We start from the raw sequence: 48,002 nt of genomic DNA, 5'->3' as shown, positions 1-48,002 counted from the left end.
TCACCCTGACCGGACATCCCTCTGACACGCTGAACCGGGAATGGCAGGTGGTGAGCAGCGTCCTGACGGGCGACCAGCCGCAGGCGCTGCACGGCAGTCAGGGTAAAGGCACCACGCTGTCTAACCACTTCAGCGTCATTCCGGCGGACAGAACCTGGCGCGTCCCTCCCCTGCCCAAACCCTGCGTGGACGGCCCGCAGAGCGCCATCGTCACCGGCCCGGCGGGGGAAGAAATCTTCTGCGACGAGCATGGCCGGGTGCGGGTACGCTTTCACTGGGACCGTTACTGTCCAGGGAACGAGGACAGCTCCTGCTGGGTGCGGGTGTCGCAGGCGTGGGCCGGAACCGGCTTCGGTAACCTCGCGATACCGCGCGTGGGCCAGGAGGTGATAGTCGACTTCCTCAACGGCGACCCGGACCAGCCGATAGTCATGGGCCGCACCTACCACCAGGATAACCGTTCACCGGGGAATCTGCCGGGGACAAAAACACAAATGACCATCCGGTCGAAGACCTACAAGGGCAGCGGGTTTAATGAGCTGATGTTTGAGGATGCAACCGGGAAGGAACAGGTTTATATCCACGCGCAGAAGAACATGGATACGGAAGTGCTGAACAACCGCACCACCGATGTGAAAGTGGACCATACGGAAACCATCGGTAACAACCAGAGTGTCAGTGTCGGCAATGATCAGACGATGGCAATCACACACGATCGCAGCAAGAACGTGGGCAACGACCAGAAAACCAGGATCACGGGAAATGACTCTGAGGCTGTCGAACAATCCCAAAATATCACCGTTGGTAAGGACTACACCCTGACAGTGACTGACAGTCTAACCATACAAGTCGGTGAATGTGTACTGAGAATGAACAAAGACGGTACCATCCTGCTCAATGGCGTAAAAGTCCAGATTAAGGCGGAAGACTATATCAAAGGAGTCGCCAGTGACATTCACTTCAACTAAGCATGATGAGGTGAAATCATGCTGACCCGGACGATACGGCCTTTGCTTGCGGAACAATATGCAGATCTGTTGGCGCAGGATCACCGTTCCCGGCGGGTTCTGCTCTCTTCTTACTGCCACACCCTCAGCGATCTTGTCCGGCTTGATCAGAGAATTCTTACCTGCCTGGAAGGTATGGTGCAGTTAAAAGAAGAGACGGAGGATTACTTCCGGGGGCAACTTCAGGAGCCGCTGACGGCGGGAGAGCTATTTTCCGTTGCGCTGTTTGCTGTCAGTACCGATAACGAATCTTTGCTGTCCGGTTGCCTGGGGTTGGCGCAGGCCATGCCACGCCTGTTCCCGGTGCTACTGTCGGTCATGGACTGGATGCCGATGCAATCCCGATTGTGGCCGCTGATGCTGTCTCTTCCGGCGAGCAGGGCATATGCGGCAACGCTCAGGCACCGTCCGTTTCCCCCTGTTGTATTCAGTCAGCAGGACGTCAGGATACTTATTGAACAGGGGCGGTGTGTCGACTATCTGCTGCATTATCTATATCGCAGCGGCTCCTCGTTGTTTATCCCTGCGATGGAAAGCGTGTTTTCTTCAGGCCATGAGGAACTTATCCTCCAGGGCTGCCGCGCAATATTATGCCTGCGTTCTGTGGCAGGAAACTATACCGATACCGCCCTCAAACAACTTTACCTGCTGGCCCAAAGCAAAAAAGAAGGAATTCGCTCTTCTGCTGTCAGATATCTGTTAACGCACCCAGCATGTAACCCCCATGCTCTGCTGAGTGGTCTGTCCGAAGAAGCCACGGATACCCGCTTACTGATACAGGCGATGGGTTGGTCCGGGCTGGCAGATTATATTCCGTCCCTGCTGACATATTTTGACACCCCGGACTGTGCACGGCTTAGCGTGCTGTCCGTTATTGCCATTACCGGTTCGCTCCCAGAACAGGATGGCTGGCGACGCAAAAATGATGAGGATGCCCCTGTCACAGTGACAACTGAATCAGCAGTAATCCCTGAACGCGATCCTGAACAGGGCGTGGTCTGGCCGGAGAGCAAAGCATTTGAGATCTGGTGGCAAGCACGGCAGGAATATTTTGCGGCGGGTTTACCTTATCTGTGCGGACAACCTGCCACACCGGATGGTCTGAGTTCTGTTCTCAGGAGGGGCTATCTGAATCTGCGCCCACTGGCACTGATGCGGATGGGGCAGTTTTCTGAACTGGCTGCTTTTCCAGCAACAGATCCCGGTACAACGAATCAATGAGATAACCAAAATGCAACAGACACTAATAAAAGCCATATCGCAGGATGAGCAGGAAAACGTAGCTGATGAAATCACCACTGTGCCGGACGAACTGATCTTCACGGCTAACCAGAAAATCACTCTGAGCTGCGGTAAGTCCCGCATAACGCTTTATCCAAACGGTAAGGTGGTGATCAAGGGCGAATATATTCTCAGCGATGCCGAGGGAGTAAACCGCCTGTCTGGCGGGCGTATTGAGGTGAACTGAACCACCTTCCGAATTTATTCGGGGCACAATCCTCGCCGGAGAGTTATTCCGGGCATGAATACAGGCAGGCTATTTCTGCCAACAGGGACAGCAAAATGTGGCAGGTAGATAATCAAACCCCGTATGAGGTTAAAGGAAGCTGGATCAGAAACCGTCAGGGTGAAGAGGTTCGCATCACCGTACTCAAGGCAACATGGGATATCTTTCCTGACGGTACCACGGCATTGTCTACCCGTCAGTCGCCAGTGAATACCGGACCGGTTTTGCAGGATGATGGCAAAACGCTGCTTTATGATACCGACTGTGGTCCGGCAAAAAGCGCAACCGATATTGTGCTGAATGGTCACGCATACTCCCCTGACGGAAAAGCCGTTCGTAATTTACCCATCGGGCTGAAAGTCGGGAGTGTTATCCGGCTTGCTCGCGTATATGGTGAGCGCCAGTGGGACGGCAAACAATATAATCCGCCATCGCTTTTCACCCGTACGCAGCTTAGTTACGACAAAATGAACCGGGGCGAATTTTTCTCATTCTACGCCAGCCACTATAACCCGGACGGTATTCCGGTTGACGCAGTTCCTGAAACAGAAATACCCGCATTACCCCAGATTGAATTTTATGGTGATGAGACAACACCAGGGTTTGGCGTACAGCCACGATACTGGCCTGGCCGGATGCAGTTTGCCGGAACATATGATGACAACTGGCGGAAGTACCGTGCGCCATTACCGCCGGACAATATGGATGAACGTTACTGGCAGAGCGCACCCGCCCCGCTGTATGCCGGAGGATGGCTGAATGGTGGTGAAACGGTTTGTCTGGGAAATCTGACGCCACCGGGTTACGGTCAACATGGGTTACTCGTGTTTACACTTCCACGCATCATCCCCGCATTCAGAACACTGTTTTATGACGGCAGTGTCCGTCGACACCGGGCAAAACTGCATACCGTGATTATCGAACCTGATTTTCCCCGTGTCAGCCTGGTCTGGCACAGTGCCTTACCCTGCCACCGTCTGGTTAACCAGCTTGAATCCACCACCATTTACGAAAAACGGCGTTTATTCGTCAGAGAAAAAGCTCTTCCTGGAAATTTTCCGGAGTGGGAGACGTTACTGTGACCGCCATTATTGCTGCATCCTGTATTTTTCCTTCTGGCCCCACGCTGGCACTGGCTGGTATTGCCCATCGTCTTCAGTTTTCTCTGGTTCGCAAACATCCGCAATGGACCGACAGATGCAGGTATCCCGTCAGAGCCTGCTATTTTCCAGAAATAGCGTCAGCACCTTTAGCTGAACGCTTCCGGCAGTTGCTCCGGCAGGTGCTGACAGAACTGACAACAACCCTGCCGGAGCTGAAACAAATACCACCAGCTCACGTGGCAATATTGTTTCCACCGCTGAACAGGCCAGGAATGGCATCCGAACTGGCAGCGATGGCAGAAGAAGCGATATCCGAATACACAGGATGGTCTCACTCCCCGGTTTATATCCGGCATGGCGGGCGCGCAGAGGCGGTTGCCATGCTGGCTAAACTCACTGCTTTCCCGTTGCAGGAAGGCGCAGTCAGCGTTCTGCTGGCAGCGGATTCATGGCTGTCGCCAGACACACTGGCATGGCTGGAGGATGAAGGGTTGCTACACAACAGCCATCGCTCGCACAAAGGATATATAAGGATAAATCCTTACGGGCGGATACCGTCCGAAGGCGCGGCGGCGCTGGTTCTGGCGTCAGCTACCACAGAACACAGGCCGTGGTGCCATATTCGCGGCACCGGCATGGCAGTTGGAGAAGTGACGTATTCAGATGAAGGCGTTTGTCTGGGCAGAGGCCTGCGCCAGGCTGCAATACAGGCGCTGGAAACGGCAAAGGTGACTTCATTGCTCCATGTGGTGAGTGACGTTAACGGCGAGCCGTACCGCGCAGATGAGCTGGGATTTACCCTGCCTGCGCTGGATGCTTATACAGACCATGAACTGGCAGAGGAAAAACCCGTGCTGGCTTCCGGCGACCTGGGGTGCGCGAGTTTAGTGGCGCATATGGCGCTGACCGCATGGCGAATGCATTCGTCTGCACTCCCCGGCGATACGCTGCTGCTTTCCTCTTCAGACGACGGACAACGTGGCGCTGCTGTCTTATCAAAACATGAGGGACCAGATAAATGATCACCATTAACATTAACGGACTAACCCTGTGCCACAAAGGCAGCGGCGGCGTCAGCCACAATACCCTCCCAGATGTGTGTAAAACGCCGGGAGAAGGCATACCGGTTCCCTATGAAAACGAAGCCTACTCTGCCGACCTGGTGAAAGGCACGGTCAGCGTGTTTGCCGATGGCGGCAATATGATAGCCAACCTGGGGTCGCAGTTTGCGCGCAGCGTGTTCGATGAACAGGGCAGCATGGGCGGGGTGAAATCAGGAACGAATAAGGCCGAGGCCGAGTGGATAAGCCACTCATTTGATGTATTTTTTGAGGGGAAACCGGCCTGCCGCCTGACGGATAAAATGTATATGAATCACCGCAATACGGTGAATATGGCGGGATTGCAGCAGGACTTTCTGCCGCCAAGGCCGGAACTGGACGATGAGTCATATATCCCGCCGGCAGAAGATGACGATAAATCATACCTCTCCCCGGCAGAAAATAGTGATAAATCAGAGACTCCCCCGTCAGAAAATAACGATAAATCAGACGCCCCGCCGCCAGAAGATAAAGACAAGGTCATGCCCTGCATCGTGATACTGGTACATGGTGTGAACGACGTCGGGGAAGCCTATCAGAATCAGGACACCGGAATTTGCAGAGGACTGAATACGCGACTGGGGCGGAAGGATTTTCAGCCACATACATGGCAGCCGGAACAATTTATGATTTCGGATGTGGAGGGGGAAGTCGCCAATTCTCCAGTTATTCCTTTTTACTGGGGATATAAGCCAGTGGAGCATTCGGCATGGGTGGAAGATCAGAAACGCTACCGGGATGACCTGACGAAGAAACATGATGAAGCGGATCTGCCTTACGATACTTATCAGGAGTTTAATGAGGAAAATATTGCTGCCCATGCAGGAGAACATATCGACAGTCGGAACAACTGGCTGGATAAGCAACATGCAAATGCAAGAGGCGGCGGCACCTTTGCCAATGCCACCACCAGCATTCCGGATATCTTTGGTCCCGGAGCAAACGGCCTGTCTGTGTGGATGGTTGGAGAAGCATCCCGATCCTGGCTGAACGGCGGCGACTGGACGCACCCTGTATACAGCAACCCTCATCGTATCTATATTGCGTATGCTGCCCGTCGCCTTGCTGACTTGATTTTAAAGATCCGGAGAGATTCGGGTGCAAAAAATGACACCATCAATGTTGTGGCCCACAGCCAGGGGACGATTATCACCATGCTGGCGAACATGTGGGTAAAAGCGGAAAAACAAAACCCCGCAGACTGCGTTATCCTGTGCCATTCACCCTATTCACTGGAAAACCGCTGGCAGGAAAATGGTCAGCCAGGCAATCAGCAGACGGATGACGCACGGCAACAAACCCTGGCGCACTTCTGTAATATGATGAAGAAAAATGGATTGCATGATGGCAGTACGTCTCATAATGCTGATTATATTAGCCAGTTGCATGCTAACAATTGCCTGACGGATGAAGGACAAACCGCCTGGGCTACGGAAACGTACAACCGTAATAACTTTGGGCTGGTCTACAACTATTTCTGCCCGGAAGATCAGGTAGTATCGATGATGCCGATACAGGGAATGGGCTGGCGTGGTATTCCGGATCCGTTATCCAGGAGCATGGGCGATAATATCCGTCAGCGCGTGTTTTGCAAGGATGAAGCGGTTGGAAATAAAACAGGGTATCGTTATGTTGCGAAGGATATCCGGAAATTAGACAGGAACAGGGTTCCTGTGCCAGAACCAGAAATCAAGGACCCGGATAAACCCATTCAGGATGTGATTTATTTATATAATGATGTCATCATTAATGCACCATTACTCCCTGCTTCATTTAACTTTACACTTAATGGCCAGGATAATAACTACAGATCAGCGATAGACGGCAATGATGTAAATATATCCCGCGCAGCCATGATGGCAGAAGCATTTGTAACGGAAAATATAGATATCCCGAATACGGCTGAATTCCATACGCTACCACTTTATCAGTTCCTGAATAATGAGCAACTGTCTGAAGTAAGCGCTCTGCATAATATCGTGGCGATTAGCGGTCAGAAGGTAGACGTTTATGATGTGGATTATTACGCCCGACATGAAAAACTGAAAATACAGCGCCGTATGAAGGAAGATGAAATTGAGTCGGCACTTCTGAAAGGAACCACCTACAGTCAGCATTCATCCATTGTCAGCAATGACGACGTACCGGAAAAGGCCATGACCTACGATCTGGCTATCGGGCAGTGTAAGGCGTATGAGAAGACAGAATTCTGGCGAGATTTATTATTACAGGCAGACTGGCGTCGGCCGGATAATCCAGATACATATACGAGGAGATATTATTCAGAAGGTAAATTGCCTGATGAGTTCAAGAAAATGATGAATAAACCCGAAACAGGTGAAAAACCGATGCCCACCGGGGAAAATGGCGTGGTCAATGATTATGGCCCACGCAGAGAAATAGACTGGCGTAATGGGAAGTGGGTGTCCGTAACTCAGTGGGATCAGCCAGATCCCGTACCGCCGGAGTTACTATGAAAATGAGAGCGTTTTTACTGGCGTGTGGCTGTTTATGTGCCGGCTGCGATCAGCATGATCCCCGTCCGCGTGAATTACCGAAACAGGTAATTTACCGTTTTGACGATCATCGCTATCTGGAGCTGGAAGGCTTTCGTTGTGAAGGCGCACTCTGGTATGTCGATACAAAAAGGGCTATTCGTTCCGAAGTGGTGGCACGGGATACACCCATCTTCAGGATCTCGTTTTTTAAATATATTCATCCCTCGGAGCGATATATTTCTATTCCGTGGGGCGATTTCTCGGGTTTTATCGTTTCCAAAGATTATGGGCAAACCTGGGGGGATGGTCGATTCAGTCCTGGAGGGGGGGCCGATCCGCATGCTTATGGCAGTAAAGGTAAACGGATCCCTGCAAGGGAGGATGATTATGGAATGACAGCTATACCAGGTGAAGATACCAGTCCGATACGAAAGGACGTAGTGTCCATGACGGTGGTAAATGACCAGGCGTTTATTCTTACCCGCTGGGGCGATCTGTATATCAGTTCAAAACCCTTTGACGATCCTCGGCTTAATCCTGGAGGTAAAGGTATCCCCTATACCTATAAGGATTATAACGGTGTGTTACAGCATGACCGTCTGAAGCCCGGAAGTTCAGGTATGGACTGGGGCTGGGAATATACTTCCTGGAATTCAGTAGATGGCCCTGATCGCTGGATAACCGATGCGTATAAACCTAACTGGCAAAATATCCCCAATAAAGTTCCGGAAGTGAAGAATTATACCGGCTGGGATCATATGTCTTGCGATATGAGCGCAGGATTGCCTGAGAAAGAAAAACAGAAACGGTGATGGACCGGATAATGAATATCTGACGAAGACTGGCGGAACTGAAACAAACACCACCGGCCAGCGTGGGAATATTGTTTCCACCGCTGAACAGGCCTGGAATGGCACCTGAACTGGCAGCGATGGCAGAAGAAGCAATATCTGGCAGCACAAGGCATTTAGAAAGACAGAATTCTGGCGAGATTTATTATTACAGGCAGACTGGCGTCGGCCGGATAATCCAGATACATATACGAGGCAATATTATTCAGAAGGTAAATTGCCTGATGAGTTCAAGAAAATGATGAATAAACCAGAAACAGGTGAAAAACCGATGCCCACCGGGGAAAATGGCGTGGTCAATGATTATGGCCCACGCACGGAAATAGACTGGCGTAATGGGAAGTGGGTGCCAGTAACTCAGTGGGATCAGCCAGATCCCGTACCGCCGGAGCTACTATGAAAATGAGAGCGTTTTTACTGGCGTGTGGCTGTTTGTGTGCCGGCTGCGATCAGCATGATCCCCGTCCGCGTGAATTACCTAAACAGGTGATCTACCGTTTTGACGATCATCGCTATCTGGAGCTGGAAGGCTTTCGCTGTGAAGGCGCACTCTGGTATGTCGATACAAAAAGGGCTATTCGTTCCGAAGTGGTGGCACGGGATACGCCCATCTTCAGGATCTCGTTTTTTAAATATATTCATCCCTCGGAGCGATATATTTCTATTCCGTGGGGCGATTTCTCGGGATTTATCGTTTCCAAAGATTATGGACAAACCTGGGGTGATGGTCGATTCAGTCCTGGAGGAGGGGCCGATCCGTACGGTAAATATATTCCTGCCAGAATGATGGATGGCAGGATAAAGATAGTTGCAGGTGAAGATACTCGTCCGATAAAAGAAGATGTGGTGTCCATGACGGTGGTAAATGACCAGGCGTTTATTCTTACCCACTGGGGCGATCTGTATATCAGTTCAAAACCCTTTGACGATCCTCGGCTTAATCCTGGAGGTAAAGGTATCCCCTACACCTATAAGGATTATAACGGTGTGTTACAGCATGACCGTCTGAAGCCCGGAAGTTCAGGCATGGACTGGGGCTGGGAATATACCTCCTGGAATTCAGTAGATGGTCCTGAACACTGGATAACCGATGCGCATAAACCGAACTGGCAAAATATCCCCAATAAAGTTCCGGAAGTGAAGAATTATACCGGCTGGGATCATATGCGCTGCGATCCGGATTTGGGCCTACCGGAGGAGAAAAATAATAACTGACAGAGGAAAAACCGGTGCTGGCTTCCACCAAGGCCAGAAATGGACGATGACTCATATATCCCCCCGTCAGAAGATAACGATAAATCAGATGCCCCTCCGTCAGAGGATAAAGACAAGGTTATGCCCTGTATCGTGATACTGGTGCACGGTGTGAATGACGTCGGGGAAGCATAACAGAATCAGGACACCGGAATTTGCAGAACACTTAATACGCGCCTGTTATCCCTTTTTACTGGGGATATAAGCCGGTGGATCATTCGGTATGGGTGGATGATCAGAAAAAATACACCAAAGTTGTTAATGACCTCCACGATGCCGGAAAGAAAAATGACGCGTCTCTCCTCTACGATATCTATCAGGAGTTTGATACGGAAAATATCGCATCCCACGCGGGAGAACATATCGACAGTCAGAATAACTGGCTGGATAAAAAACATGCAAATGCAAGAGGTGACGGTACCTTTGCCAATGCCGTCACCAGCATTCCGGATATCTTTGATCCCGGAGCAAACGGCATGGTCGTATGGATGGCAGGAGAAGCATGCCGTTCCTGGCTGAACGGTGGCGACTGCCGGGCGAGCGCGAAATCATGCTGGCATCATCACGGTAAACAGTACCTGCGTTAGAGATATTCAGCTCACCAAAACTGCCCAGTGTTGTGGTCAACCCTCACCGTACCACCGGTATTAATGTTAAAAATCGCCTCAGCGTGATACCGTCGGGCACTGATCAACGCGGACAGAGTCGTCATAATCATGAAAGAAAGCAAACTTATTTTCCCGACCAAAGAGAGGGAAATAAATAGCGACAATAACGCAGAAGATCGGGATGATTTGTTCGTTGATAAGGTAATACGACTTTTTCTGCCTGAAAGTTCAGAGCAGGCCTGAAATGCTTTCAATGCACAATTCCAGACAGCCTCCCTGAAGGAGGGAGATGATTAATAATAAAATAAGGAACCGAAAGAACCGCCACCTGTTTTCAGCACGATAATTTACCCGCTATATTTCACTTCCAGTATTCCCTGGGTATCGCTGTAACCCTTATCTCCCTTCTGCACACCCTCGTTACATTCACTTTACCTCCTCCCGATGCGGATTTCGCCCCGGTTGCCCTGAAGTGCTCTGGTAAAACCGATAATGTCTCGTTCAGTTTCCTGGATATAGGTGCTAATCCTGACCCACGAGTCCTTTCTTTGAAAGCCTCAACAAAAGCAATACTGCAAGCGCAATAGGAATAAAAGTGAGCCAATTGAGGTTTATCCAACCGAGGGAGTGATACAACTGTCCGGATATCAGCGAGGCGATAGCAGAGGCACCAAAAACCAATAGGTCATTCAATGATTGTACTTTACTGCGCTCACTTGCATGGTAACACTCTGTCACCAACGCGGTCGCGCCAATAAAACTGAAGTTCCAGCCCAGCCCCAGTAACGCAAATCCACTCCAAAAAATGAATACGCTGTTGCCGATAAAATAACAAACGCTTGAGAGAGCAATAATTAGAAAACCCAGTATGGTGACAGGCAACTTACCATAGCGGGTCATGATCTTACCGGTAAAAAAGCTGGGGAGATACATCGCTAAAATATGCCACTGTACGCCCAACGTTGCATGATTGATTGAATGACCGGCGTCGACTATAGCCATCGACGTTACCGTCATCATAAACATCATCAAACCATAAGATGTTAATCCGGCAGTCACGGCGACAATAAAGCGGAAACTTTTTATAATCTGCAGAATTGTTCTTGGTTGCCTGGGAACGTTATTTTCCTGTCTTTCGCTTTGCTCCGTGATTTTATCCTCTTCAGGTACAACAAGCCCTGTCGTCAACCGGCCCACAGATAAAATCAAAATTATAGCGATGAGTGCCAGCACGGACTGGCTGAGAAAACTGCCGACCAAAGGAACGTCCAAAATGTCCTGTCCCAAAATAACCAGCTGCGGCCCTAATACAGCAGCAACCAGTCCCCCCTGCATCACCCGAGAAATCGCTTTTGGATGTGCCCATCCAGGAAGATAATCAATAGCTGCAAAACGGTAATTTTGTACGCAGGCGCCGTAGCCTCCCGCCAGGACTGCACCAATACAGAAATTCAGAAAAGAAGCGCTGTAAACGCCATAGGCTGCAAAAAGCCCTCCAATAGCAGCAATCAGCGCCCCCATCAGGTAAGTAGATTGCCGGCCAAAACGAGCAATTAAGTAGCCAACAGGCAAGGTTGCTAGCGCCATCCCTATGCTATAAAGTGAAACGGGCAATGTCGCTAAAGAAGGCGTGCTTGAAAGCTTTGCGCCAACCATGCCTCCTAAAGAAATGATAATTGGGGAAGAGGATGCGCCCACTATCTGCATCAGGAATATCAGATTCACATAGTGCCATGCGCGTTGATCTATTTTCTCAGTATTATCCATGACCGTTTACTTAAAGTTAACAACTTTAGACTATTCCAGATGAAAGTTAACCACAGACAACCGTTTTCAAGAAGTACCAGTTTGAGCAAATTTTAATGGAACCAGTTGGGGAAAGTTCGAATGCTATACATTAAGTTTGATAGAATTCATGGTCATTCTTATTCAAAAAATATTTACAAGGATATACGCGAAAAGATACTTTCTGGTAACTTACGTACTGAAGAAAAACTTCCATCAACACGTGAGTGTTCTAAAAATTTGTCTGTTTCACGAAATACAATATTGACGGCTTATGAAATGTTAATTTCAGAAGGTCTTGTCGTGAGTAAGCCCGGGGCTGGTTTTTTTGTCAGTTCAGACATTATTGCTAAGAAACACCCCTTACAGGTTAGTGATAGTTGTGCCGCCTCGTTGTCAGATATATCAATACCCACGAATGCGATTAACTTTGACAGTGGGCTTCCTGCTTTAGATTTATTTCCCAAAAGAAAATGGAGTAAAGCGGCAACAAAAGCGCTAAAAGAGGCGCCGATATCTGCATTAGGTTACGATGATCCTCAAGGTAGGTCAGAGTTTAGAGAAGTACTCAGAAAATATCTTCAACGCACACGCGGCATCGTCTGTGGTGCGGACCAGATTATTGTTACCAACGGAACGAAACAAGGTTTAACATTGGTGGCAAAATGTCTGCTTGATGCACAAAGTGAAATCTGGATTGAAAATCCGACTAACGACAATGTCAGGCAGATATTTTCTTATCACACGAATAATATCACGCCTTTTGAAGTCGATAAGGATGGTATACAACCTTGCTTATTTTTCAAGAACAATAGCCCTACATTGATATTTATGACACCATCTCACCAATTTCCAATGGGGGGGAGGTTACCCATCAAAAGACGTCTGGAAGTGATTAAATTCGCCAGAGAGAATGACTGTTTGATACTAGAAGATGACTATGATAGTGAATTCACTTATGAGGGTTCACCTGCCAATTCATTATTTGAACTTGATCCACAGCATGTGATTTACTCTGGCACGTTTAGTAAAGTGTTGTTCCCTTCTATACGCCTCGGTTATCTTGTAGTCCCGCGTCATCTTGTAAGCAGAATTCGGGAAATTAAACGACTAGCGGATCATCATTCAAATTCAATAACCCAACTAACGCTGATGCATTTCATCGAAAGTAAAGAACTTGAACGTCATATCCGACGAATGAAAAAAGAGTATGGGAAACGACGAGAACAGTTACTTTTTCTCTTACATAAATATTTTGGAGAAAATATTAAAATACACGGCGATCGGGCCGGGATGCATGTTGTGGCAGAATTTAATGGTGTTATTTTTACGCAAAAAACCCTTCAACGATTGCAAGAAAAAGGTGTCTATGTTGTTCCTGTGGAAAAACACTCCATGTTAAAGGGGAAACATCAAAGTAAAATAATTTTGGGTTATGCACATCTTTCCTGTGAGATCATGGAAACCGGATTGAATATAATCAAAGCGGAATTAAACCTCAGCGAGAGTTTATAAATTGCGGATTAAACACTTACTGTTTCAGAGATAATCGTTAGGATTATTCACCTCAAACCCTTCAGGATACATTGATGCAAATCCACTCTCCGGATCAGACAAAATCGATATAGATAAATGAGCCTTATTGCAATTAATTACTCTTTCATTAATTTCTCTTTTATCTATTTATTTTCCATCTAGTTGTCTTTCATTTAGCATGACAACATTGGCAATCGCTATTTTAGTGACTGTGATCATTTACTATGTCTTATAATAATATGATATTCATCTGTACTGTATGGACAGAAAAATTAATATCACTGGAAGCGCAACTTTAATCAGGAGAAAGATAAATGGACGAAAAAATATTATTTATCGCGATCGGGAAACATCGAAGCGAATATCCAGACCCTATCACATTCAAAAGAGGAACCCCGCTTATTGTTGGGGAAAGATATGAGGGTAATGAAGGATGGGATAACTGGTGCTTTTGTATAGCGTCGGGTCATGCGGGCGGGTGGGTTCCTGAACAACTGATTGAACGACGTGCCGAGTCGGATCATGGGGTGGCAAAAGAGGACTATTCTGCGAAAGAGCTTGACGTGAATGAGGGCGATGAGTTTCAGGCAATAAAAGCGCTGAATGGCTGGCTATGGTGTCGACGGCTTGCAGATAATGATATTGGATGGGTGCCGATGAATATTCTGCGGAAAATAGCATGAATTGCATCAGGTAAAAGACGTCGTGAGCGAAACTGCCATCGCTTAGGTCATGTCCGGACACCACGGTAAAAAGAAACCGCAACGCTACGCATTGCGGTCTTTAGTTCCTTACGCGAAATAGCCGAAGGGATCACCCCTTCAGTACAATCAGCGGTTCGATATCGCTCTCTTTTTTGATAACCAGCGATTCGTCGCCGCGCAGACAGGTGCCGCCGTAGTTTCCACCGACGGTAAAGGTGCACACCTGAATATACTTACCGGCAACGTTTGGCAGACACCATAGCTGCTGATAAATGTTTTTCTGTTCAGCAAATTTCCCGCTGGTTTTATCCAGCAATTCTTCCTGATGGCTGACCAGGTCGATATTGCTACCACAGCGACCGGCAATCGGTTTCACCGCATACCCGGTTTGCGCCAGTTCATCATTGACGATGAAATCGGTATCCAACAGGTAACGATGATGCGGGAAAAGTTGCCAGAGGATCGGCAGAATCGCTTTGTTACCCGGGATCACCGTCCACAGAGGCTCAAAGACCAGCACTTCCGGGCGCAGCAGCACATCAATCAGCCGTACGTCCTGATCGGTATGCCCGGTACGAATCGGCACAGCGGCATACTCGGTTTCGCTGACTTCACGCACCTGCTCAATGGCCGTTTCCCATGCCCAGGTTTTCCAGACGCAGTTCACCAGGCGTCCTTCGCCGTCAATCAACTGACCAGCATCATCCCAGCGTAGTTCATCCAGCCCACGCAGGATCTTACTTTCAAACCCGGCCTGATGCAGCGCCTGCTGCATAAACTGCGCGTGGTAGTTCTCCTCAATATCCTTATCCTGCATGATGTGCACAAAAGGACGCGCGTGGCTGTGTTTCCAGGCTCCTGCCAGCTCGTTAATCAGCCCTTCTGCCGGATTGTGCCCCTGCCCTTTATAGCCCTGCTCCGCCCAGCGCTCGAGGATTAGCCCCGCTTCGGTATGACACGAAGCGGAATCGGCGTTGTATTCGTACACCTTCAGCCCACGCTCATCCATACAGAAATCCATACGACCGGTGATCATATGGTGGCGACGACGCTGCCAGGAGAGACGCAAACGCGGCCAGAGGATTTTGGGAATGTCGAACAGCGCCAGCAGGTTATCATCCTTCAGCACCTTGTCTGTGGCGTGCAGATACATCAGATGCAGCTCGTTGGTCGCTTTGATCAACTCCTGCTCGGCACTCTCTGTCATCGTGAAATACTGGTATGGATCCTGATTGATCACGTGACCGTTTGCCGTTACATAGGCTTTTTGCAGCGGATCCTGTTCGTCCAGCCACTTGCCGTCAAACTGACCCTTTTCTTCCAGTCTTGCCGTGCCAATCTTCAGCGAATCATTGGCGATCCCCGGCTGCGGCAGGCTGTGCCTGGTATCGTCGGTCTGGATCATCCAGCCCAGAATGGTGGTGTCGTCAAAAGTGTCTTTCAGGGTATAGCAGCCATTTTCCACCACCATCTCCAGCTCACGCGTCCACTGCTGTCCGGGAGGAAGCGGAGTGTGAATGACATTCTGCTCGGCAATACGGATTTTGTTATCCAGCAGCTGAGTAATGATCGCGACGTGGCCGGTGTCTTTAAATTCACCGCCTTTCTGCCAGATGAGCAACGCCCCGGCGACCGGCGCGCGGGGCGATCCGTTAGGAAACGCCTGCAACGGCAAAATGTTGTCGTTCACCACTTCGCGCAGGAAACGCAGCGAGAAGATCTCCCACGCCATACCGACATCAGTGAACACCGCACCATAATTCAGGAAGAGGAAACGGCGCGCGAATTCAACGCACTGCCATTTGTGGCCCATATATTCATTGTCGATATAGCTGCGAAATGCAGCATCATCGTCATAGTCCCGTGGGTCGAGGGAGCTGTAATCTGAAGAGTAGATCGCTACACCACCGGGGGCATAGCCCAATAATGTCCCGAACGGGGCATCCTGACTGGTCGTTCCTTTGCTCATGCACCTTACCTCAAAACTATACAGCTGAGCAGCTTCTGCTTGCCTGCTCTACACCGCCGACCATCATACACCTCAACGCAGCGGGAGCGCGCGCAACAACAAAAAATAGCCAGGCGTAAATGTGCCAATCTGTTAAATGCGCGGGTGGTGACCTGCTACACTGCTTCAACACAACCACTCAGAAGGCAGGTCAACATGTCAGATAACACTTATCAGCCCGCGAAAGTCTGGACGTGGGAAAAATCCAGCGGCGGTGCGTTCGCCAACATCAACCGTCCGATCTCCGGTTCAACTCACGACAAAGTGCTGCCCGTCGGTAAGCACCCGCTTCAGCTCTATTCACTGGGCACGCCGAACGGCCAGAAAGTCACCATCATGCTGGAAGAACTGCTGGCGCAGGGAGTGAGCGGCGCGGAATACGATGCGTGGCTGATTCGCATTGGCGAAGGCGATCAGTTCTCCAGCGGCTTTGTGGAGGTTAACCCGAACTCGAAGATCCCGGCATTGCGCGATCATTCGCAGAATCCACCGGTGCGCGTGTTTGAGTCGGGATCGATCCTGCTGTATCTGGCGGAAAAGTTTGGCTATTTCCTGCCGCAGGATCGCGCAAAACGTCCGGAAACCCTGAACTGGCTGTTCTGGCTCCAGGGCGCAGCCCCCTTCCTCGGCGGCGGTTTCGGCCACTTCTATCACTACGCACCGGTGAAGATTGAGTACGCGATCAACCGCTTTACGATGGAAGCCAAACGCCTGCTGGACGTGCTGGATAAGCAGCTGGCGAATAACGCTTTCGTGGCGGGCGATGAGTACACCATTGCCGATATGGCTATCTGGCCGTGGTTTGGCAATGTCGTGCTGGGTAATGTGTACGACGCGGCGGAATTCCTTGACGCAGGCAGCTACAAAAATGTGCAGCGCTGGGCGAAAGAGGTCGCTGAACGTCCGGCCGTTAAACGCGGGCGGATTGTGAATCGTACCAACGGGCCGCTGAATGAGCAGCTTCATGAGCGTCATGACGCTGGTGATTTCGACACAAACACCGAAGATAAACGCCATCCGGCATAATGCTGCCTGATGGCGCTGCGCTTATCAGGCCTACCACATTCCAACCGTAGGCCGGATAAGACGTTTACGTCGCCATCCGGCTGGATGCTTGCCTGATGGCGCTACGCTTATCAGGCCTACCATACTCCAACCGTGGGCCGGATAAGACGTTTACGTCGCCATCCGGCTGGACGCTGGCCTGATGGCGCTGCGCTTATCAGGCCTACCCTATTCCAGCCGTAGGCCGGATAAGACGTTTTCGCCATCCGGCTGGATGTTCGCCTGATGGCGCTGCGCTTATCAGGCCTACCCTATTCTAACCGTAGGCCGGATAAGACGTTTACGTCGCCATCCGGCTGGATGCTTGCCTGATGGCGCTGCGCTTATCAGACCTACCATGCTCCAACCGTAGGCCGGATAAGACGTTTACGTCGCCATCCGGCTGGATGCTTGCCTGATGGCGCTACGCTTATCAGGCCTACTACATTCCAACCACAGGCCGGATAAGACGTTTACGTCGCCATCCGGCTGGATGCTTGCCTGATGGCGCTGCGCTTATCAGGTAAACCATACTCCAGCCGTAGGCCGGATAAGACGTTTACGTCGCCATCCGGTTGGATGCTTGCCTGATGGCGCTGCGCTTATCAGGCCTACCCTATTCCAACCGTGGGCCGGATAAGACGTTTACGCCGCCATCCGGCTGGATGCTTGCCTGATGGCGCTGCGCTTATCAGGCCTACCCTATTCCAGCCGTAGGCCGGATAAGACGTTTACGTCGCCATCCGGCTGGATGTTCGCCTGATGCCGCCCTCTGACAGTCAGGCGAATCCATGCTGACAGAGAATTAATCTCGCCTCATGTGATAACAAAAAATCGGCGAACGGCTTTCCCTTGTCACTCAGGCAGGCAAATCCATACTCCGCGACCGGATTATAAGGCTCCGGTATTTCTACCACCGTCAGCGTCTCAATCAGTCTGAGCCTCGGCGCATAGCTGGCATATCCAATGAAGACATCGGTGTCATCATTGCTGATTAACCACTCGACTGCCAGACTTCCCGCCGGAAGGGGAAGCGTATCTCTGCCGCCGACCAGCGCCACCGCCCGTTCCCGGGCGCGCGTTCCCGCATCGCCCATCCGTGAAAAAAGCTGCTGCGTATAATCACCGGACGGATCGCATCCCGCTGTCGACGTGCCAATCCGCAGGTCCGGACGCGTTAACAGCGATAACCAGTCATCGCCTTCTCGCACTGCATCCGCCCGCACGGTAAGACACAGGCGATTGGTCGCGAAGGGAGCCACGGATTGTGCACGACCGGCGTCCAGCAGCGCTTGTGGATGCGCCATATTCGCCGAGGCAAAAAAGTCACAGGGCTCGCCAGCTTCAATCCGTTCGCGCAGCAACCCCGCCGGACCAAAATCACAAAGCACATCCTTCTCCTGAAAATAGGCCATCAGCGACTGCCATACCGCACGCAGACTCCCCGCAGCGAGGATGCGCATCAGTCAACGCCCTGATAGTCGGTGCGATAAAAACGCTGATACCACTCATTAGCCACGTTGCGCATATCAATGTCCGTGAACTTCTGGGGGTACAACTTTTTCGCCATCCACAGTTCACCAATCCCCATCGCTTCCGGCATCGGATAACCCCAGGCTTTCGCGTAATCAGGCATCAGATAAACACGATGATTTTTCACTGCATCAATCACCTGCCATTGCGGGCTTTGCAGGATCTCATCAACCACTTTTGGATAGCGATCCTGCACAAAAATGACCTGCGGATTCCAGGCAATCACCTGTTCCATCGCCACCGGTTTGAAGCCCTTAACGGTTGAGGCCGCAACGTTCAGCGCCCCGGCGTGCGCCATCATCAGGCCGGTATATTTTCCTGAACCGTAGGTAGTCAGATCCGGGTTGGCCATATAGGCGCGAACGCGTTGATCTTCAGGGATCGCCTGCAAACGATCGCTCACCAGCTTGCGTCCTTTATCGGTGGCGTCAATCAGCGCTTTCGCCTCTTGCGGTTTATTAACAATATCGCCGATAAGCGTGATTCCTTCCCGCAAGCCCCGGTCGTAAGCCTGTTCCTCATCCGCCATGGTCGGATTCAGTTTGGCTTGTTCCCCTGCCGCGTCATGGCGCAGAGAGACTGCCACCACCGGAATGCCGAGACTGCTGATTTTGTCGATCATCTCCTGCGGCGCGTAGTTTGTGACAAACACCACCTGCGGGTGCAGCGCCACCAGCTGCTCCGGATCAACGTGGGTTAAATCGCCCAGCGCGGTTTTCTGGGCCAGTTCCGGCGCCAGTCGCGCGTAGCCATCACCCAGTTGTTGCTTCCAGTTCGCCATCACGCCGACAATTTTGTCGGTCGCATTCATCTGCACCAACAGATTGAGCGTCTGATGCTGGAGCACCACAACGCGATCCACCTTATCCGGCACGGTGACCTGGCGGCCAATTTGATCGGTAAAGGTACGGTCGGCTTGCGCCATGAAGGGGAGAGGGAAAAGTAACGCCAGCAGGGAGAGCTGGCGTAAGAATTTAAGCATGAGTGTATCCTCGCATTCGGTGTATAATTGATTATACAGCGATGAAGGAACACTTAACAGACTGTCATCAGGGGTTATCAGGCGCTGGTCACGTCGTACTCCATACGGCGTAGCGCATCCAGCGTGGCTTTGGCTTCTTCTTCATCAATGATGCTCATCGCAAACCCCACATGCACTAACACCCACTGCCCGACCAGTTGTGCAGAACTGTCTTCACAGATTAGCGCAATATTCACATCACGTTTGATGCCGCACACTTCCACCTGCGCAAGCTGGTGAATATCTTCACCGACGGCCAGAACCTGGCCCGGAACGCCTATACACATATCTGACTCCGCCCCATGTCACATCACGGGTTATTCAACTTCAATACTTTTCACTTTCAGCGAATCGCCGGTATCAACACGCAGACGATCGCCATGACAACGCGGACACTGTGCATCGTGCTGAGTGATTTCAACTGCCTGACTGCAATCCCAGCACCATGCCTGTGCCGGTTTGTAGTCGATGTGCAATTCACAGCCTTGCGCCACCGTCCCCTGGCAGACAATGTCAAAACTAAAACGAACCGCGCTCTCTTCAACACAGGACAGCGCGCCAATCTCCAGCCACACGCCGGTGACGCGCTTTACGCCATGCTGTTCAGCCTGCTGTTGAATGATTTCAACCGCACTCTGACAAAGAGACAGCTCATGCATTCTGTAAACCCCGACGCCCGAACAGCAATGCGCGACGGCTTGTCTGCGGCGCATCCGGATCGCTGACCGGCAGCGACAACAGCATTCGCGCGCAGTCATCGGCCAGACGCACACCTTCCTGTGCCGACAAACTGTGATTGAGCGGCGACATCAGGGAACAGCCGAGGTATTGCGATACGCCGTCCAGCTCGCCCACGGTGAACGTCATCGTGCCATACGGCAGACGCAACCCGAGCTTTTCACTGACTTTACGCACTGGCCAGAGCTGGTCTGGCCCGGGGAAAATCAGCGCACTCAGCATCCACGGCGTAATCACGCATCCCGTCCACTGCCCTTCAAACAGGGTAAAGTCAGAGACATACACCGGCATATCAGGATGCAGGAAGGACAGATCGTGCATTGAACGCTGCGCAATCGCTTCAAACGCGGCCTGAACCTGTGCCTTTGGAGCCGTCTGGAACCCGGAGATCTCCTCAGACATGCGTTACCTCCCGTGGGATCGCTTCAACGCCCGACTCACGCAGCGCGGCCAGAACCTGCGCAAGCGCAGGTTCAATCATCGCTTCAACCGTTGGCGTTAAGCCAATGTTCGGCTCCAGCGATTCCGGAATGACGCCAATCAACGTCAGTTTTTTCGGGAACTCACCGGTGAAGCGAAGGGCCGACAGAACGTCGGCCAGGCCCAGTTGATGCGGGGAGATCTTGTTGGTAAACAGCGCCGGCACCTCATCATCCCGCAGGATCATCAGCGTACCCGGGGCGTTTTTTCTCGAGACAATGGCATCCGCAATGATCAGATGATCCCGGTTTGCCATGTCGCCGAGCAACTCCATGCCCGCCGTACCGCCATCAAGGATTTCAACGAAATCCGGCAATTCATATCGCTGCTCTAAGGCTTCAACGATACGAACGCCGATGGCTTCATCGGTCAGCAAAATATTGCCGACCCCTAAAACTAAAATCCGCATCACAGAACCTTTACAGAGACAACTTCGTTCCCGTCAGCGTCAACAACGTGCACTGCACACGCCATGCAAGGATCGAAAGAGTGAATAGTACGTACCACTTCCAACGGTTTTTCCGGATCGGCAATCGGCGTGCCTACCAGCGACTGTTCGTACGGACCGACGTCATCGTTGAAGTTACGCGGACCGGAGTTCCAGGTTGACGGTACTACCGCTTGGTAGTTGCTGATAATGCCGTCTTTAATCACCATCCAGTGAGAGAGCATCCCGCGCGGCGCTTCAAGGAAACCGACGCCTCTAAATTCGCCCGTCGCCGGAATATTCGGTTTCACGAACGTGGTGTGGTCACCTTTACCGATGTTGGCAATCAGCGCACTGTACTGGCTCTGCAGGATACCCTGTAGTTCACAGCAGTGAACGGTACGACCAATAATACGCCCCAGCGTGGAGTGCAACTGCGCCACTTCCAGCGTTTTACCGGTCAGCGCCTGATAAATCGCAATGATTTCATTCAGTTTCGCCTTCGTGGACTCACGTCCGGAGGCCAGTTTCACCAGCATATTCGCCAGCGGTCCCACTTCGACGGTTTTACCGTAGAACGTTGGGGATTTCACCCATGAATATTTGCCGTCATCTGACCAGCCGTTATAGTCCGGAATGGTCGTCCCTTCCCACGGCGCCTGCGGGGCTTCGTCTTTATACCAGGCGTGTTTGGCGCTCTCCTGAATCCCTTTGATCAGGTACTCGTCGGAGTGAGAGGAGATCGGGCGATAGCTCGACAGATCCGCATTTTCGATATAGCCACCCGGGAACAGGAAGCTGCCGTTCTTACCGTCGGTCGGGAATTCCGGCGCAGCCAGATAGTTAACCGCCCCTTTACCATGTTCCAGCCAGTCCGGATAGAACGCGGCAATCACCGCCGTATCCACCTTGTAGACCTGTTCAACGAAGTCGCTCAGTTTGTCGATGAAGGACTTGATGTACATCAGGCGTTCCAGGTTCAGTACGCCCAGGCCGTCGAGGTTGATCGGGTTGGCAACGCCACCCACCGCCAGGTTCTGGATGTGCGGTGTTTTACCGCCCAGCAACGCCACCACGCGGTTGGCATCACGCTGACATTCCAGCGCCTGCAGGTAGTGAGCAACGGCGATCAGGTTCACTTCCGGCGGCAGTTTCATCGCCGGGTGTCCCCAGTAACCGTTGGCGAAAATCCCCAACTGGCCGCTGGCAACCAGGTCCTTGATCTTATTCTGAACTTTCGTGAACTCTTCCGCGCTGTTCAGATGCCAGGTCGACACGCCGTTCAGCATCGCTGACGCTTTTGCCGGATCGGCTTTCAGCGCAGAGGTGATATCCACCCAGTCCAGCGCCGAGAGCTGATAGAAGTGCACAATGTGGTCATGAGTGGTATGCGCCGACAGAATGATGTTACGGATATACTGGGCGTTAACCGGAACGTCAATGTTCAGCGCGCTTTCTGCCGCACGAACGGAGGCAATCGCGTGCGTTGTCGTACAAACGCCGCAAATACGCTGCACAATCATCCACGCGTCACGAGGATCGCGATTCTTCACGATCTCTTCCATACCGCGCCACATGGTGCCGGAAGCCCATGCTTTTGAAACAACGCCGTTTTCGATTTCGCAATCGATACGTAAGTGCCCCTCAATACGGGTTACAGGATCAATAGTAATTCTCTGGCTCATGCTTTGCTCGCCTCATGACGATTGTGATCGTTTTGTTTTAAAGGAGGAAGTATCGGCAGTAGACGAATGAGTACGATGTAAGCGCAAATCTCAATAGCCACAAAACCAATAGAAATCAACAGTTCTTCCCAGGTCGGGAAGTAGTGGTAGCCACCACCTGGATTAAATGCCACCAGCGAATAGGACAGACGCCATGCAGCACAACCCAGCAGCGCACTGAGCGCAGACAGGTACAGCATACGAGAGTCATTGCGCAGTTTCGCCACGCGCAGCACCACTATCGGGAAGACCATCAGTACGACTTCAAGCCAGAACATTGCTGAGTAGAAATCGCCGGCAAAGGCATATGACAGCTTGTCCCGGTAAATCAGCTCACCAAAGCGCAGAACGACAAAGATCGCCAACATCACGCTGATGGTGTTCGTCAACTTGATAAACAGGTTCTTCTCATCCGGACCGTTTCCTCTCAGGCCAGCCTGAACCAGCGAACCTTCAAAGATGACGATCGAGAAGCCCATAATAAAGGCGGTCAATACCGAGAACAGCGGCAGCATTTCATAGCTTTGCCACAGCGGATGCACCTTGTAGCCCGCCGAGATCATCAGCGAGCCCATGGAGGACTGGTGCATGGTTGGCAGCAGCGCGCCGAGGGCGATGATGAAGAACATCAGCTTGTTCAGACGCTTCAGCGACACCTTCCAGCCCAGACGTTCAAACAGCGCAGGGGCAAACTCAAGCGCCATCACCCCAATGTAGATGGTCATACAGACCGCCGTCTCGAACAGAACCGAGTTCACGTTGAAGTGACCCGGAATGTAGAAGTACGGCAGGTTCCAGTAACGACCCACGTCAATGGTGATAGACAAGCCACCCAGAGAATAACCAAACAGGCTCGCCAGCAGCGCCGGACGCACCAGCGGATGGTACTGTCCCCGGTTGAAGACATATACCGCCCACGCCAGCGCCCAACCGCCACAGGCAAAGCCGGTGCCGATTAACAGGTCAAAGGCAATCCAGACGCCCCACGGGAAACCGCCGTTCAGATCGGAGACAGACCCCAATCCAAATACCAGACGCTTCACGATAAGGAGCATGCAGAGGATGATTAACGGCCCGAAGATGATGACCGGTTTGCTGATAATTTTGCCGCCCAGCGGTTTAGGATCATGACTCATGATCGTCTCCTCCGTCGTGATGGTCGTTTTTGGTATTACGACGAACCAGCACGGTCAAGCCCGCCAGCACGGCCAGTGGTAGCATCATGCCTTTATACAGGGTGTGTTGAACATGTTCGGAACGCGCGCCGGTTGAAATCTCATCCAGCTTCGGCATATCCAGATTCTCGTAAGGCACCCCGGTCAGTACCAACACCTGCGTTCCGCCGCCCTCTTTCTCACCGTAAAGATGCGGATAGTACTTCGGCACGGTATGCACATAGGTATCGCCCGTTTTCACGGTTTGACGCGGATAGTGGTATTCACTGCCAGGCTTCAGCGCCAGGCGTTTTTGCGCCTCGGCCATCAACTCTTCGCGGGTACCAAAAATGACCGCACCGGCAGGACAAACCTCAACACAGCCTGGCAAGCCGCCCTTATCGAGACGCTCAACGCCTTTCTGGTTACACAGTTCACATTTGTGAAGCGCACCAAACGGGTTGTTGTAGTCGTACTTCGGCACGTTGTACGGACAGGCAACCATGCAGTAACGGCAGCCAGTGCAGACGTCTTTGTTGTAATGAACGATGCCGGTTTTCGGATCTTTTTTCAGTGCGGAAACCGGGCAGACGGAAACGCAGTTGGGATCGACGCAGTGCATACATTGTTTTTTGATGTATGCATAGCCATTCTCTTCCTGATCTTTATTCACGCCTGTACCGCTACGCCACACCTGAATGATGTTGTTGGTATACGGTGACAGTTTGTCGTTGTTCGACCAGGTCTGCGCCCCTTCAGGGTTACGCATCGGGAAGTTGATATCCTGACACTTGGTCACACAGGCCTGACAGCCCACGCACAGCGTCGAGTCATACAACATACCCAGAGAACCGGGGATGGGCGGGCGATTTTCTGCAGCCGCGTGGCTGATAGACGGCGCAGCGCCTAACAGCAACGCCCCGCCGGAGGCTGCTTTGATAAAATTACGTCTGTTCACGGTTATTCTCCCCGTGAGTCAGCGTTATCTTTCTTTTGCTGACGCCCCAGTTCACGTACCGCCATCACGCTGACACCGGCCACCAGACCGACAACGCCGCCAAGCAACCCGATAGCGCCGGCAGAGATGTTGCCGCCCTCTTTCATGTTCACATCAGGTTTTTCGGAGCGCGGTGTCTGATTTTCCACATGGGCAAGTTGGTGAATGCCCTTATGGAAACCAACGCCTTCTTCGTTACAGCCATAGCAAGGATGACCAATCGCCACTGGCCATACACCGCCAACGTCGCAGAATTGCAGCGTGGAGCAGTTGCCCCAGGTTTCGGGTCCTTTACAGCCGAGGTGGTAAAGGCACCAGCCTTCACGGTGACCTTCATCGCCGAATTCTTTCGCAAAACGACCGGCATCGAAGTGTGGACGCCGTTCGCAGTGTTCGTGAATCAGGCGACCATAGGCAAAGGTTGGACGGTTTTTCGCATCCAGTTTCGGCGGTTTGCCCCAGGTGATGATATGGGCGACGGTCGCCAGGAAGTTATGCGGGTTCGGCGGGCAGCCTGGAATGTTGATAATGGTTTTACCCGGCAGAACCTCCTGCAGGCCAACTGCACCGGTCGGGTTCACGCCGGCAGCGGCGACGCCGCCCCACGCTGCACAGGAACCGATAGCGATAATCGCTGCTGCGCCTTCTGCCGCTTTGCGGATATGGTCCACAATCGGCTCACCGGCAACCATACAGTAAATACCGTTATCTTTTAGTGGGATAGAACCATCAACGACCAACACATACTGCCCTTTATACTTCTCAAGCGCATTGTGTTTGTTCTCTTCAACCTGGTGGCCGAAGGCGGCGGAAAGTACCTCATGATATTCCAGAGAGATGGTCTCCAGAACGAGGTTTTCTACCGTAGGGTGGGTCGCGCGAAGGAGGGATTCGGTACACCCTGTGCACTCCTGAGCACCAATCCAGACAACCGGTGGGCGCTGCGGACGGGATACCGATTCAGCCATTTCGGCGGCGGCTTTGCTACTGAGCCCCATCGTGGCGGCGAGTGCTGCACAAAGCTTCATGAAATCACGACGGTTTACGCCATGGGAATTAATGAGAGTGTTATCTCCAGTCATTTTATAGTTATTCCGTTACGAAGACCTGGCTCTTATTTTGCATCAATCGCAAAACCGTAACTGCGATCGGTGCGCCATTTACCACACTTTTGTTATGGTTATGTAGCCTATAATACTGCGCGGGAATAATAAAACGAAGGGAGTAGCGGCTAGTGTAAGTAATTAAAGCAAGATAATACCCCCTTTGGATCAACCTTCGAGTCGATAACCGGCCATGAAAAAGCGAATTGTGGTGCTGGACTGATTTTCCCGAAAGAAATCCATCACCATCTCTTTATCCAGGCCGTAACGGCGCGTCAGGATCCCCGCTTCCCAGGCGCTAAGTTGCCTGTCGCCGGTTTTTTCAAACATGCGATGTGAGAATCCTAATACGAAGCCGCGTTTATAATCCGAACAAAAATCCGCGACATTGCGCGCGCTGTCAGCCTGCGTGGCGCTTAATCCGGCCATCAGGCCCTTGCCAAAATGATTGTTCATGACCCCTCCTTGATCACTATATAATAAATTATATAGCGATCTTTTAAGCAAAGGCCAGAGGGTTCAGAGACTTTTTTACTGTTCGTTAGAACGCCACCCACTCATCACCTGGCGCAGCGGGTGCCTGGCGTCGCTGAGCGACGGGGGCGGCACTTTTGGCGGGGTGATTGGGCGTGTCATTTTGCGATAACCGGAACTGTTGCACAGAACGCTGTAAATCTTCCGTTTGTCTTTCCAGCGCCGCAGCGGCGGCAGAAACCTGTTCCACCAGCGCGGCGTTTTGCTGCGTGACGCCATCCATCTGGGTAATCGCAACACCCACCTGAGAAATCCCTTTGCTCTGTTCTTCCGACGCCGAGGCTATTTGTTTCATGATGGTATTGACCTCCGTCACGCCGCTCAGGATCGCCTCCATCGTTGAACCGGTATCCTTCACCAGTGCCGCTCCGTGGTCGACACGGCGAGCGGATTCGGCAATCAGCGTTTCAATTTCTTTTGCCGCGTTCGCGCTGCGGCTCGCCAGATTACGCACCTCGCCGGCGACAACGGCAAATCCACGCCCTTGTTCACCCGCACGCGCAGCTTCAACCGCCGCGTTTAATGCAAGAATATTGGTCTGAAAGGCAATGCTATTAATGACGGTCGTAATTTCAGCAATCTGCTTCGAGCTGGCGGAAATACCGTCCATTGTCTCGACCACTTCAGACACCAGCGAACCGCCTTTACCTGCTGTGCGTGATGCAGACTCAGCCAGAAGGCTGGCCTGACGCGCGTTATCCGCATTCAGCTTCACCGTGGCGGTAAGCTGCTCCATGCTCGCGGCCGTCTCTTCCAGCGCAGCGGCCTGCTCTTCCGTTCGCGATGAAAGATCGTTGTTGCCGCTGGAGATTTCAGTGGCCCCGCGCCAGATGTTGTCGCTACCGGAACGGATCGTGTTGACCGCATCGCGCAGGCTGTCCTGCATCGCGCGCAATAAAGGCACCAGTTGACCGACACAGTTGCGGCCTATGTCGTCAATCGGCTGACTGAGGTCGCCCTGGGCTATCTGGCGAAACTGTTGGCGAATTCGCGCCAGCGGTTTCACCAGCATGGTCACCAGATAGCGATCGGTAAAGAAGAGGATCGCAATGCCCAGGATCACTGCGCCGATGATCAGAGTACGGATGATCGACGTTTTGCTATCCACCATCACGCGGGTTTGATCAAGCATCACACCCGCGGCTTTATTAAAGCGTTCCGCACTGGCACCAAACGCCCGGCTCAATACTGGCGTCACGTTGTTTGCCTGTTCGCTCCAGGCGCTCTGAGTCCCCTGTTGCGCCAGCTGCATTTGCGGCGTGACGCCTTTGTCGAGGAGATCCTGCCAGCTCGCCAGCACCGCGGCGGAGACGTCGGGATCCATCGGGCCTGGCGAAAGGGTTTTCATCTCTTGCAGATTTTTGCTCATGTTATCCAGCGCCTGCTGGACGGGAGCGAAATCCGGCGTGCCGCCGCTGGCTTTCAACTCCATCGCGCGGCTGAGTCGGGTGACAAAACGGAAATACTGATCGTTGCCCTGGCTGAGCACCGTCATCTGACGAACAAGATGGCGATCGACGTCGTTACCATCAGCGACACGAGAAAGAGACCAGGTGCTGTACAAACCCACACCCATCCACATTAAACAGAAAATACCAAGGATCGTCAGCATGACGGCCCGGATGGTGAAATTACGCAGTATGTACATATATGTTCCTTGCCGTTAGGGAAAAGTCGCCCAGAGGCGAGTCTTAATCTCGTTATCGGCAAGGAATGAAGAATATATACTGACTTTTGTTTTTTTTACTTTCATAAACAATATCCCCGTTTCTTGTATTCCTATAATTAACAATGAAAAACACCGGGAATATTACCTGGCTAATGATTATCCTGTTATTTATGATAAATATTTTTCGAACCATGCCAGCGTTCTTTGCCAGGCCAGCTCAGCCGCGGCCTGGTCATACCGCGGCGTAGAGTCATTATGAAAGCCATGATTCACGCCGGGATAAATATAAGCTTCATAAACTTTATTATTCTCTTTCAACGCAGCTTCATACGCCGGCCAGCCCTCATTGATATTTTTATCCAGCGCCGCGTAATGCAGCAATATCGGCGCCTTTATCTTCGGCACATCCGCCGCGGCAGGCTGGCGGCCATAAAACGGTACCGCGCACTCCAGTTCCGGATAGGCTACGGCCGCCGCATTCGAGACACCGCCACCGTAGCAAAATCCGGTGATCCCCACTTTCCCGCTGGCTTCAGGGTGTTGTTTCATAAACTCGACGGCGGCGAAAAAGTCATTCATCAACTTCGTCGGATCCACTTTCTGCTGCAAAACTTTCCCTTCTTCATCGTTTCCAGGATAGCCGCCCACCGAGCTTAAACCGTCGGGTGCCAGCGCAAGGTAGCCCGCTTTCGCGACCCGCCTTGCGACATCTTCAATATAGGGATTCAGGCCCCGGTTCTCATGCACCACTACCACCGCAGGCACGTTGCCCGCCGCGTTGGCCGGTTTCACCAGATAACCGCGCACGTTGCCATGACCGTTTGGCGACGGATAGTGAATATACTCAGGCAAAATATCGGGATCGGTGAATTTCACCTGTTCCGCCAGCGCATAGTTGGGCTTGAGCATATTGAACAGCGCCAGCGCCGTCACCCCGCCAACGGCGTACTTTGCCGCGAGATTGAGGAACTCTCGTTTCGAGATTTTCCCGTGTGCGTAGTAGTCGTAATAGTCGAGCAACTCCTGCGGAAAATCTTTGGCTGTCAGACGCGTCATCGCATATCTCCGGAATTTGTGATTTTATAAGCATAGAATGAAAACGCTGTTTCGAAAATTCATCACCAGAAAGGAGACATCATGTCCTGGAACGCCTCCCCTGACCGCTATGAGAATATGCAGTACCGCTACTGCGGTAAAAGCGGCCTCCGACTGCCCGCGCTATCACTCGGTCTGTGGCACAGCTTCGGTCACGTTCAAGCCCTCGACTCGCAGCGCGCGCTGATGCGAAAAGCCTTTGATCTCGGCATTACCCACTTTGACTTAGCCAACAACTACGGGCCGCCTCCGGGCAGTGCGGAAGAAAACTTCGGCCGCCTGCTGCGCGAAGACTTTGCCGCCTTGCGCGATGAGCTGATCGTCTCGACCAAAGCCGGTTACGATATGTGGCCAGGCCCCTATGGTTCCGGCGGCTCGCGGAAATACCTCCTCGCCAGCCTCGATCAGAGCCTGAAGCGTATGGGACTGGATTACGTCGATATTTTCTATTCTCACCGCGTAGATGAGAACACACCGATGGAAGAAACGGCGGCCGCGCTGGCTCACGCCGTACAAAGTGGTAAAGCGCTGTATGTCGGCATTTCGTCTTACTCGCCGGAGCGAACGCAAAAAATGGCTGAGCTTTTGCGCGAGTGGAAGATCCCGCTGCTGATCCATCAGCCTTCTTACAATCTGCTGAACCGCTGGGTAGATAAAAGCGGTTTGCTGGATACGTTAAAAGCCAACGGTGTCGGCTGTATCGCCTTTACGCCACTGGCACAGGGGTTGCTCACCGGTAAGTATTTGAACGGCATCCCGGACGGCTCACGTATGCAGCGCGAAGGAAAGAAAGTACGTGGTCTGACGGAGAATATGCTGACGGAAGCGAACCTCAGCAGTCTGCGTCTGCTTAATGAGATGGCGCAGCAGCGCGGTCAGTCAATGGCGCAAATGGCGCTCAGTTGGCTGTTGAAAGACGATCGCGTCACCTCGGTATTGATTGGCGCAAGCCGCCCGGAACAGCTGGAAGAAAACGCTCAGGCGCTGAAAAATCTGTCGTTCACTGCTGAAGAGCTGGCGCAGATTGATAAGCATGTCGCTGACGGTGAACTGAACCTCTGGCAGGCGTCGTCCGATAAGTAACGCGCAGTGCCGGGTAGCGACAGCGGCTACCCGGCCTGTTCAGTCAGTGCTTATGGCGGGTTAACCTGTCGAGATAGCCCATCACAAACGCCGACAAGACGAAGGTGAGATGGATAATGACGTACCACATCAGCTTGTTATCCGGCACGTTCTTCGCGTCCATAAATACGCGCAGCAGATGAATGGAAGAGATAGCGACAATCGAGGCCGCGACTTTGTTTTTCAGTGAGGTCGCATCCATCTTCCCCAGCCAGTTCAGCTTTTCTCGCCCTTCGGAGATATCCAGTTGCGAGACGAAATTCTCATAGCCGGAAAACATCACCATCACCAGCAGTCCGCCGACCAGGGTCATATCCACCAGCGACAGCAGCACCAGAATCAGGTCAGCTTCTGCCATCGAAAAGATATTGGGCAGCACATGAAAAATCTCCTGAAAGAATTTCAGCGCCAGCGCAACCAGTGCCAGTGACAAACCAAAGTAGACCGGGGCCAGCAGCCAACGAGACGCGTACATGGCGTTTTCGAGAAAGCGTTCCATAATTTCCTGTGATGTAGCAAAAACCGGGCGACAGTATATCCCAACTGTGCAACAACAGATCAACATCCCCGTCAAACTTCGTCGGGATTGATCCACGGGCGCTGATACTCAGGCCACACCAGCGCTACCAGTGACGGATACGCCTCGATGCTAAACTCCCGGAAACACTGGCGTAAGTTGAGCACGTCGAGATCGGAATGGGGAACTTTTTCACCGTTGAGACAGCGCTTTTTTATCGTGTCGTAGTATTTATACACCGCTGAATTGAGATCGCTGCAACGCCGTTGGGCATCAAACAGTCCTGGGGTGTCATTCAACTGCGCCATCGTCATGCGTTTTATCGTTGCGTGAAGGAAATCAATATATTCGTGATTGACGCGCCAGTACCATATCGGTGTAATAGCATTCATCAGCGTGGAAAAATGATCCTCTCCCTCTTCTTTGGTCAGAGGTGTTGATTGAGTCGCAGAGGCCAGTTCTTCAGCGTTGTGCGGTTTATTAAACTCACGCATTAATAAAAGCACGCCGCCGGTCAGCAATAACAAGGTAATGACAGAATAAAAAATACTGTTCATAGCATGACTCCATTTTTTTTGATTCTAAAATTACCCCATGTTATTGTCAACGCGACCTGCCAAATAAAAACAACTATACTTTTGATATTAAAGGAAATTGCGACATGCTTCCTGAGCACCTTGTGCCACCGCGTTTTCATCTGTCACCCGCAGGTCAGGCGGAAGGAACAGCAGAAAACGATGAGAATTTAACTCAGAGCAAAACAACCCTCAGCGATTATGAAGCCGATATCTTAATTAGCGCAACGCCCACAGGGCAATCTAAAAATATTCTGCTCGAAGAACGCGATCGTCATTTTAAAGAACGCCTTGAGCGGGTGGCAAAAATTGAGACTTTCGCCCGGGTTATTAATGCGTTACAGGCTGAAGGCGATATTGACGCCCAGACCTTAAGTAAAATAATCGCTGAAATGACCGCGCATATAAATGAAAATGGTAATGAAATTTGGCTTAATTTAATTACCCGGGAGAAAGACTCGCCCCTTTTCTATTCTCTGGATGACGAACAATGATTAAAGATGTTGAAGATAATAATGTCTATTTGGCCCTGGATGATAATAAAAGCGATCAATTTATCTTAAAGCAGAATATTGCCGCGCTTATCGCCAATAAAAATGCCGTCCTCGAAAGTGTGGCGCAAGAAGTGACCTCTATCCCGGCGGCGCTGGTTCGTCTGAAATGGCAAAACCGACGGGAAATTTACGCGCTTCAGGTGAAGGAAGAGATTTATGGCGCGGCGATCAACGCCATTATCAGACAGACCCCGGAGCTGCATGACAAAATCATGGCGCGGCTGGAGAGCACCTGGCAGTATTTGCTGGCTCGGGAGACAGCCACGCTGCGACTGACGCGCAAACTTGCCGACGGGAACTACCGCACGATCGCGATCACCACCGTCGCGCTCAATGAACGCCTGGTACAGACCCGGAGCGACAGGCAATAAAAAAGCCGGGTAGCGATAACGCCTTACCCGACCTTTTCTCTCATCGTGCCCGAGGCGACAACGATTATTTCGCTTTCGCGACCTCTTCGCCGACCAGGCCAATCTTCAGATACCCCGCCTGATGCAGCGTGTCCATCACCTTCATCAGGGTCTCATAGTCGACGGTTTTATCCGCGCGGAAGAAGATCGTGGTGTCTTTCTTCCCTTCAGTCAGTGCCGTCAGTTCTGCCACCATGGTCTCGTCCGTCACCGGATCGTTACCAATAAACATGCTGTTGTCCGCTTTGACCGACAGGTAAACGGGTTTTTCCGGGCGCGGTTGTGGCGTACTGGAGGAAGCAGGCAGGTTTACCTTTACATCCACCGTTGCCAACGGCGCGGCCACCATAAAGATGATCAGCAGTACCAGCATGACGTCGATAAACGGCGTCACGTTGATTTCATGCATTTCACCGTTATCGTCCAGATTTTCATTAAGACGCATTGCCATGAAACATTACCCTACACGTAATTTCTGCGCGGTGCGTACCGGATGAGCGGATGCGCTTGCATCCAGATCCAGGTCGCGGCTTTGCAGTAACAGCACCTGTGCTGCCACATCGCCCAGCATCGCTTTAAGACCGCCAATCTGACGGGCAAAGATATTATAGATAACCACGGCTGGGATGGCGGCAACCAGACCGATGGCCGTCGCCAGCAGTGCTTCTGCGATACCCGGCGCTACGACGGCGAGGTTAGTGGTCTGCGTTTGCGCAATCCCGATGAAGCTATTCATGATGCCCCAGACCGTACCGAACAAACCGACAAACGGTGAAATCGCCCCGATGGTCGCCAGGTAGCCATTTCCGCGCCCCATATGACGTCCCGCCGCCGCAACGCGACGCTCCAGACGAAAACCAGTACGCTCTTTAATCCCTTCGTTGTCTTCACTGCCCTGAGACAGTTCCAGTTCGTTCTGCGCTTCATTGAGCAATTGGACGCTTAAGCTTTTAGCGCCAAAGTTTGCAGCGATATCGCTTGCCTGATCCAGAGAGCGGGCTTCCGCCAACAGCTGCTGTTCGCGCTTAAGCCGACGCTTCTGAGAGAAGAACTCAACACTCTTACTGAAGAAGATAGCCCAGGTGACCACTGACGCCAGAATCAGACCAATCATCACGCACTTAACCACGATGTCGGCGTGCTGATACATACCCCAGACGGAAAGATCCGTCTGCATCAAATTATTACCCACTCTGTATCTCCAGGACGCAAATCACAAATTCTGAGCGTAATAATATCAAAACGACGTCGAATTGATAGTCGTTCTCATTACTATTTACATAGTGCCGCACCTTTGGTTTCTTTTCCTTGCGCTTACGCAGTAAAACGTTACGGGAGGGAATTTTAAGAAAATATTGTGCTTTATCCTGTTCCCCGGGATGCGCATTTTGCCATTCGTGGTAGTTTAGACATCCAGACGTATAAAAACAGGAAACACAACATGGCAGATAAGCAACTGGACACCAAACTGGTCGGTGCAGGACGCAGTAAAAAATACACGCTGGGTTCGGTGAATAGTGTGATTCAACGCGCTTCTTCGCTGGTTTTTGAAACGGTCGAAGACAAAAAGCACGCCACCCGCAACCGCGCCAACGGCGAACTCTTTTACGGACGCCGCGGCACGTTGACCCATTTCTCGCTGCAGGAAGCGATGTGCGAGCTTGAAGGCGGTGCCGGCTGCGCGCTCTTCCCCTGCGGCGCTGCGGCTGTCGCCAACACCATTCTGGCCTTTGTCGAACAGGGCGACCACGTGCTGATGACTAACACAGCCTATGAGCCGAGCCAGGATTTCTGCACCAAAATCCTCGGCAAGCTGGGGGTGACCACCGGCTGGTTCGATCCGTTGGTCGGCGCTGACATTGTTAAGCATCTTCAACCCAACACCAAAGTCGTTTTCCTCGAGTCTCCGGGTTCCGTCACCATGGAAGTCCACGACGTACCGGCGATTGTCGCCGCCGTCAGACGCGTTGCGCCAGACGCCATCATTATGATCGACAACACCTGGGCTGCGGGCGTGCTGTTTAAAGCCCTCGATTTCGGCATTGATATCTCGATTCAGGCCGGGACCAAGTACCTGATTGGTCACTCCGACGCAATGGTTGGTACTGCCGTTTCGAACGCCCGCTGCTGGGATCGGTTGCGTGAGAATGCCTATCTGATGGGGCAAATGGTCGATGCGGATACGGCCTATATGACCAGCCGCGGGCTGCGTACCCTGGGTGTGCGCCTGCGTCAGCATCACGAAAGCAGTCTGAAGGTTGCCGAATGGCTGGCTGCCCATCCGCAGGTCGCACGAGTGAATCATCCGGCATTGCCGGGCAGTAAAGGACACGAATTCTGGAAACGTGACTTTACGGGGAGCAGCGGTCTGTTCTCATTTGTGCTGAATAAAAAGCTCAATAATGACGAGCTGTCCGCTTATCTGGATCACTTCAGCCTGTTCAGCATGGCCTATTCGTGGGGCGGGTTTGAGTCGCTGATTCTGGCCAATCAGCCTGAACAGATTGCGGAAATTCGCCCGGAAGGGGGCGTGGATTTCAGCGGCACGCTGATTCGTCTCCACATTGGTTTAGAAAATGTTGACGATCTGATTGCAGATTTAGCCGCCGGATTTTCTCGCCTCGTGTAAAATTGACGCTAATGGACAGCTATGCAGACACGTCGAGCGAAATTGTCTGCATTTGTTGCGCCCGGGATCAAGTCATCCGGGCCCGTTCAGGAGTACAATAGGGTCATTAAGGCGTAAACGCTGTTCCACAGGAAAGTCCATGGCTGTCATTCAAGATATTATCGCTGCGCTCTGGCAACATGATTTTGCCGCGCTGGCGGACCCACATGTTGTTAGCGTCGTCTACTTTGTGATGTTCGCCACGCTGTTTTTAGAGAATGGCCTGTTACCGGCCTCATTTTTACCCGGTGATAGCCTCCTGCTATTAGCGGGCGCATTAGTCGCGCAGGGCGTCATGAGCTTTGTCCCTACTCTGGTGATCCTGACGACGGCGGCCAGCCTCGGTTGTTGGCTCAGCTATATTCAGGGACGCTGGCTGGGCAATACGCGAACGGTAAAAGGCTGGCTGGCGCAACTTCCGGCGAAATACCACCAGCGCGCGACCTGCATGTTTGACCGCCACGGTCTGCTGGCACTGCTGGCGGGACGCTTTCTGGCGTTCGTACGGACCCTGCTGCCAACCATGGCGGGGATTTCCGGCCTCTCTAACCGCCGTTTCCAGTTCTTCAACTGGCTGAGCGGTCTGCTGTGGGTCGGCGTGGTCACCAGCTTTGGCTATGCCCTCAGCATGATCCCGTTTGTGAAGCGCCATGAAGATCAGGTTATGACCTTCCTGATGATCCTGCCACTCTTCCTGCTGGCGGCGGGTTTGATCGGCACGGTTGTGGTCGTTATCAAGAAGAAATACTGTAGCGCCTGATAGGTTGATTGCCGGATAGCGCTCTGCTTATCCGGCCTGCGCCGTCCGTCAACTCCCCTGCATGGTGCGGATCCGCGCCGCATCCTCTCCCGGCGTCACGCCGAAATAGCGCTTAAATTCGCGACTGAATTGCGACGCACTTTCATAACCCACCCGCATTGCCGCCGCACTGGCCTTCATGCCGTCGTGAATCATCATCATCCGCGCCTTATGTAACCGATACGTTTTCAGGTACTGCAACGGCGATGTGCTGGTGACTGACTTAAAATTATGGTGGAACGCAGAGACGCTCATGTTGGCTTCTGCCGCCAGTTGCTCGACGTTGAGGTTTTCGGTGTACTTATTTTCAATACGCTTGAGCACGCGGCTAATCAGGCTGAAGTGGGTCTGACGGCTCACCAGCGCCAGCAGCGCGCCACCGCGTGGCCCGGTCAGAACGTGATAGAGGATCTCGCGGATAATCTGTTTACCGAGAATTCGCGCGTCCAGCGGTCTCTCCATGACGTCGAGCAGACGTTCTGCCGCGCAGAGGATCTCCTCAGAGAGCGTCGCGGAGTTGATCCCGCTTGCCGCCATCGACGGCTGAAAGCGTTCGTCTTCGCCGATGTCCATCAGCAGTTCCTGCAATTGCAGAATATCGACATTGATGCGAAATCCGGCGAGCGGCACGTCAGGTGTCGCATAGGTTTCACATTCGAAGGGTAAAGGTACTGTCAGCAGCAGGTATTCATTGGCGTCGTAACGGAAAACCCGCTCATTGATGTAACCGATTTTATGACCGGAAAAGAGAAATATGATGCCGGGGTCGTACATGACGGGTGTACGTAAACCCGGTTCAGTACCGTACAGCAGACGGATGTCTGGCAGCAGATCACCGGGCTTATGTTCTTTGTATTTCAACTGCTTAACTTTATCCGTCAGCAGTAAACAGATCTCTTCGCGGTTCATGGCAGAAATTTTTCTCAACGTATGACGACGCCTTGATTGTGCGCAAGTTTATCGTTTTTCTCCAGTACTCTGGAGAAATGGGCAAGACATTGGCAGAAATGAGCATTGAGAGGATAGCCGCGCACGACCACAATGTTCTCCATCCGGCAGACCCCGCCTGCCCTCTTTTTTTACCCACATAAGGGAACGAGCAATGAACAACTTTAATCTGCATACCCCGACTCGCATTCTGTTTGGTAAAGGTGCGATTGCTGAACTGCGCGCACAAATCCCTCAGGACGCACGCGTGCTGATCACTTATGGCGGCGGCAGCGTGAAAAAAACCGGCGTGCTGGCGCAGGTACAGGACGCACTGAAAGGTCTGGACGTCCGTGAATTTGGCGGCATCGAACCTAACCCGTCGTATGAAACACTGATGAACGCCGTAAAAATCGCCCGTGAAGAGAACATAACCTTCCTGCTGGCCGTCGGCGGTGGTTCGGTCCTTGATGGCACGAAATTCATCGCCGCTGCCGCTCACTATGCGGATGGCGTTGACCCGTGGCACATCCTGCAGACCAGCGGTAGCGACATCAAAAGCGCGATCCCGATGGGGTCCGTGTTAACGCTGCCAGCAACCGGTTCTGAGTCCAACAAAGGCGCGGTCATCTCGCGTAAAACCACGGGCGACAAGCAGGCCTTCCATTCCGCACATGTGCAGCCGGTCTTTGCGGTACTGGATCCGGTTTACACCTACACCCTGCCGCCGCGTCAGGTGGCCAACGGCGTGGTTGATGCATTTGTGCATACCGTTGAGCAGTACGTTACGTATCCGGTTGATGCCAAAATTCAGGATCGCTTCGCGGAAGGCATTCTGCTGACCCTGATCGAAGACGGTCCGAAAGCGCTGAAAGATCCGGAAAACTACGATGTTCGCGCGAACGTGATGTGGGCAGCGACTCAGGCGCTGAACGGCCTGATTGGCGCGGGCGTGCCGCAGGACTGGGCAACCCATATGCTGGGCCACGAACTGACGGCGATGCACGGTCTGGATCACGCCCAGACGCTGGCGGTGGTTCTGCCTGCATTGTGGAATGAAAAACGCGATACCAAACGTGGCAAACTGCTGCAATATGCTGAGCGCGTATGGAACATCACCGACGGTTCTGACGATGAGCGTATTGATGCAGCGATTGCGGCCACCCGTAATTTCTTCGAACAACTGGGCGTCCCGACTCGCCTGTCAGGCTACGGCCTTGACGGCAGTTCTATCCCGGCCCTGCTGGCGAAACTGGAAGAACACGGCATGACGCAACTGGGTGAACATAAAGACATCACCCTGGATGTCAGCCGCCGTATTTACGAGGCCGCCCGCTAAGCTTTTTTCACCTCTGGCTTTCGTTTTTGGGCATTTCGTCCAGACTTAAGTCACCCTACATCACCGGAGCGCCCCTCCGGTGATGAGCACATGAAGGAGGAAAAATGGCAAACCAAACCGTAATTAAGCTTCAGGATGGCAACGTAATGCCCCAACTGGGGTTAGGCGTATGGAAAGCCGGTAACGACGAGGTCGTCTCCGCCATTCATAAAGCACTGGACGTCGGCTATCGGTCCATAGACACCGCCGCCGCATACAAAAATGAAGACGGCGTCGGCAAAGCGTTAGCCAGCGCAGGTCTCCCCCGCGATGAGTTATTCATCACCACCAAGCTGTGGAATGACGATCAGAAACGCCCCCGCGAAGCGTTGATGGAGAGTCTGGAAAAACTCCAGCTCGATTATCTCGATCTGTATCTGATGCACTGGCCGGTTCCGGCAATCGATCACTATGTTGCCGCCTGGCAGGGCATGATCGAGCTGCAAAAAGAGGGGCTGATTAAGAGCATCGGCGTGTGTAACTTTCAGGTCAACCACCTCCAGCGACTGATTGACGAAACGGGCGTCACGCCGGTGATTAACCAGATAGAACTGCATCCGCTAATGCAACAGCGTCAGCTGCACGCGTGGAATGCGACGCATAAAATTCAGACGGAATCCTGGAGCCCGCTGGCGCAGGGCGGCGAAGGCGTTTTCGATCAAAAAATCATTCGTTCCCTGGCGGATAAATACGGTAAAACCCCGGCGCAGATAGTCATCCGCTGGCATCTGGATAACGGTCTGGTGGTTATCCCGAAATCCGTCACGCCGTCGCGTATCGCCGAGAACTTCGACGTCTGGGATTTCCGTCTCGACAAAGACGAACTGGGCGAGATTGCGAAGCTCGATCAGGGCAAACGCCTGGGTCCCGACCCGGATCAGTTCGGCGGTTGATTCCCTTTTTTCAGGCCCGGCTTAGCGTCGGGCTTTCATGTTGTTCGCTACAGGCATGACACCTCGCCGGGTTTGTCCGGCAACGTACAGGTCACGTTGAACTTTCTGCCCTCAAGCGCGTGCGGCCCACCAAAAGCGCCGCCCAGACCGGTTTCATAGTCCTTGCCATTCGCACTCATGTGTAGTGCAGAGCGAAAATACCAGTCCACCGGGCCTATTGGCACAAAGAAGGTCCATTTATAGGCAGCCGGGAAGGTAAAACGTCCATCACCATCAGAGCGTGTCTGAACGGACTCCCCACTGCTCACCTGGGTCAGTTGCGCCCCCTGTACCGGTTTGCCGGTACTATCGACAAGCTGTCCTGCCACTTCAGGCTGTATCTGGTGATGTACCACGCAACCGCTTTGCAGCAGAGCGATCGCCATCACCCCTGCCATCATCCCTGCTTTCATCTCCGTCTCCTGATTCAGATACTGTTTGCCCGCTACAGATGAAAAAATGGCTGCATCAGCAGCCACATTTATCAAACGGTGTAACCGACCCGGTAAGCTTGACGTTACCGGGCAATCGCATTATCGCCCGGCGACTTTTGCCCGCTTTTTGTTGGCGGCCGGCGTCTGACGCTGATGCGCTACCGGCGTGTGCTTGGTCAACGCCGGACGGGTATTACGGTTCTGGCGACGCGCTTCGCGCATCTCTTCCAGCGTTGGCGCAGGCACCAGGCACTCGCGGCGTCCGCCAATCAGATGCTTTTTACCCATCTCTTCCAGCGCCTGACGGATCGTTGGCCAGTTTGCCGGATCGTGGTAACGCAGCAGCGCTTTATGCAGACGACGCTGCTTATCGCCCTTCGGCACCACCACATCTTCACTCTTATAGCCAATTTTACCCAGCGGGTTTTTGCCGGTGTAATACATGGTGGTCGAGTTTGCCAGCGGCGACGGATAGAAGTTCTGCACCTGATCGAGACGGAAGCGATGCTTCTTCAGCCATAGCGCCAGATTCACCATATCTTCGTCACGCGTCCCCGGGTGCGCGGAGATGAAATACGGGATCAGATACTGCTCTTTCCCTGCCTGCTTCGAGTAGAGATCGAACAGTTCCTTAAAGCGGTCATAGCTGCCCATGCCCGGCTTCATCATCTTCGACAGCGGCCCTTCTTCGGTATGCTCAGGCGCAATCTTCAGATACCCCCCGACGTGATGACTCGCCAGCTCTTTGATATAGCGCGGGTCTTCGACCGCGATGTCGTAACGCACACCGGAAGCGATCAGGATCTTCTTGATGCCTTTCAGGTCACGCGCACGGCGATAAAGGTTGATCGTCGGCTCGTGATTGGTATCCATATGCGGACAGATATCCGGATAGACGCACGACAGGCGACGGCAGGTCTGTTCCGCACGCGGCGACTTGCAGCGCAGCATGTACATGTTGGCCGTCGGACCACCGAGATCGGAGATCACGCCGGTGAAGCCCGGGACGGTATCGCGGATCGCTTCGATCTCATTAATGATCGAGTCTTCAGAGCGGCTCTGAATAATGCGCCCTTCATGCTCGGTGATCGAACAGAACGAGCACCCGCCAAAGCAGCCGCGCATAATGTTGACAGAGAAGCGAATCATCTCATAGGCGGGAATGCGGCTGTTGCCATATGCCGGGTGCGGCACGCGCTTATACGGCAGGGCAAAGACGCTGTCCATCTCTTCGGTTGACAGCGGGATCGCCGGCGGGTTGATCCAGATGTAGCGATCGCCATGCTTTTGCATCAGCGCACGCGCGCAGCCTGGGTTGGTTTCATGGTGCAGGATCCGCGAGGCGTGCGCATACAGCACTTTGTCGCCCTTCACTTTTTCAAAGGACGGCAGCAGAACGTAGGTCTTTTCCCACGGCTTCGGACGCGCAGGCTGCACGGTAACGGCTTTCGCTTCCTGCTTTTTCGGCGCGACCGGTTTGTTGTCGGCGCACGGCAAATCTTCGCCATACGGATGCGGGATCGGGTCGATTTTCCCCGGCGTATCCAGACGCGTAGAATCGACGCCGCTCCAGCCTGGCAGCGCGTCTTTCACCATAATCGCGGTGTTACGCACGTCGCGGATCTGGTTGATGGTTTCGCCCATCGCCAGACGGTGCGCCACTTCCACCAGCGGACGCTCGCCGTTGCCGAACATCAGCATGTCGGCTTTGGAATCCACCAGCACGGAACGGCGCACGGTATCGGACCAGTAATCATAATGCGCGGTACGGCGCAGGCTCGCTTCAATGCCGCCAAGGATCACCGGCACATCTTTCCACGCCTCTTTGCAGCGCTGGGTATAAACCAGCGTGGCACGATCCGGGCGCTTGCCCGCTACGTTATCCGGGGTATAAGCATCGTCATGGCGCAGGCGGCGATCGGCAGTGTAGCGGTTGATCATCGAGTCCATATTGCCAGCGGTTACGCCGAAGAACAGGTTCGGTTTGCCCAGACGCATGAAATCGTCTTTGCTGTTCCAGTCCGGCTGCGCAATGATGCCAACGCGGAAGCCCTGCGATTCCAGCATACGACCGCAAATCGCCATACCGAAACTCGGGTGATCGACATAGGCGTCACCGGTAACCAAAATAATGTCGCAGCTATCCCAGCCAAGTTGATCCATTTCGTCGCGTGACATCGGCAAAAAAGGAGCGGGACCAAAACAGGCCGCCCAGTACTGAGGCCAGGAGAAGAGATCTCTGTCTGGCTGGATCAGGGATATTGCGCTCATAGTGCTTCCAAAAATGGTAAAAAAATAATCAAAGGCCGGCGATTATATGCCGGAACGAAAGAGAAATCGAAGGATAATCTCTCTCGCGTATCAGCGAGAGAGAGGAGGATTACGCCGCTGGATTCACCAGAATCTGCCCAATAGAACCGCGGTCCGCCATTTCCAGCGTCTGGCTGTTGAAGTAGAACGGGAAATGCGCCCAGGACGGCTGTCCGTACCAGACCAGCAGCTCTACCTGCCCATCCACCCAGACGGTATCTTTCCAGCCCCTGTCTTCCGGGAACGGCATCGCACCGTTGACGTTACGCACGAGGAACGACACCCCTTCGATGTGGAACGACTGCGGCATATCGGCACGCACCGTCCAGCGTTCCCAGGAGCCCTGCTGCGCGGTGATATCAATGCGGTTGACGTCCCATAACTGGCCGTTGATACCCGGATCGTCGCCCAGGCTGATATCGCGACTGCGAATCGGCGTACCGCTCATGATCTCGGTCGGCAGCAGACGCATCGGCAGGCTGTCGGTCACCAACGGCAGCAGGCCGGTTGGGCGCAGCGTTAACACCAGCGTGGAAACCAGAATGCTCGACGGTTCAAAGAAACCGCGGATCCGGTCAACGATGCTCGCCGCTTCACCGCAGGTAATCGACACTTCATCACCATTGGTCATATCGACCAGAATTTCACGGCGCTCGCCGGGCGCCAGCGACAGTTGTTTTACCGACACCGGCGCGGGCAAAAAGCCCTGATCGCCGGAGATGACATGCAGCGCGCGACCGTCGCTCATTTGCAGCTGGTAACGCCGGGAGTTAGAGGCATTCAGCAGACGCAGGCGCACCCAGCCGCGGGATACCTCGACATAAGGACTTTGCACCCCGTTGACCAACAGCGTATCACCGACAAAACCACCGCTGCCGGGTTCGCTGTACTCCGGCGTGCCAAAGTTATCCAGTCGCTTGTCCTGAATAATGATAGGGAAGTCGTCGACGCCGTAATGATTCGGGATCGGCAGCGATTTACTCACCTCATCTTCGACCAGCCACATCCCGGCCAGGCCGTTGTAAACCTGCTGAGCGGTACGGTTCGGCGTATTGGCGTGATACCACAGCGTGGCGGCGTTCTGACGGATGGGCAGCACGGGTGCCCAGTCTGCGTTTGGCGACATCATGCGAGCCGGACCGCCCATCAGCGGACCCGGAACCTGCAAACCGGCGATAGTCATAGAGACATTTTCCGCCAGACGGTTACTGTAGATAAGCTTAACGTCATCCCCTTTCCAGACGCGGATCGTCGGTCCGAGGTAACGCCCGTTAATGCCCCAGACCGGCGCACGCGTGCCCTGGGTAAATGACCAGTGCGAACGCTGCAGCGTCATAAACAGCGGCTGGCCCCGGCGGGATTCCAGTAGCGGCGGAACGGGCAGCGGCTGTTGCTGACCGGCAGCATTGGCCCTCAGCGGAACAGCACCGGCACACAGCGCGATCCCCGATGCCTGAATGAACTGACGCCGACTGAATGACATATAAGCTCCATGTAAAACTGGCTAAATTACGGGCAGGAACTCGTTTCCTGCAAAAACTCGTCATACTCCAGGCTGCATGTGCGTTAGCTTGCAGCGCGAATGAGTAAGCATTTATCGCTGAATCAAACTTTCCCGGCGGCTTCGCGCTCGGCGACTTCTTGATCAAGTTCAGCAATCTTTTGTTCCATCAACGAGCGGCAGTGCGCGGCCAGTTCACGAACCTGATCTTTACCATACTGACTGGTATCCACCGGCGGCAGCATTTCCACAATCACCAGACCATTCTTCAGGCGATTCAGGTTAATTTTATTCGAGGTATTGGAAACGCACACCGGAATAATCGGGACGCCAGCAGCAATCGCGGCATGAAAAGCCCCGGTTTTAAACGGCAGCAGACCACGGCCCCGGCTGCGAGTGCCTTCCGGGAACATCCAGATGGAGATACGACGCTTTTTAAAATGGTTCACCACTTCGGCAATCGTGCCGTGCGCTTTTGCACGGTTATTACGGTCGATCAACAGGTTTCCCGTCAGCCAGTACAGTTGACCAAAAAATGGGATCCACAGCAGGCTTTTCTTCCCGACGGTCACGGTTGGCGGCTGCACGATATTCGCGGCGGTCACCATATCGTAGTTATTCTGATGGTTAGCGATGTAGATAGCGTTACCGTAGCTTTCCGCATCCGCGGGTTTACGGCACTCAACTTTCAAGCCGAACACCGGCGACAGACGACCAAACATGTGCCCGAATGTCGCGACGTGTTTTGGGTTACGCGGGCTGAGTAAGCAGTAAAGAGAACCGAAAACACAAACCAGAATGGAATAGATAACGGTAATAATAAGTCGAAAAATAAATAGCATAACAACCTCTGAAGGCCTAAGAGCCCGGGATTCTACGTCACCTGCTATCAGGTTAGGGTATTGTTAATGTGGCTCTCTGGAAAACTGTATTGTTAATCGCGACTCACGAATAAACAACGGTTTTACGGGAAATTTTACTGTAATCCGGCAGGAACGAATGGCACGTCCCTTGTGGACCGGATAACGACGCACACGTTTTATCCGGTCCACAAGGGGCATCTGCGTAGGCCGGAGAAGGCAAAGCCACCATCCGGCATTTCACGCAAATTACTCTTCGCTGTCACCACTGCCGGCACGACGCGGCGAATCAATCTCAATGTGATCGATGCGCTGCAAACCGCGCATCAACGTCCCGCGACGACCACGTTCGCCGGCCACTTTCTGCAACTCTTCAGGACGCAGCTTAATTTTGCGTTTCCCGACGTGAATGGTCAGCGTGCTTTGCGGCGGCAGCACATAGAGCAGTGCCAGCGCGTCATCACCCCGCGCCGCTTCTGCGGACGGAATGTTGATTATCTTGTTCCCTTTACCTTTCGACAACTGCGGCAGATCGCTGACCGGGAACATCAGCATACGTCCAGCCTGGGTAATCGCCAGCAGCATGTCCGTTTCATCTTCAATCACCACCGGCGGCATAACGCGGGCATTTTCCGGAAGCGTAATGAGCGTCTTACCGGCACGGTTACGCGCCACCAGATCGTTGAACGTACAGACGAAACCGTAACCCGCATTTGATGCCATCAGCAGTTTCTGCTCATCGCCTTCCATCAGCATATGCTCAACGGTCGCGCCCGGCGGTAGCGTCAGTTTACCGGTCAACGGTTCACCCTGACCGCGCGCCGACGGCAGCGTGATCGGGTCAATGGCGTAACTGCGCCCGGTGGTATCGATAAACACCACCGGCTGGTTGCTCTTGCCTTTCACTGCCGCTTTAAAGCTGTCGCCCGCTTTGTAGTTCAGCCCCTGCGCGTCGATGTCGTGACCTTTGGCGCTACGCACCCAGCCCATCTGCGACAGCACGATCGTCACCGGCTCAGACGGCAGCATGTCGTGTTCGCTCATCGCTTTCGCTTCTTCGCGCTCGCGCAGCGGTGAGCGACGATCGTCACCATAGGCGTCGGCATCCGCCTGCAGTTCTTTCTTCAGCAGGGTATTCATTTTGCGTTCAGAGGCGAGAATCGCCTGCAACTGATCGCGCTCTTTCGCCAGCTCATCCTGCTCACCGCGAATCTTTATCTCTTCCAGTTTGGCGAGATGACGCAATTTCAGTTCGAGGATTGCTTCGGCCTGCGTTTCGGTGATACCAAAACGCGACATCAGCGCTGGCTTCGGCTCATCTTCCGTACGGATGATCTCAATAACTTCGTCGATATTGAGAAACGCCACCAGCAAACCTTCCAGGATATGCAGGCGTTTGAGGACTTTCTCCAGACGATAGTTCAGGCGGCGACGCACGGTATCACGACGGAACGCCAGCCATTCGGTGAGGATCTCCAGCAGGTTTTTCACCGCCGGACGCCCGTCAAGACCGATCATATTGAGGTTAATGCGGTAGCTCTTTTCCAGATCGGTGGTGGCAAACAGGTGGTTCATCACCTGATCCATGTCCACACGATTGGAACGCGGCACCACCACCAGACGAGTCGGGTTTTCGTGATCTGACTCATCGCGCAAATCGTCAACCATCGGCAGCTTTTTATTGCGCATCTGGGCCGCGATTTGCTCCAGCACGCGCGCGCCGGAAACCTGGTGCGGCAGCGCAGTAATCACCACCGCGCCGTCTTCTTTCTTCCACACCGCGCGCATGCGCACGGAGCCGCGTCCATTCTCATAAATCTTACGAATTTCAGCGCGTGGGGTAATGATTTCCGCTTCAGTCGGGTAGTCCGGGCCGTGGACAATATCCAGCAGCTCGTCCAGCGTCGTTTTCGGCTGTTCAATCAGGGTGATCGCAGCTTTTGCTACTTCGCGCAGGTTGTGCGGCGGAATATCCGTCGCCATGCCGACCGCGATACCGGTTGTGCCGTTAAGCAGGATATTCGGCAGACGCGCGGGCAGCATTTTCGGCTCCTGCATCGTCCCGTCGAAGTTTGGCACCCAGTCAGCGGTTCCCTGTCCGAGTTCGCTCAGCAGCAGCTCAGCGTATTTTGAGAGGCGGGATTCGGTATAACGCATCGCGGCGAAGGACTTCGGATCGTCAGGCGCCCCCCAGTTCCCCTGACCATCGACCAGCGGATAACGGTAAGAGAACGGCTGCGCCATCAGCACCATGGCCTCATAGCAGGCGCTGTCCCCGTGCGGGTGGTATTTACCCAACACGTCGCCAACGGTACGGGCGGATTTTTTAAATTTAGCGCTGGCGTTCAACCCCAGCTCTGACATCGCATAGACGATGCGGCGCTGAACGGGTTTCAGACCATCACCAATAAACGGCAACGCCCTGTCCATGATGACGTACATGGAGTAATTCAGATAGGCGTTTTCCGTGAATTCATGCAGCGCAAGGCGCTCTGCCATATCGCTCATTAATCGTGATTCCTCAACTGTAAGCCCGCCAGATACCCGGTATCTTTTCAGGCAATATTGCCGCAGATACTACCTTATCTGACGCGTTGAGTCACAAAGAAAAGGGCCGCGAACGCGGCCCTGACGGGGATTATTTGCTGACTTTACTGATTTGCTTCACGTCAATTTCAACGGAATTCCAGTCTTTGTCCACTTCACCCTGAATTTCAACGGTATCCTGCGGGGTGACCGTCACGCCGTTCCAGCGTTTGTGGTCGATATCGACATTGATGGTGCCTGTCGCGTCTTTAAACAGATAGAGGTCATCGGAAATGCGTTCAACGATGTTGCCACGCAGCGTCACCCAGGTGTCATCACGCAAGGATTTCGCACTTTCTACCGTCGTGCTACTGCCGTTTGGTCCCTGGAAGCCGCCGCTCTGCGTTTGTGTCGCGGACGGGCCAGAAAAACCACCCTGCTGCGCCGCCAGAACCGGTGCAGAGCAGAGCGCCATAACGGCAACAATTGTAGCCAGTTTTTTCATGATCATTTCTCCCTTTGATGTCACTTGATATCCATTAAACAGGCTAATCCTTAACGAGTTCTTAAGGCAAAAAAAAGTCTCATTTTTACTGTACATCGCGTGCGACATCGCGGTTTACTTGCCGCTATGGCGACGGGCGCAAGGATGAAACGATGCGAATTTTACTGATTGAAGATGATGCGTTAATTGGCGACGGCATTAAAACCGGGTTGAGTAAAATGGGCTTTAGCGTCGACTGGTTTACGGAAGGTCGTCAGGGAAAAGAAGCGCTCTACAGCGCACCTTATGATGCGGTGATCCTCGACCTCACGCTGCCGGGGATGGACGGACGCGATATTCTGCGCGACTGGCGTGAACAGGGAAAGCGTGAACCGGTGCTGATCCTCACCGCACGCGACGCACTGGCCGAGCGTGTGGAAGGACTTCGCCTCGGGGCAGATGATTATCTGTGTAAGCCCTTTGCGCTGATTGAGGTTGCCGCCAGGCTGGATGCGCTGATGCGCC

47 protein-coding genes (1 of these 47 running past the window's edge) are annotated in these 48,002 nt (G+C 52.9%); 21 read left to right on the top strand and 26 right to left on the bottom strand.

The annotated features are described in order from the left end of the window. The 10 genes from tssI to ACERJC_RS22955 all read left to right on the top strand — a co-directional run. Nucleotides 1–968: type VI secretion system tip protein TssI/VgrG (gene tssI / locus ACERJC_RS23000; RefSeq protein ID WP_373672555.1), on the top strand; the 968-nt coding region annotated here is incomplete at its 5' end. 18 nt (nt 969–986) lie between these two features. Beyond that, entirely contained in the window at nt 987–2,228 is a 1,242-nt protein-coding gene (locus ACERJC_RS22995) for a hypothetical protein (RefSeq protein WP_373672554.1), read from the top strand. A 10-nt stretch (nt 2,229–2,238) separates the two neighbouring features. Then, nucleotides 2,239–2,475: a hypothetical protein gene (locus tag ACERJC_RS22990; protein WP_373672553.1), complete on the top strand. Its 237-nt coding sequence runs from the start codon at nt 2,239–2,241 to the stop codon at nt 2,473–2,475. Between the two features lie 95 nt (nt 2,476–2,570). After that, complete coding sequence (locus ACERJC_RS22985) at nt 2,571–3,596, top strand: DUF2169 family type VI secretion system accessory protein (protein WP_373672552.1); 1,026 nt, start codon at nt 2,571–2,573, stop codon at nt 3,594–3,596. Further along, nucleotides 3,578–4,639, top strand: a complete 1,062-nt coding sequence (locus ACERJC_RS22980) for a hypothetical protein (RefSeq protein ID WP_373672551.1) — start codon at nt 3,578–3,580, stop codon at nt 4,637–4,639. Before ACERJC_RS22985 ends, ACERJC_RS22980 begins: the two co-directional genes overlap by 19 nt. Then, the gene (locus ACERJC_RS22975) at nt 4,636–7,194 is read left to right on the top strand and encodes a T6SS effector phospholipase Tle3 domain-containing protein (RefSeq protein WP_373672550.1); all 2,559 of its coding nucleotides are present in this window, start codon (nt 4,636–4,638) and stop codon (nt 7,192–7,194) included. The genes ACERJC_RS22980 and ACERJC_RS22975 overlap by 4 nt, the downstream gene beginning before the upstream one ends. Further along, nucleotides 7,191–8,027: a T6SS immunity protein Tli3 family protein gene (locus tag ACERJC_RS22970; protein ID WP_373672549.1), complete on the top strand. Its 837-nt coding sequence runs from the start codon at nt 7,191–7,193 to the stop codon at nt 8,025–8,027. Before ACERJC_RS22975 ends, ACERJC_RS22970 begins: the two co-directional genes overlap by 4 nt. 256 nt (nt 8,028–8,283) lie before the next feature. Continuing rightward, the gene (locus ACERJC_RS22965; protein WP_373672548.1) at nt 8,284–8,466 is read left to right on the top strand and encodes a hypothetical protein; all 183 of its coding nucleotides are present in this window, start codon (nt 8,284–8,286) and stop codon (nt 8,464–8,466) included. Further along, nucleotides 8,463–9,281, top strand: coding sequence for a T6SS immunity protein Tli3 family protein (locus ACERJC_RS22960; protein ID WP_373672547.1), 819 nt, complete (start codon nt 8,463–8,465; stop codon nt 9,279–9,281). The genes ACERJC_RS22965 and ACERJC_RS22960 overlap by 4 nt, the downstream gene beginning before the upstream one ends. A 248-nt stretch (nt 9,282–9,529) precedes the next feature. Then, on the top strand, nt 9,530–9,907 hold the full coding sequence (locus ACERJC_RS22955; protein WP_373672546.1) for a hypothetical protein: 378 nt from the start codon (nt 9,530–9,532) through the stop codon (nt 9,905–9,907). Nucleotides 9,908–10,450: 543 nt separating this feature from the next. Here the strand turns inward: ACERJC_RS22955 and ACERJC_RS22950 are convergent. Beyond that, nucleotides 10,451–11,695 carry an MFS transporter gene (locus ACERJC_RS22950; protein WP_286631583.1) on the bottom strand — a complete coding sequence of 415 codons (1,245 nt, stop codon included), beginning with the start codon at nt 11,693–11,695 and terminating at the stop codon, nt 10,451–10,453. 120 nt (nt 11,696–11,815) lie between these two features. Here ACERJC_RS22950 and pdxR point away from each other — a divergent pair, with 120 nt between their 5' ends. Both pdxR and ACERJC_RS22940 read left to right on the top strand, forming a co-directional pair. Further along, nucleotides 11,816–13,228, top strand: coding sequence for a MocR-like pyridoxine biosynthesis transcription factor PdxR (pdxR, locus tag ACERJC_RS22945; protein WP_373672545.1), 1,413 nt, complete (start codon nt 11,816–11,818; stop codon nt 13,226–13,228). A gap of 335 nt (nt 13,229–13,563) precedes the next feature. Next, entirely contained in the window at nt 13,564–13,932 is a 369-nt protein-coding gene (locus tag ACERJC_RS22940; RefSeq protein ID WP_373672544.1) for an SH3 domain-containing protein, read from the top strand. 130 nt (nt 13,933–14,062) lie between these two features. Here ACERJC_RS22940 and gss read toward each other — a convergent pair whose 3' ends face one another. Continuing rightward, nucleotides 14,063–15,922, bottom strand: a complete 1,860-nt coding sequence (gene gss, locus ACERJC_RS22935) for a bifunctional glutathionylspermidine amidase/synthase (RefSeq protein WP_373672543.1) — start codon at nt 15,920–15,922, stop codon at nt 14,063–14,065. Nucleotides 15,923–16,117: 195 nt separating this feature from the next. Here gss and yghU point away from each other — a divergent pair, with 195 nt between their 5' ends. After that, complete coding sequence (yghU, locus tag ACERJC_RS22930; RefSeq protein ID WP_373672542.1) at nt 16,118–16,987, top strand: glutathione-dependent disulfide-bond oxidoreductase; 870 nt, start codon at nt 16,118–16,120, stop codon at nt 16,985–16,987. A 797-nt stretch (nt 16,988–17,784) separates the two neighbouring features. Here the strand turns inward: yghU and ACERJC_RS22925 are convergent. The 13 genes from ACERJC_RS22925 to yghX all read right to left on the bottom strand — a co-directional run bounded on the left by ACERJC_RS22925 (nt 17,785) and on the right by yghX (nt 29,441). Continuing rightward, nucleotides 17,785–18,468: a molybdate ABC transporter substrate-binding protein gene (locus ACERJC_RS22925; RefSeq protein ID WP_373672541.1), complete on the bottom strand. Its 684-nt coding sequence runs from the start codon at nt 18,466–18,468 to the stop codon at nt 17,785–17,787. Next, nucleotides 18,468–19,520 (bottom strand): ABC transporter substrate-binding protein, encoded by a 1,053-nt coding sequence (locus ACERJC_RS22920; RefSeq protein ID WP_178827812.1) that lies wholly within the window; start codon nt 19,518–19,520, stop codon nt 18,468–18,470. Before ACERJC_RS22920 ends, ACERJC_RS22925 begins: the two co-directional genes overlap by 1 nt. Nucleotides 19,521–19,597: 77 nt before the next feature. Beyond that, nucleotides 19,598–19,846: a hydrogenase maturation factor HybG gene (gene hybG, locus ACERJC_RS22915; RefSeq protein ID WP_373672540.1), complete on the bottom strand. Its 249-nt coding sequence runs from the start codon at nt 19,844–19,846 to the stop codon at nt 19,598–19,600. A 30-nt stretch (nt 19,847–19,876) separates the two neighbouring features. Then, nucleotides 19,877–20,218 carry a hydrogenase maturation nickel metallochaperone HypA gene (gene hypA / locus ACERJC_RS22910; RefSeq protein ID WP_042324177.1) on the bottom strand — a complete coding sequence of 114 codons (342 nt, stop codon included), beginning with the start codon at nt 20,216–20,218 and terminating at the stop codon, nt 19,877–19,879. Then, on the bottom strand, nt 20,211–20,699 hold the full coding sequence (hybE, locus tag ACERJC_RS22905; protein ID WP_152406021.1) for a hydrogenase-2 assembly chaperone: 489 nt from the start codon (nt 20,697–20,699) through the stop codon (nt 20,211–20,213). The genes hypA and hybE overlap by 8 nt, the downstream gene beginning before the upstream one ends. Continuing rightward, nucleotides 20,692–21,186 (bottom strand): HyaD/HybD family hydrogenase maturation endopeptidase, encoded by a 495-nt coding sequence (locus ACERJC_RS22900; RefSeq protein WP_152406022.1) that lies wholly within the window; start codon nt 21,184–21,186, stop codon nt 20,692–20,694. The genes hybE and ACERJC_RS22900 overlap by 8 nt, the downstream gene beginning before the upstream one ends. Then, the gene (hybC, locus tag ACERJC_RS22895; protein WP_373672539.1) at nt 21,186–22,889 is read right to left on the bottom strand and encodes a hydrogenase 2 large subunit; all 1,704 of its coding nucleotides are present in this window, start codon (nt 22,887–22,889) and stop codon (nt 21,186–21,188) included. The genes ACERJC_RS22900 and hybC overlap by 1 nt, the downstream gene beginning before the upstream one ends. Next, nucleotides 22,886–24,064: a Ni/Fe-hydrogenase cytochrome b subunit gene (hybB, locus tag ACERJC_RS22890; protein ID WP_152406024.1), complete on the bottom strand. Its 1,179-nt coding sequence runs from the start codon at nt 24,062–24,064 to the stop codon at nt 22,886–22,888. The genes hybC and hybB overlap by 4 nt, the downstream gene beginning before the upstream one ends. Beyond that, nucleotides 24,054–25,040, bottom strand: a complete 987-nt coding sequence (gene hybA, locus ACERJC_RS22885) for a hydrogenase 2 operon protein HybA (RefSeq protein ID WP_152406025.1) — start codon at nt 25,038–25,040, stop codon at nt 24,054–24,056. The genes hybB and hybA overlap by 11 nt, the downstream gene beginning before the upstream one ends. A gap of 2 nt (nt 25,041–25,042) precedes the next feature. Next, nucleotides 25,043–26,161: a hydrogenase 2 small subunit gene (hybO, locus tag ACERJC_RS22880; protein ID WP_042998143.1), complete on the bottom strand. Its 1,119-nt coding sequence runs from the start codon at nt 26,159–26,161 to the stop codon at nt 25,043–25,045. A 189-nt stretch (nt 26,162–26,350) separates the two neighbouring features. Then, complete coding sequence (locus tag ACERJC_RS22875; protein WP_042324192.1) at nt 26,351–26,638, bottom strand: DUF2623 family protein; 288 nt, start codon at nt 26,636–26,638, stop codon at nt 26,351–26,353. Nucleotides 26,639–26,723: 85 nt separating this feature from the next. Then, the gene (locus ACERJC_RS22870) at nt 26,724–28,364 is read right to left on the bottom strand and encodes a methyl-accepting chemotaxis protein (RefSeq protein ID WP_373672538.1); all 1,641 of its coding nucleotides are present in this window, start codon (nt 28,362–28,364) and stop codon (nt 26,724–26,726) included. Nucleotides 28,365–28,553: 189 nt separating this feature from the next. After that, nucleotides 28,554–29,441, bottom strand: a complete 888-nt coding sequence (gene yghX, locus ACERJC_RS22865; RefSeq protein WP_373672537.1) for a YghX family hydrolase — start codon at nt 29,439–29,441, stop codon at nt 28,554–28,556. An 81-nt stretch (nt 29,442–29,522) separates the two neighbouring features. On the opposite strand from yghX, the gene ACERJC_RS22860 reads away from it, so the two are divergent. Further along, complete coding sequence (locus tag ACERJC_RS22860) at nt 29,523–30,563, top strand: aldo/keto reductase (RefSeq protein WP_373672536.1); 1,041 nt, start codon at nt 29,523–29,525, stop codon at nt 30,561–30,563. 43 nt (nt 30,564–30,606) lie between these two features. Here ACERJC_RS22860 and ACERJC_RS22855 read toward each other — a convergent pair whose 3' ends face one another. Next, nucleotides 30,607–31,101: a TIGR00645 family protein gene (locus ACERJC_RS22855; protein WP_042324201.1), complete on the bottom strand. Its 495-nt coding sequence runs from the start codon at nt 31,099–31,101 to the stop codon at nt 30,607–30,609. A 71-nt stretch (nt 31,102–31,172) separates the two neighbouring features. Beyond that, nucleotides 31,173–31,676 (bottom strand): ESA_00282 family adhesion-associated protein, encoded by a 504-nt coding sequence (locus ACERJC_RS22850; protein WP_373672535.1) that lies wholly within the window; start codon nt 31,674–31,676, stop codon nt 31,173–31,175. Nucleotides 31,677–31,780: 104 nt separating this feature from the next. On the opposite strand from ACERJC_RS22850, the gene ACERJC_RS22845 reads away from it, so the two are divergent. Together ACERJC_RS22845 and ACERJC_RS22840 are read left to right on the top strand one after the other, a co-directional pair. Continuing rightward, nucleotides 31,781–32,188: a hypothetical protein gene (locus tag ACERJC_RS22845; RefSeq protein ID WP_152406031.1), complete on the top strand. Its 408-nt coding sequence runs from the start codon at nt 31,781–31,783 to the stop codon at nt 32,186–32,188. Next, nucleotides 32,188–32,619, top strand: a complete 432-nt coding sequence (locus tag ACERJC_RS22840; protein ID WP_152406400.1) for a cytoplasmic protein — start codon at nt 32,188–32,190, stop codon at nt 32,617–32,619. The genes ACERJC_RS22845 and ACERJC_RS22840 overlap by 1 nt, the downstream gene beginning before the upstream one ends. Before the next feature lie 64 nt (nt 32,620–32,683). On the opposite strand, the gene exbD is transcribed toward ACERJC_RS22840, so the two are convergent. Further along, the gene (gene exbD, locus ACERJC_RS22835) at nt 32,684–33,109 is read right to left on the bottom strand and encodes a TonB system transport protein ExbD (protein ID WP_152406032.1); all 426 of its coding nucleotides are present in this window, start codon (nt 33,107–33,109) and stop codon (nt 32,684–32,686) included. A 6-nt stretch (nt 33,110–33,115) separates the two neighbouring features. After that, nucleotides 33,116–33,850, bottom strand: a complete 735-nt coding sequence (exbB, locus tag ACERJC_RS22830; RefSeq protein ID WP_373672534.1) for a tol-pal system-associated acyl-CoA thioesterase — start codon at nt 33,848–33,850, stop codon at nt 33,116–33,118. Nucleotides 33,851–34,099: 249 nt separating this feature from the next. Here exbB and metC point away from each other — a divergent pair, with 249 nt between their 5' ends. Together metC and yghB are read left to right on the top strand one after the other, a co-directional pair. Continuing rightward, nucleotides 34,100–35,287, top strand: coding sequence for a cystathionine beta-lyase (gene metC, locus ACERJC_RS22825; RefSeq protein ID WP_373672532.1), 1,188 nt, complete (start codon nt 34,100–34,102; stop codon nt 35,285–35,287). A gap of 139 nt (nt 35,288–35,426) precedes the next feature. Beyond that, on the top strand, nt 35,427–36,086 hold the full coding sequence (yghB, locus tag ACERJC_RS22820; protein WP_152406035.1) for a DedA family general envelope maintenance protein YghB: 660 nt from the start codon (nt 35,427–35,429) through the stop codon (nt 36,084–36,086). A 48-nt stretch (nt 36,087–36,134) separates the two neighbouring features. Here the strand turns inward: yghB and ACERJC_RS22815 are convergent, their stop codons facing one another. Beyond that, entirely contained in the window at nt 36,135–37,034 is a 900-nt protein-coding gene (locus ACERJC_RS22815; RefSeq protein ID WP_373672558.1) for an AraC family transcriptional regulator, read from the bottom strand. 193 nt (nt 37,035–37,227) lie between these two features. Between ACERJC_RS22815 and yqhD the strand changes: the two genes are divergently transcribed. Continuing rightward, entirely contained in the window at nt 37,228–38,391 is a 1,164-nt protein-coding gene (yqhD, locus tag ACERJC_RS22810) for an alcohol dehydrogenase (protein ID WP_373672531.1), read from the top strand. 104 nt (nt 38,392–38,495) lie between these two features. Further along, the gene (gene dkgA / locus ACERJC_RS22805) at nt 38,496–39,323 is read left to right on the top strand and encodes a 2,5-didehydrogluconate reductase DkgA (RefSeq protein WP_373672530.1); all 828 of its coding nucleotides are present in this window, start codon (nt 38,496–38,498) and stop codon (nt 39,321–39,323) included. 47 nt (nt 39,324–39,370) lie between these two features. Here the strand turns inward: dkgA and ACERJC_RS22800 are convergent, their stop codons facing one another. The 6 genes from ACERJC_RS22800 to ACERJC_RS22775 all read right to left on the bottom strand — a co-directional run bounded on the left by ACERJC_RS22800 (nt 39,371) and on the right by ACERJC_RS22775 (nt 47,498). After that, complete coding sequence (locus tag ACERJC_RS22800; protein WP_373672529.1) at nt 39,371–39,775, bottom strand: carboxypeptidase regulatory-like domain-containing protein; 405 nt, start codon at nt 39,773–39,775, stop codon at nt 39,371–39,373. A gap of 120 nt (nt 39,776–39,895) precedes the next feature. Beyond that, nucleotides 39,896–42,067: a YgiQ family radical SAM protein gene (locus ACERJC_RS22795; RefSeq protein WP_373672528.1), complete on the bottom strand. Its 2,172-nt coding sequence runs from the start codon at nt 42,065–42,067 to the stop codon at nt 39,896–39,898. Between the two features lie 109 nt (nt 42,068–42,176). Then, nucleotides 42,177–43,589: a cell division protein FtsP gene (ftsP, locus tag ACERJC_RS22790; protein ID WP_152406040.1), complete on the bottom strand. Its 1,413-nt coding sequence runs from the start codon at nt 43,587–43,589 to the stop codon at nt 42,177–42,179. Nucleotides 43,590–43,711: 122 nt separating this feature from the next. Next, a complete protein-coding gene (plsC, locus tag ACERJC_RS22785; RefSeq protein ID WP_042324229.1) occupies nt 43,712–44,449 on the bottom strand; it encodes a 1-acylglycerol-3-phosphate O-acyltransferase in 738 nt (245 codons plus the stop codon). A 267-nt stretch (nt 44,450–44,716) separates the two neighbouring features. Beyond that, nucleotides 44,717–46,975: a DNA topoisomerase IV subunit A gene (gene parC, locus ACERJC_RS22780; protein ID WP_373672527.1), complete on the bottom strand. Its 2,259-nt coding sequence runs from the start codon at nt 46,973–46,975 to the stop codon at nt 44,717–44,719. Nucleotides 46,976–47,105: 130 nt separating this feature from the next. Beyond that, entirely contained in the window at nt 47,106–47,498 is a 393-nt protein-coding gene (locus ACERJC_RS22775; protein ID WP_152406042.1) for a YgiW/YdeI family stress tolerance OB fold protein, read from the bottom strand. A gap of 152 nt (nt 47,499–47,650) precedes the next feature. On the opposite strand from ACERJC_RS22775, the gene qseB reads away from it, so the two are divergent. After that, nucleotides 47,651–48,002, top strand: the 5' portion of a protein-coding gene (gene qseB / locus ACERJC_RS22770) for a quorum sensing response regulator transcription factor QseB (RefSeq protein ID WP_152406043.1). The gene runs 314 nt beyond the window's last position; 352 of the gene's 666 nt are visible here — the first part of the coding sequence; its start codon is at nt 47,651–47,653; its stop codon lies beyond the right edge, outside the window.

The organism is Citrobacter telavivensis (assembly GCF_041807075.1).
Lineage (GTDB): Bacteria > Pseudomonadota > Gammaproteobacteria > Enterobacterales > Enterobacteriaceae > Citrobacter_A > Citrobacter_A telavivensis.
The sequence above is the reverse complement of the archived record's forward strand: the minus strand, read 5'-3'. Positions and strand labels throughout refer to the sequence as shown.

Coding starts and splice junctions, on each gene's coding strand:
- dkgA (WP_373672530.1), top strand. CDS start 38,496: ATGGCAAACCAAACCGTAATTAAGCTTCAGGATGGCAACGTAATGCCC.
- ACERJC_RS22995 (WP_373672554.1), top strand. CDS start 987: ATGCTGACCCGGACGATACGGCCTTTGCTTGCGGAACAATATGCAGAT.
- hybE (WP_152406021.1), bottom strand. CDS start 20,699: ATGTCTGAGGAGATCTCCGGGTTCCAGACGGCTCCAAAGGCACAGGTT.
- ACERJC_RS22855 (WP_042324201.1), bottom strand. CDS start 31,101: ATGGAACGCTTTCTCGAAAACGCCATGTACGCGTCTCGTTGGCTGCTG.
- ACERJC_RS22815 (WP_373672558.1), bottom strand. CDS start 37,034: ATGAACCGCGAAGAGATCTGTTTACTGCTGACGGATAAAGTTAAGCAG.
- ACERJC_RS22925 (WP_373672541.1), bottom strand. CDS start 18,468: ATGCGCATCCTCGCTGCGGGGAGTCTGCGTGCGGTATGGCAGTCGCTG.
- hybO (WP_042998143.1), bottom strand. CDS start 26,161: ATGACTGGAGATAACACTCTCATTAATTCCCATGGCGTAAACCGTCGT.
- gss (WP_373672543.1), bottom strand. CDS start 15,922: ATGAGCAAAGGAACGACCAGTCAGGATGCCCCGTTCGGGACATTATTG.
- ACERJC_RS22875 (WP_042324192.1), bottom strand. CDS start 26,638: ATGAACAATCATTTTGGCAAGGGCCTGATGGCCGGATTAAGCGCCACG.
- yqhD (WP_373672531.1), top strand. CDS start 37,228: ATGAACAACTTTAATCTGCATACCCCGACTCGCATTCTGTTTGGTAAA.
- ACERJC_RS22970 (WP_373672549.1), top strand. CDS start 7,191: ATGAAAATGAGAGCGTTTTTACTGGCGTGTGGCTGTTTATGTGCCGGC.
- ACERJC_RS22990 (WP_373672553.1), top strand. CDS start 2,239: ATGCAACAGACACTAATAAAAGCCATATCGCAGGATGAGCAGGAAAAC.
- hybC (WP_373672539.1), bottom strand. CDS start 22,889: ATGAGCCAGAGAATTACTATTGATCCTGTAACCCGTATTGAGGGGCAC.
- hybB (WP_152406024.1), bottom strand. CDS start 24,064: ATGAGTCATGATCCTAAACCGCTGGGCGGCAAAATTATCAGCAAACCG.
- parC (WP_373672527.1), bottom strand. CDS start 46,975: ATGAGCGATATGGCAGAGCGCCTTGCGCTGCATGAATTCACGGAAAAC.
- ftsP (WP_152406040.1), bottom strand. CDS start 43,589: ATGTCATTCAGTCGGCGTCAGTTCATTCAGGCATCGGGGATCGCGCTG.
- yghU (WP_373672542.1), top strand. CDS start 16,118: ATGTCAGATAACACTTATCAGCCCGCGAAAGTCTGGACGTGGGAAAAA.
- ACERJC_RS22860 (WP_373672536.1), top strand. CDS start 29,523: ATGTCCTGGAACGCCTCCCCTGACCGCTATGAGAATATGCAGTACCGC.
- yghB (WP_152406035.1), top strand. CDS start 35,427: ATGGCTGTCATTCAAGATATTATCGCTGCGCTCTGGCAACATGATTTT.
- ACERJC_RS22960 (WP_373672547.1), top strand. CDS start 8,463: ATGAAAATGAGAGCGTTTTTACTGGCGTGTGGCTGTTTGTGTGCCGGC.
- ACERJC_RS22985 (WP_373672552.1), top strand. CDS start 2,571: ATGTGGCAGGTAGATAATCAAACCCCGTATGAGGTTAAAGGAAGCTGG.
- ACERJC_RS22870 (WP_373672538.1), bottom strand. CDS start 28,364: ATGTACATACTGCGTAATTTCACCATCCGGGCCGTCATGCTGACGATC.
- plsC (WP_042324229.1), bottom strand. CDS start 44,449: ATGCTATTTATTTTTCGACTTATTATTACCGTTATCTATTCCATTCTG.
- hybG (WP_373672540.1), bottom strand. CDS start 19,846: ATGTGTATAGGCGTTCCGGGCCAGGTTCTGGCCGTCGGTGAAGATATT.
- ACERJC_RS22920 (WP_178827812.1), bottom strand. CDS start 19,520: ATGCTTAAATTCTTACGCCAGCTCTCCCTGCTGGCGTTACTTTTCCCT.
- ACERJC_RS22975 (WP_373672550.1), top strand. CDS start 4,636: ATGATCACCATTAACATTAACGGACTAACCCTGTGCCACAAAGGCAGC.
- pdxR (WP_373672545.1), top strand. CDS start 11,816: ATGCTATACATTAAGTTTGATAGAATTCATGGTCATTCTTATTCAAAA.
- ACERJC_RS22775 (WP_152406042.1), bottom strand. CDS start 47,498: ATGAAAAAACTGGCTACAATTGTTGCCGTTATGGCGCTCTGCTCTGCA.
- ACERJC_RS22795 (WP_373672528.1), bottom strand. CDS start 42,067: ATGAGCGCAATATCCCTGATCCAGCCAGACAGAGATCTCTTCTCCTGG.
- ACERJC_RS22800 (WP_373672529.1), bottom strand. CDS start 39,775: ATGAAAGCAGGGATGATGGCAGGGGTGATGGCGATCGCTCTGCTGCAA.
- ACERJC_RS22845 (WP_152406031.1), top strand. CDS start 31,781: ATGCTTCCTGAGCACCTTGTGCCACCGCGTTTTCATCTGTCACCCGCA.
- ACERJC_RS22940 (WP_373672544.1), top strand. CDS start 13,564: ATGGACGAAAAAATATTATTTATCGCGATCGGGAAACATCGAAGCGAA.
- yghX (WP_373672537.1), bottom strand. CDS start 29,441: ATGACGCGTCTGACAGCCAAAGATTTTCCGCAGGAGTTGCTCGACTAT.
- exbD (WP_152406032.1), bottom strand. CDS start 33,109: ATGGCAATGCGTCTTAATGAAAATCTGGACGATAACGGTGAAATGCAT.
- ACERJC_RS22950 (WP_286631583.1), bottom strand. CDS start 11,695: ATGGATAATACTGAGAAAATAGATCAACGCGCATGGCACTATGTGAAT.
- ACERJC_RS22900 (WP_152406022.1), bottom strand. CDS start 21,186: ATGCGGATTTTAGTTTTAGGGGTCGGCAATATTTTGCTGACCGATGAA.
- hypA (WP_042324177.1), bottom strand. CDS start 20,218: ATGCATGAGCTGTCTCTTTGTCAGAGTGCGGTTGAAATCATTCAACAG.
- metC (WP_373672532.1), top strand. CDS start 34,100: ATGGCAGATAAGCAACTGGACACCAAACTGGTCGGTGCAGGACGCAGT.
- ACERJC_RS22850 (WP_373672535.1), bottom strand. CDS start 31,676: ATGAACAGTATTTTTTATTCTGTCATTACCTTGTTATTGCTGACCGGC.